Source organism: Candidatus Zixiibacteriota bacterium, from assembly GCA_035574315.1.
GTDB lineage: Bacteria > Desulfobacterota > Binatia > UBA9968 > UBA9968 > DATLYW01.
In genome coordinates, this window is record DATLYW010000021.1 from 1 (window position 1) to 56,648 (window position 56,648).

The 56,648-nt window shown below is 62.8% G+C and carries 56 protein-coding genes and 12 tRNA genes (1 of these 68 running past the window's edge); 57 read left to right on the plus strand and 11 right to left on the minus strand.

Features of this window, described 5'->3' with window-relative positions:
* From glnA to VNN77_06190, 8 genes are all read left to right on the plus strand, one after another.
* Window positions 1-145 (plus strand): glutamine synthetase (gene glnA / locus VNN77_06155; protein HXG50977.1); only part of this gene is annotated, 145 nt, incomplete at its 5' end.
* Window positions 146-254: 109 nt separating this feature from the next.
* Window positions 255-1,001: a gamma-glutamyl-gamma-aminobutyrate hydrolase family protein gene (locus tag VNN77_06160; GenBank protein HXG50978.1), complete on the plus strand. Its 747-nt coding sequence runs from the start codon at window positions 255-257 to the stop codon at window positions 999-1,001.
* A 396-nt stretch (window positions 1,002-1,397) separates the two neighbouring features.
* A complete protein-coding gene (locus VNN77_06165; protein ID HXG50979.1) occupies window positions 1,398-2,618 on the plus strand; it encodes an outer membrane beta-barrel protein in 1,221 nt (406 codons plus the stop codon).
* A 149-nt stretch (window positions 2,619-2,767) separates the two neighbouring features.
* On the plus strand, window positions 2,768-4,357 hold the full coding sequence (locus tag VNN77_06170; protein ID HXG50980.1) for a glycosyltransferase family 39 protein: 1,590 nt from the start codon (window positions 2,768-2,770) through the stop codon (window positions 4,355-4,357).
* A 102-nt stretch (window positions 4,358-4,459) separates the two neighbouring features.
* Window positions 4,460-6,088, plus strand: a complete 1,629-nt coding sequence (locus tag VNN77_06175) for an ABC transporter substrate-binding protein (protein ID HXG50981.1) — start codon at window positions 4,460-4,462, stop codon at window positions 6,086-6,088.
* Window positions 6,089-6,121: 33 nt separating this feature from the next.
* Window positions 6,122-7,075, plus strand: a complete 954-nt coding sequence (locus VNN77_06180) for an ABC transporter permease (protein ID HXG50982.1) — start codon at window positions 6,122-6,124, stop codon at window positions 7,073-7,075.
* Between the two features lie 94 nt (window positions 7,076-7,169).
* Window positions 7,170-8,075 (plus strand): ABC transporter permease, encoded by a 906-nt coding sequence (locus tag VNN77_06185; GenBank protein HXG50983.1) that lies wholly within the window; start codon window positions 7,170-7,172, stop codon window positions 8,073-8,075.
* Window positions 8,076-8,134: 59 nt separating this feature from the next.
* A complete protein-coding gene (locus VNN77_06190; protein ID HXG50984.1) occupies window positions 8,135-8,602 on the plus strand; it encodes a hypothetical protein in 468 nt (155 codons plus the stop codon).
* A gap of 20 nt (window positions 8,603-8,622) precedes the next feature.
* Here the strand turns inward: VNN77_06190 and VNN77_06195 are convergent, their stop codons facing one another.
* Window positions 8,623-9,648, minus strand: coding sequence for a tripartite tricarboxylate transporter substrate-binding protein (locus VNN77_06195; GenBank protein ID HXG50985.1), 1,026 nt, complete (start codon window positions 9,646-9,648; stop codon window positions 8,623-8,625).
* Between the two features lie 32 nt (window positions 9,649-9,680).
* Window positions 9,681-10,700 (minus strand): tripartite tricarboxylate transporter substrate-binding protein, encoded by a 1,020-nt coding sequence (locus VNN77_06200; GenBank protein ID HXG50986.1) that lies wholly within the window; start codon window positions 10,698-10,700, stop codon window positions 9,681-9,683.
* 333 nt (window positions 10,701-11,033) lie between these two features.
* Between VNN77_06200 and VNN77_06205 the strand changes: the two genes are divergently transcribed.
* From VNN77_06205 to VNN77_06245, 9 genes are all read left to right on the plus strand, one after another.
* Window positions 11,034-11,720, plus strand: a complete 687-nt coding sequence (locus VNN77_06205) for a YggS family pyridoxal phosphate-dependent enzyme (protein HXG50987.1) — start codon at window positions 11,034-11,036, stop codon at window positions 11,718-11,720.
* A gap of 11 nt (window positions 11,721-11,731) precedes the next feature.
* Window positions 11,732-12,040: a YggT family protein gene (locus tag VNN77_06210; GenBank protein HXG50988.1), complete on the plus strand. Its 309-nt coding sequence runs from the start codon at window positions 11,732-11,734 to the stop codon at window positions 12,038-12,040.
* A gap of 44 nt (window positions 12,041-12,084) precedes the next feature.
* Entirely contained in the window at window positions 12,085-13,503 is a 1,419-nt protein-coding gene (locus VNN77_06215; protein ID HXG50989.1) for an aldehyde dehydrogenase family protein, read from the plus strand.
* Window positions 13,504-13,523: 20 nt separating this feature from the next.
* Window positions 13,524-14,246, plus strand: a complete 723-nt coding sequence (gene rph / locus VNN77_06220; GenBank protein ID HXG50990.1) for a ribonuclease PH — start codon at window positions 13,524-13,526, stop codon at window positions 14,244-14,246.
* 11 nt (window positions 14,247-14,257) lie between these two features.
* Window positions 14,258-14,881, plus strand: coding sequence for an XTP/dITP diphosphatase (locus VNN77_06225; protein HXG50991.1), 624 nt, complete (start codon window positions 14,258-14,260; stop codon window positions 14,879-14,881).
* Between the two features lie 40 nt (window positions 14,882-14,921).
* Window positions 14,922-14,998: transfer RNA gene (locus tag VNN77_06230), tRNA-Pro, on the plus strand.
* A gap of 87 nt (window positions 14,999-15,085) precedes the next feature.
* A tRNA-Arg gene (locus tag VNN77_06235) sits at window positions 15,086-15,162 on the plus strand.
* Window positions 15,163-15,179: 17 nt separating this feature from the next.
* Window positions 15,180-15,255: transfer RNA gene (locus VNN77_06240), tRNA-His, on the plus strand.
* Window positions 15,256-15,345: 90 nt separating this feature from the next.
* Window positions 15,346-15,421: transfer RNA gene (locus tag VNN77_06245), tRNA-Lys, on the plus strand.
* 89 nt (window positions 15,422-15,510) lie between these two features.
* On the opposite strand, the gene VNN77_06250 is transcribed toward VNN77_06245, so the two are convergent.
* From VNN77_06250 to VNN77_06280, 7 genes are all read right to left on the minus strand, one after another.
* Window positions 15,511-16,644 carry a site-specific integrase gene (locus VNN77_06250; GenBank protein HXG50992.1) on the minus strand — a complete coding sequence of 378 codons (1,134 nt, stop codon included), beginning with the start codon at window positions 16,642-16,644 and terminating at the stop codon, window positions 15,511-15,513.
* 235 nt (window positions 16,645-16,879) lie between these two features.
* Window positions 16,880-17,212: a helix-turn-helix domain-containing protein gene (locus VNN77_06255; GenBank protein HXG50993.1), complete on the minus strand. Its 333-nt coding sequence runs from the start codon at window positions 17,210-17,212 to the stop codon at window positions 16,880-16,882.
* A 3-nt stretch (window positions 17,213-17,215) separates the two neighbouring features.
* Window positions 17,216-17,488, minus strand: coding sequence for a hypothetical protein (locus VNN77_06260; protein HXG50994.1), 273 nt, complete (start codon window positions 17,486-17,488; stop codon window positions 17,216-17,218).
* Between the two features lie 415 nt (window positions 17,489-17,903).
* Window positions 17,904-18,194, minus strand: coding sequence for a hypothetical protein (locus VNN77_06265; GenBank protein HXG50995.1), 291 nt, complete (start codon window positions 18,192-18,194; stop codon window positions 17,904-17,906).
* A 451-nt stretch (window positions 18,195-18,645) separates the two neighbouring features.
* On the minus strand, window positions 18,646-20,715 hold the full coding sequence (locus VNN77_06270) for a DUF3631 domain-containing protein (protein HXG50996.1): 2,070 nt from the start codon (window positions 20,713-20,715) through the stop codon (window positions 18,646-18,648).
* Window positions 20,712-21,002 carry a helix-turn-helix domain-containing protein gene (locus tag VNN77_06275; GenBank protein ID HXG50997.1) on the minus strand — a complete coding sequence of 97 codons (291 nt, stop codon included), beginning with the start codon at window positions 21,000-21,002 and terminating at the stop codon, window positions 20,712-20,714. Before VNN77_06275 ends, VNN77_06270 begins: the two co-directional genes overlap by 4 nt.
* A 134-nt stretch (window positions 21,003-21,136) precedes the next feature.
* Window positions 21,137-21,910, minus strand: a complete 774-nt coding sequence (locus VNN77_06280; protein ID HXG50998.1) for a hypothetical protein — start codon at window positions 21,908-21,910, stop codon at window positions 21,137-21,139.
* A gap of 255 nt (window positions 21,911-22,165) precedes the next feature.
* Between VNN77_06280 and VNN77_06285 the strand changes: the two genes are divergently transcribed.
* The 18 genes from VNN77_06285 (at window position 22,166) to argC (ending at window position 35,522) form a co-directional block, all read left to right on the plus strand.
* The gene (locus VNN77_06285; GenBank protein HXG50999.1) at window positions 22,166-22,357 is read left to right on the plus strand and encodes a helix-turn-helix transcriptional regulator; all 192 of its coding nucleotides are present in this window, start codon (window positions 22,166-22,168) and stop codon (window positions 22,355-22,357) included.
* A complete protein-coding gene (locus VNN77_06290) occupies window positions 22,332-22,880 on the plus strand; it encodes a hypothetical protein (protein HXG51000.1) in 549 nt (182 codons plus the stop codon). The genes VNN77_06285 and VNN77_06290 overlap by 26 nt, the downstream gene beginning before the upstream one ends.
* A gap of 91 nt (window positions 22,881-22,971) precedes the next feature.
* Window positions 22,972-23,481, plus strand: coding sequence for a hypothetical protein (locus VNN77_06295; protein ID HXG51001.1), 510 nt, complete (start codon window positions 22,972-22,974; stop codon window positions 23,479-23,481).
* A complete protein-coding gene (locus VNN77_06300; GenBank protein ID HXG51002.1) occupies window positions 23,478-24,458 on the plus strand; it encodes a tyrosine-type recombinase/integrase in 981 nt (326 codons plus the stop codon). The genes VNN77_06295 and VNN77_06300 overlap by 4 nt, the downstream gene beginning before the upstream one ends.
* A gap of 1,194 nt (window positions 24,459-25,652) precedes the next feature.
* A complete protein-coding gene (locus tag VNN77_06305) occupies window positions 25,653-25,961 on the plus strand; it encodes a septal ring lytic transglycosylase RlpA family protein (GenBank protein HXG51003.1) in 309 nt (102 codons plus the stop codon).
* A gap of 115 nt (window positions 25,962-26,076) precedes the next feature.
* A complete protein-coding gene (locus VNN77_06310; GenBank protein ID HXG51004.1) occupies window positions 26,077-26,592 on the plus strand; it encodes a hypothetical protein in 516 nt (171 codons plus the stop codon).
* Window positions 26,593-26,611: 19 nt separating this feature from the next.
* Complete coding sequence (locus VNN77_06315; GenBank protein ID HXG51005.1) at window positions 26,612-26,926, plus strand: DUF971 domain-containing protein; 315 nt, start codon at window positions 26,612-26,614, stop codon at window positions 26,924-26,926.
* 139 nt (window positions 26,927-27,065) lie between these two features.
* Window positions 27,066-27,148 (plus strand) — tRNA-Leu (locus VNN77_06320).
* 92 nt (window positions 27,149-27,240) lie between these two features.
* Window positions 27,241-28,536, plus strand: a complete 1,296-nt coding sequence (gene tig / locus VNN77_06325) for a trigger factor (protein HXG51006.1) — start codon at window positions 27,241-27,243, stop codon at window positions 28,534-28,536.
* Between the two features lie 60 nt (window positions 28,537-28,596).
* Window positions 28,597-29,199: an ATP-dependent Clp endopeptidase proteolytic subunit ClpP gene (gene clpP, locus VNN77_06330; GenBank protein HXG51007.1), complete on the plus strand. Its 603-nt coding sequence runs from the start codon at window positions 28,597-28,599 to the stop codon at window positions 29,197-29,199.
* Window positions 29,200-29,219: 20 nt separating this feature from the next.
* Window positions 29,220-30,473 (plus strand): ATP-dependent Clp protease ATP-binding subunit ClpX, encoded by a 1,254-nt coding sequence (gene clpX / locus VNN77_06335; protein HXG51008.1) that lies wholly within the window; start codon window positions 29,220-29,222, stop codon window positions 30,471-30,473.
* A 12-nt stretch (window positions 30,474-30,485) separates the two neighbouring features.
* On the plus strand, window positions 30,486-32,960 hold the full coding sequence (gene lon / locus VNN77_06340) for an endopeptidase La (GenBank protein ID HXG51009.1): 2,475 nt from the start codon (window positions 30,486-30,488) through the stop codon (window positions 32,958-32,960).
* Window positions 32,961-33,044: 84 nt separating this feature from the next.
* Entirely contained in the window at window positions 33,045-33,317 is a 273-nt protein-coding gene (locus tag VNN77_06345) for an HU family DNA-binding protein (protein ID HXG51010.1), read from the plus strand.
* 89 nt (window positions 33,318-33,406) lie between these two features.
* A tRNA-Val gene (locus VNN77_06350) sits at window positions 33,407-33,481 on the plus strand.
* Window positions 33,482-33,499: 18 nt separating this feature from the next.
* Window positions 33,500-33,576: transfer RNA gene (locus VNN77_06355), tRNA-Asp, on the plus strand.
* Between the two features lie 51 nt (window positions 33,577-33,627).
* A complete protein-coding gene (gene rplM, locus VNN77_06360) occupies window positions 33,628-34,053 on the plus strand; it encodes a 50S ribosomal protein L13 (protein ID HXG51011.1) in 426 nt (141 codons plus the stop codon).
* 13 nt (window positions 34,054-34,066) lie between these two features.
* Complete coding sequence (rpsI, locus tag VNN77_06365; protein HXG51012.1) at window positions 34,067-34,459, plus strand: 30S ribosomal protein S9; 393 nt, start codon at window positions 34,067-34,069, stop codon at window positions 34,457-34,459.
* 4 nt (window positions 34,460-34,463) lie between these two features.
* Window positions 34,464-35,522 carry an N-acetyl-gamma-glutamyl-phosphate reductase gene (argC, locus tag VNN77_06370; protein ID HXG51013.1) on the plus strand — a complete coding sequence of 353 codons (1,059 nt, stop codon included), beginning with the start codon at window positions 34,464-34,466 and terminating at the stop codon, window positions 35,520-35,522.
* Window positions 35,523-35,529: 7 nt separating this feature from the next.
* Here the strand turns inward: argC and lptG are convergent, their stop codons facing one another.
* On the minus strand, window positions 35,530-36,639 hold the full coding sequence (gene lptG / locus VNN77_06375) for an LPS export ABC transporter permease LptG (protein ID HXG51014.1): 1,110 nt from the start codon (window positions 36,637-36,639) through the stop codon (window positions 35,530-35,532).
* Window positions 36,640-36,641: 2 nt separating this feature from the next.
* Window positions 36,642-37,835 carry an LPS export ABC transporter permease LptF gene (gene lptF, locus VNN77_06380; protein HXG51015.1) on the minus strand — a complete coding sequence of 398 codons (1,194 nt, stop codon included), beginning with the start codon at window positions 37,833-37,835 and terminating at the stop codon, window positions 36,642-36,644.
* 70 nt (window positions 37,836-37,905) lie between these two features.
* On the opposite strand from lptF, the gene rlmB reads away from it, so the two are divergent.
* From rlmB to rplD, 22 genes are all read left to right on the plus strand, one after another.
* Window positions 37,906-38,676, plus strand: coding sequence for a 23S rRNA (guanosine(2251)-2'-O)-methyltransferase RlmB (gene rlmB, locus VNN77_06385; GenBank protein ID HXG51016.1), 771 nt, complete (start codon window positions 37,906-37,908; stop codon window positions 38,674-38,676).
* Window positions 38,677-38,924: 248 nt separating this feature from the next.
* Window positions 38,925-38,999 (plus strand) — tRNA-Thr (locus VNN77_06390).
* Window positions 39,000-39,071: 72 nt separating this feature from the next.
* Window positions 39,072-39,156 (plus strand) — tRNA-Tyr (locus tag VNN77_06395).
* Window positions 39,157-39,159: 3 nt separating this feature from the next.
* Window positions 39,160-39,235, plus strand: a tRNA-Gly gene (locus VNN77_06400).
* 86 nt (window positions 39,236-39,321) lie between these two features.
* Window positions 39,322-39,394, plus strand: a tRNA-Thr gene (locus VNN77_06405).
* An 81-nt stretch (window positions 39,395-39,475) separates the two neighbouring features.
* Window positions 39,476-40,666 carry an elongation factor Tu gene (tuf, locus tag VNN77_06410; GenBank protein ID HXG51017.1) on the plus strand — a complete coding sequence of 397 codons (1,191 nt, stop codon included), beginning with the start codon at window positions 39,476-39,478 and terminating at the stop codon, window positions 40,664-40,666.
* A gap of 21 nt (window positions 40,667-40,687) precedes the next feature.
* Window positions 40,688-40,840, plus strand: coding sequence for a 50S ribosomal protein L33 (gene rpmG / locus VNN77_06415; GenBank protein HXG51018.1), 153 nt, complete (start codon window positions 40,688-40,690; stop codon window positions 40,838-40,840).
* Window positions 40,841-40,851: 11 nt separating this feature from the next.
* Window positions 40,852-40,929 (plus strand) — tRNA-Trp (locus VNN77_06420).
* Window positions 40,930-40,947: 18 nt separating this feature from the next.
* The gene (gene secE / locus VNN77_06425; GenBank protein HXG51019.1) at window positions 40,948-41,163 is read left to right on the plus strand and encodes a preprotein translocase subunit SecE; all 216 of its coding nucleotides are present in this window, start codon (window positions 40,948-40,950) and stop codon (window positions 41,161-41,163) included.
* A 20-nt stretch (window positions 41,164-41,183) separates the two neighbouring features.
* Window positions 41,184-41,714: a transcription termination/antitermination protein NusG gene (nusG, locus tag VNN77_06430; protein HXG51020.1), complete on the plus strand. Its 531-nt coding sequence runs from the start codon at window positions 41,184-41,186 to the stop codon at window positions 41,712-41,714.
* A 15-nt stretch (window positions 41,715-41,729) separates the two neighbouring features.
* Window positions 41,730-42,155, plus strand: coding sequence for a 50S ribosomal protein L11 (gene rplK / locus VNN77_06435; GenBank protein HXG51021.1), 426 nt, complete (start codon window positions 41,730-41,732; stop codon window positions 42,153-42,155).
* Between the two features lie 19 nt (window positions 42,156-42,174).
* The gene (gene rplA / locus VNN77_06440) at window positions 42,175-42,879 is read left to right on the plus strand and encodes a 50S ribosomal protein L1 (GenBank protein HXG51022.1); all 705 of its coding nucleotides are present in this window, start codon (window positions 42,175-42,177) and stop codon (window positions 42,877-42,879) included.
* Window positions 42,880-42,919: 40 nt separating this feature from the next.
* Window positions 42,920-43,465: a 50S ribosomal protein L10 gene (rplJ, locus tag VNN77_06445; protein HXG51023.1), complete on the plus strand. Its 546-nt coding sequence runs from the start codon at window positions 42,920-42,922 to the stop codon at window positions 43,463-43,465.
* Window positions 43,466-43,504: 39 nt separating this feature from the next.
* Entirely contained in the window at window positions 43,505-43,882 is a 378-nt protein-coding gene (rplL, locus tag VNN77_06450) for a 50S ribosomal protein L7/L12 (protein HXG51024.1), read from the plus strand.
* Between the two features lie 60 nt (window positions 43,883-43,942).
* Complete coding sequence (rpoB, locus tag VNN77_06455; protein HXG51025.1) at window positions 43,943-48,046, plus strand: DNA-directed RNA polymerase subunit beta; 4,104 nt, start codon at window positions 43,943-43,945, stop codon at window positions 48,044-48,046.
* A 41-nt stretch (window positions 48,047-48,087) separates the two neighbouring features.
* Complete coding sequence (gene rpoC, locus VNN77_06460) at window positions 48,088-52,215, plus strand: DNA-directed RNA polymerase subunit beta' (protein ID HXG51026.1); 4,128 nt, start codon at window positions 48,088-48,090, stop codon at window positions 52,213-52,215.
* A gap of 109 nt (window positions 52,216-52,324) precedes the next feature.
* On the plus strand, window positions 52,325-52,696 hold the full coding sequence (rpsL, locus tag VNN77_06465; protein HXG51027.1) for a 30S ribosomal protein S12: 372 nt from the start codon (window positions 52,325-52,327) through the stop codon (window positions 52,694-52,696).
* Between the two features lie 8 nt (window positions 52,697-52,704).
* Window positions 52,705-53,175, plus strand: coding sequence for a 30S ribosomal protein S7 (gene rpsG, locus VNN77_06470; GenBank protein ID HXG51028.1), 471 nt, complete (start codon window positions 52,705-52,707; stop codon window positions 53,173-53,175).
* Window positions 53,176-53,244: 69 nt separating this feature from the next.
* Window positions 53,245-55,341 (plus strand): elongation factor G, encoded by a 2,097-nt coding sequence (fusA, locus tag VNN77_06475; protein HXG51029.1) that lies wholly within the window; start codon window positions 53,245-53,247, stop codon window positions 55,339-55,341.
* Window positions 55,338-55,646 carry a 30S ribosomal protein S10 gene (gene rpsJ, locus VNN77_06480; protein HXG51030.1) on the plus strand — a complete coding sequence of 103 codons (309 nt, stop codon included), beginning with the start codon at window positions 55,338-55,340 and terminating at the stop codon, window positions 55,644-55,646. The genes fusA and rpsJ overlap by 4 nt, the downstream gene beginning before the upstream one ends.
* A 27-nt stretch (window positions 55,647-55,673) precedes the next feature.
* On the plus strand, window positions 55,674-56,306 hold the full coding sequence (rplC, locus tag VNN77_06485) for a 50S ribosomal protein L3 (protein ID HXG51031.1): 633 nt from the start codon (window positions 55,674-55,676) through the stop codon (window positions 56,304-56,306).
* A 6-nt stretch (window positions 56,307-56,312) separates the two neighbouring features.
* Window positions 56,313-56,648 carry the 5' portion of a 50S ribosomal protein L4 gene (gene rplD, locus VNN77_06490; protein HXG51032.1) on the plus strand. Its footprint extends 261 nt past the window's final position, so 336 of the gene's 597 nt are visible here — the first part of the coding sequence; its start codon is at window positions 56,313-56,315; the stop codon falls past the right edge of the window.

Here is a 56,648-nt window from a genome sequence, read left to right on the forward strand (position 1 = left end):
GAAGGATCACGAGTTCCTGCTGCGCGGGGATGTCTTCACCAAGGACGTCATCGAGACCTGGCTCGACTACAAACGCAAAAAAGAAGTCGACGCCATCCGCATGAGACCCCACCCCTGGGAGTTCGCCCTGTACTTCGATATCTGAAGTAGGACGGAACAGATAGGAGCGAGCACTGAGCAGTCTGACTGGAGACCATTCCGCTGGCGAAGCGCTTCATCCTCAGCGCTCATTACTCTCGTGAGCGAGGGACCGCATGGAAGAGGTCCTGGTTTTTCAGCACGATCCGTTTGAGGACCTGGGAGTTTTTGCGGAGATACTGGAGAAGCAGCGCGCGCGTTACCGGGTCATCCAGCTTTTTAACGGGGAAATGCCCGCGGAGAATTGGGAGCGTGTCCGGGCGCTAATCGTTCTCGGCGGGCCGATGAGTGCGGACGACGAAGATCGGTTCCCGTTTCTTCGCTGGGAAAAAAGAATAATCCGCGCTGCTATCGACGAAGCGGTTCCGATCCTGGGAGTTTGCCTAGGAGCTCAACTGATCGCGAACGCGCTCGGCACCGTCACTTATCACGGGCGTCTCAAAGAAATCGGCTGGAGCCCGATTTTCCTGACTCCTCACGGGCAGGTGGACTCGCTCCTGGGGTACCTGCCGGAGACCGCGACCGTTTTTCAATGGCATGACGACTCTTTCGAGCTGCCTTCGGGCGCCGTCAGGCTGGCTTCCTCGGCCCACTACGAGAACCAGGCTTTCCGTCTGGGAAAATCCGTTTACGGCTTGCAGTTCCACCTGGAGGTGACGCCGCGAACCGTGGAAAGATGGGTCGAACAGCGGTCGAAGGACCTCGCCGCCGCGCCCTACGTTCTGCGGGAAAAAATTCTGGCGGACACACCGAGCTACGCGCCCGCCCTGAAGTACTACGCCGACCGTTTTCTGTCCGAGTTCATCCGGAGGATGTCGCGGAGGGGGCCTCAGCGCGGAGACGGCGGACAGGCGGTTGCATGAGGCCCCCTGCCCGTGCGCGGATCCGGACACCAGCTAGCCGAAGCAGCCGGAGCCCCGACAGGGGAAGAGTCCAAAGGGGCGCGGTGGTTTGCTCGCGCGAAGCTTGAGCGGGCGCTGACCGCATGGAGGCACGACGGCGAAAGTCTACGATCCCGGAAACGCCGCCAAAAGCGCCTGCTGAAAATTTGACCAGCCGGCTGCCCAAGGCGCGAGCAGCCGGCTGAGCGCGAGTCGACCCTGAGAAAAAGCCTTTTACAATCGAAGAGGTGGAAGCGTTCGAAAAGGCCCGTTGCTGGCACTTTTATTGCTATTTGCGCGAGGAAAATTTCTCAATCCGTGGAAGCCCCGGCAAGCAAGGTCTTGTCGGTCGGGTTACGGAGCAGGGGGAGGTCGTCCATGACAAAGACGTTGGTAGGCGCACTGTTCCTGGTGGGGTGCGTGGCTTTGGTTCGGGGAGAACTTTACGCCCAGGAAGACAAGCCGCTCGGTCCAGGCTGGCTTGGCCTTGACGGCAGCGTTGGGCTGCTCGACAGAAAAGTGGCCGAAAGCAAATCGGCGATCGAGAGAGCGCTGGGAATCGGCATCAGCGGTTTTTTGGACACCAGCTACACCTGGAGTTCGAATCATCCGCGAAGCCCGGCCAACATCAGCGGCAGGTATTTCGACAAGGACCACGACAAGGTCGTCTTCAACTACCTTCACCTCGCGGTTGAAAAACCGGAAAAAGACTGGGGAGTCGGCTTTCGCATTTCGGGGGACTTCGGCCGCGGCGGCGAGCTCTTGCGTGAGGCGACGTTGTGGGGCAATCGCCTCCAGGACGAACCTTCGGCGGAGCTGCGCGAGGCCTATCTCACCACAACGATTCCCCTGGGGGCCGGGCTCGGGGTCAAGGGCGGCCTGTTCGTGACGACTCACGGCACGGAGATTCTGCCGAACCCCGGGGCGTACAACGACAACATCTCTCGTTCCTTGCTGTTCAACTTCGGTATTCCGTTCCGGCATCTCGGCATGCTCTTGACCTATCCCGTCCATAAGATTTTCTCGGTCAACGGCGGCGTGGTGACGGGTTGGGACAACCCGAACGACAACAACGGTCAGCCCTCGGCGATGTGGGGGTTCAGCCTCACGCCGCTCGATCAGTTCGCCCTGGTGAGCAACTTCATGTACGGACCCGAGCAGTTCCACAACAGCGGCAACAAGCGCTTCACGATGAGCCACGTGGCGACGATCAAGCCGTTCGATCCGCTGGCTGTCACCGTCGAATATACCTACGGGCACGAAGAAAAAGCCTCCCTGGGGGGGACACGCGACGCGACGTGGCAAGGCGTGGCTGGCATCGTTTCCTATGGGTGGACGGATCGTTTCTCGACCGCGCTGCGCGGCGAGGTCTTCCGGGACCGCGACGGGACGCGCCTGCTCGGCGATTTCTTCGGAACCCACGCGGATCAAACGCTGGGCGAAGTAACGCTGACGGGGTCTTACAAATTCACCAAGATGCTGCTCGGCCGGCTCGAGTACCGCCAGGACTGGGCGGACACGCGTTTCTTCAAAAAGCGCGCCACCTCCGCTGACAAGAGCCAGGGAACGATCGCGGCGCAGCTCATCTACACGTTCTGACCTCAGGCGCGATCTCCTTCGCGCGTGAACGGGGAACGGCTCGCAGGCTGTTCCCCGTTTTTTTGGTGGTCGATCCGCCATGCGCCGGCAGGCGCTGGAAATGTCGGTTCTGGGCTGCTAAAGCCTCCTGGAGGCGCCTCGCCGACGTTATGAATTTTCTTCCTCGATCCTACGCGGTACGCCTGCTCGTGCTGGCCGTGCTCCTCTACCTTCCCGGTCTGGGGAGCCGGGACTTCTGGGCGCCGGTGGAGCCGCGCTACGCGGAGATCGCGCGCGTCATGTTCGCCAGAAGCGAATGGCTCGTTCCGACGGTGAACGGGGACCTCTACACCGACAAGCCGATCCTCTACTTCTGGCTCGTCCTGGTTGCCTCGAAAATCGCGGGTGGCGTGAGCGAGTGGACTGTTCGCCTCCCGGCGGCAATGGGGGGAGTGGGGCTGGTTCTGGCCACGTATCTTTTCGGGCGCGATTTTTTTTCTCCCAGGCGAGGCTTCATCGCCGGAGCCGTCGTCGGTACCGCGTTCCGTGTTCTCTGGGAAGCTCGTTGGGCGCACGTGGACATGCTCTTCGTTTGCTTGTTCGCCGGCGCCATGCTCTTCGCCGCGCGCAGTCTCTTTCTGAGAGGCAGCCCGTCGGAGCTGCTCGGGGCCTACGCGCTGATGGGGCTGGCCACGCTGACCAAGGGGCTGATCGGCATCGTCCTTCCCGCTTTGATCGGCGTCTTGTTCATCGTCGTCAGCCGCGACTGGTCGCTTCTGCGAAGGCTTCGGATTCCGGCAGGTCTGGCCGTCTTTCTGCTGGTCTCCGCCCCCTGGTTCCTGATGGTCAACGCCGCGACGGAAGGCCGCTGGCTCGCCGACTTCATTTACATCCATCATGTTCAGCGCTACACCGCCGGTGCCGGCCATCGCCAACCGTTCTATTATTATCTGACGACGCTGCCGGTCGATTTTCTCCCCTGGACGGTGCTCGCTGTCCCGGCGCTGTGGGCGTACCGAAGGGAGCCGATCAGGGAAAAGCCCGTTTTGTTGTTCCTCGTTTGCTGGTTCGCGGCCGTTTTCGGCTTCTTCAGCCTTTCCGATACCAAACGCGACCTCTACCTCTTGCCGCTCTTTCCCCCGGTTGCGCTGCTAGTGGCGAGCTACATCGATGACCTCGCCGAGCGGCGGCTGCCACAGGACGGGCTGTTCCGGGCGCTCGTTTCCCCCTTCTCCCACCTCGTCTGGGTCACCGGCGCAGCGCTGCCGTTCGTCGCCTGGGCGGTCCGACCGGATGCCCTGCGGGCGGCGATCCCGGCCGGTGCCGTCCTGCTCGTCGGCGGATTGGGCGCGGCTCACAGCGCCCGCGCGCGCGACGCGGAGAATCTCTTCCGTGTGGTGACGCTGCTGATGTCCTCGCTTCTCCTGACTGCCTCGGCGGCGGCGATTCCCTATCTCGAGCAGTTCAAGTCGCGGCGACCGTTCTCGGTGGAGGTCAGGGCGATGGTGCCGCCCGCGGCGCCGTTGCTCGTCTACGCCGATACGATGAACGACTTCAACTACTACACCGGAAGGGAGGTGATCGAGGTGGTAAGATCGCCGGCGGAGGTCGAAAAGCTGCTTTCCGCGCCTTTTCCCGTCTACCTTCTCATCAAGGACCGCGACCTTAAAAAGCTCGGCATTCCCATGGAAGGCAGGGTGGTTGCCGGTAGCGCAGTGGGAGGCACCGCCTGGAGTCTCCTCAAGCTCGGTGCCCGCTGAGACGCCGTTGACACGCGGAAAAAGCTGGCGTAGCTGTAGGGGCGCAAGGCATTCCGGCGAGTCGCAAGTACCGGCAGGTCTAGAACCTTCAGAGGAGGTTTTATGGCAATCCGGCTGTTCTTCAAGCGGGCGAATGCTGTCCGGGCCGGGGCCCTTCCGGTCGCGGTCATTGTTTGGGCGGGGCTGACTGCCGGACCTTCGGCGTTCGCCGCGGAGAAGCCGCGCGCCGGCAGCAATCTGGTTTTCGCCGTCGGCGGCACTCCCCCCTCGTTCGACGGCCATCGCGAGACCACCTTCGCGATGCTTCATCCGGTCGCCCCGCATTACAGCACGCTGCTTCGCTTCGACCCCCAGAGTTATCCTAAAATCGTCGGTGACGTCGCGGAAAGCTGGACGGTGTCCAAAGACGGTCTCGTCTACACCTTCAAGATCCGGCGCAACGTCAAGTTTCACGACGGCAGCCAGCTTACCGCCAGGGACGTCAAGGCGACGTACGACAAAATCATCTTTCCACCGGCCGGAGTGGCGAGCGCGCGGCAAGCCTCCTACGCCGTCGTTCAGGAGATCGAGACGCCCGACATTTACACCGTGATGTTCCGCCTCAAACAGGCGTCGGCGTCATTCCTGGCCAATCTGGCATCTCCCTGGAACTTCATCTACAAGGCCGACATTCTCGTCAGGGATCCGCGCTGGTACGAAAAGAACATCATGGGATCCGGCCCCTTCGTGTTCGTCGAGCACGTGCCGGGCTCCCATTGGGTCGGGAAGAAGAATCCCGATTATTTCATGAAGGGCCGGCCCTATCTGGACGGCTACCGGGCGATTTTCATTCGCGACACGGCGCCGCGTGTGGCCGCGATTCGCAGCGGCCAGGCGCTGATCGAGTTCCGGGGATTCAGTCCAGCCGCTCGCGACGACATCATGAAAACCCTCGGGAACAAGGGCGTGGTCCAGGAAAGCCCGTGGATCTGTAATCTCACCGTCACGATCAACAACGAAAAGAAGCCGTTCGACGATCCCCGCGTGCGGCGCGCGCTCACGCTGGCGATCGACCGGCGCCTGGCGTCCAAGGCGCTTTCGAAAATCTCGCTCGCCAAGTACGTCGGCGGCCTTTTCCGGCCGGGGTCGGAGTTTGCCGCTTCCGACGCGGAACTCAAGAAGCTAGCGGGTTTCGGCGACAACATCGAGGGGGCGCGAAAAGAGGCGCGCCGGCTGCTCAAGGAGGCGGGCGTCCCGGAAGGGTTTTCGTTTTCGCTCAAGAACCGCAACGTCAAGGAGCCCTATGAGGTCACCGGCGTTTTCGTCATCGACCAGTGGCGCCAGATCGGGCTCAACGTCAACCACATCCAACAGGAGGGGGGGCCGTACTTCGACGATTTCCGCCAGGGGAATTACGACGCGGGTATCGACTTCGCGTGCGACTTCATGGATGAGCCGGACCTGCAGCTCATCAAGTTCTTGAGCAGCGACAAGAGCACGCTCAACTACGCGCGCTACAAGGATCCGGTCCTCGACGATCTCTACGAAAAGCAGAGCCGGGAAACCCATCCCAAGAAGCGGCTGGCGTTGCTCCGGCAGTTCGAAAAGCGGGTGCTGGACGAGAGGGCTTACCAGTTCCACATCCTTTGGTGGCAGCGGCTGGTGCCGCACTGGGCGAAAGTCAAGGGCTGGAAAATAACCCCGAGCCACTACCTCAATCAGGATCTGAGGGACGTCTGGCTGGCGGAATAGGCGAAAGCTCGCCGCGGTTCCACCCTTGCGGTCATGGTCCGCTATCTGCTGCGACGGTTGCTCCTGATGATTCCGACCCTGCTGGGTGTGGCCGCGCTCGTGTTTATCATGATCCGGATCGTGCCTGGCGACATCGTCGAACTGAAGTATGCCGGGCAGGGAGCCTACGCGCCGCGGGAGGCGATCGAGCGCGAGCGCGCGCAACTCGGCCTGGACAAGCCGTTGTGGCACCAGTTCTCGACATGGATCTGGGGAATGGCGCGGTTGGATTTCGGGCAGTCGATGTGGACGGGCCGGCCGATCGCGCACGAGATCGGCATCCGGCTGGAGCTGAGCCTGCAGCTGGCCTTGATGGCGACGCTGATCGCCGTCTTGATCGCGGTGCCGCTGGGCACGATTGCGGCGGTCAAACAGGATACCTGGATCGATTATTGCGCGCGGGTGTTTTCCATCGCGGGCCTGGCCGTCCCGTCGTTCTGGCTCGGAATCTTGATGATCCTCGGCTTCGTTCTGTACTTTCGCTGGCTGCCGCCGCTCACGTTCACGTCGTTCTGGGTCGATCCGGTCGCCAACCTGTCGCAGATGATCTGGCCGGCGATCGCGGTCGGCTATCGCTACTCGGCCGTGGCTACCCGGATGACGCGTTCGGCGCTTCTGGAGTCGCTGGGAGAAGACTACGTTCGTACCGCGCGCGCCAAGGGAGTCTGGGAGCCGAGGGTCATCGCGCGGCACGCGCTCAAGAACGCGATCCTTCCCGTCATTACGGTCATCGGTCTGGAATTCGCCTTTCTCGTCGGCGGTCTGGTCGTCACGGAGCAGGTCTTCAATCTGAACGGGATCGGCAAGCTGTTCGTCGAGGCCATCAGCCAGCGCGATTACACGATGGTGCAGAGCCTCGTGCTGCTGACCTCGGCCGTGTTCATCGTCGTGAACTTCGCGGTCGATTTGGTCAACGCCTGTCTCGACCCTCGGGTCCGCTACCAGTGAAGGCTCCGAGTCAGGGAGCTTGCCGGATCGCCCGGCCGCGTGCAGGCCGAACCGTCGGCTCGGTGCCGGAGCGGCTCGAGTTCCACGAAAGCTTTTGCAGCGACCCGCAAAAATAGCCGGCCCCAGGCCGCTCGTTCTTCCGCTGATCTCGCGGCTGGACCGGAGCCTGGAAGCGTCTTTCCAGTTCGCCCGCCGGCGGCCGCTCGGCGCGGTCGGGGCGGCGATCATCGGCATGATGGTCTTGAGCGCGCTATCCGCCGGGCTGATCTCGCCCTACGACCCCTTGGCGACCGACTACGGCGCGATGCTGCAGGCTCCTTCGGCGGCACACTGGTTCGGCACCGATTCGTTCGGCCGCGACGTGTTGTCGCGCATCATCTACGGCTCGCGAACAGCGCTGTGGGTGGGGTTCGTCTCCTCGCTTCTCGGGGCGACCATCGGCGCGGTCATCGGAGTGTCGAGCGCCTATTTCGGCGGCAAGGTCGATCTCGTCGTGCAGCGCTTCATGGACCTGCTCCTGTCATTTCCGCTCATCATGCTCGCTCTGGTCATCGTTTCGGTTCTAGGCACCGGCACCACCAACGTCATCATCGCGATCACGATTCCGATGGTGCCGCGGTGCGCGCTCGTCGTGCGCAGCAGCGCTCTTCGGCTGCGGGAGCTGCCGTTCATCGAGGCCGCGCGGGCGTTGGGCTTCGGCCCGGTACGCATCATCGCGCGCCACATGCTGCCGAACGTGGTCGCGCCGTACCTGATCATGCTCACCTCATTTCTCGGCCAGGCGATCCTGCTCGAGGCCTCCCTGTCGTTTTTGGGTCTCGGTGTCGCCGAGCCCGAGCCGGCCTGGGGGCTCATGCTGCGCGGGGCGGCGGTCGAGTTCGCCGAGCGCGCCCCGTGGATGGCCCTTTACCCGGGACTGGCTCTGAGCTTGGCGGTTTTCGCCTTCAACCTGTTCGGCGATTCCCTGCGAGACGCGCTCGATCCCAAGCTCCGGCTTTAGCCCGGCCGTCGCGGGGTCGTCGGTTGCTGGCGTTGTTCGAGGGAAACCGGTACGCTGGAATGGATCACCCAGACCTCCAGGAATGTCCCGTGCGACCGCGCAACGTGTACAAGGTGGCTTTCGGAACGGTGGCCCTGGCGGCAGGGATCTACCTGGGGTGGCGCGCGTGGAGCTATCCGGTTGCACCTCTCGACCCCAGCTCGGCTGAGCATCTGGCGGAGGTGGCCGCGGAAATCAACCGCCAGGTTCCGATGATGATCGATCCGGAGACCGAGCTGCTGCCGGTCCAGAGCGCCGAGGGGCTGCTCGTCTACAACTACCGGCTCGTGGGTTATTCCGCGGCCCAGCTCGACGCTGCGAAATTCGCTGCGGGAGCGAGGCGGCGCGTGGTTCAAGGGGCGTGCACCACCCCGCAGACGCGCGAGGATTTTCTCGACAAGGGCGTAACGCTGCGCTACGCCTACTTCGACAGGGATCGCCGCCCGATCGCAGCCGTCGACGTCAAGCCGTCCGACTGCGACCCCTGAAGGCGCCGGCTTGCAACCGGCTACTTCAGGATCTCCTTGGCCTTGGGTATCAGCGTCGGATCGAGATTGAATATCTCCTTGACGTTTCGCTCCAGCTCGACACCGTCCAGTGGATTGATATCCAGCTTGGACTTCTTCGCCTCGGCCAGGAACTCTTTGTCCTTCATGACCTCCATGAAGGCCTTCTGAAGGATCGCCACCCGATCCTTAGGCGTCCCCGGAGGCAGCACGTAGGGCCGCGCGGCGGGGCCGACGCTGTGCACGAGCGCGCGGATGAGCTTTCGGGCCTCTTCGGTCTTGGCGTAGCTGATGACGAGGGGAACTTTCGGAAGGTCGGGATGTGGCTTGCCTACGGTTTGGGCGATGATGCGGAGGTCGCCCGAGTCGAGCTCGTTGCGCCAGGTCGCCCGGAAAGACTCCCACGCGTTGCATACTCCCTGGATCTCGCCGCTGTTGTAGGCGAGCCGGATGTCCGCCGTCCCCTTGTAGCCGGACACCAGCTGGGCGGGAAGACCGATCGTTGCGATCAGCACCTTGGGGATATCGTCCGTCGCCGACCCCGCTCCCACTCCGCCGAGCTTGATCGTGGTCTTCCCGGCCAGCCACTGCTCCATGGTCGCGATACCGGCCTTTCGCGAGATCCCGAGCATGTAGTTGTCCTGCGTCGGCACCCCGATGTACTCGAACTTTGCGGCATCGAACTCGATACCGGGCTTGCCCAGGAGCTGCTGCAGGAACAGGCCGCCGATAAAGTGCCCGATCGTAAGGCCGTCGGGCTTCGCGACCTTGTAAACGTGGTTGGCGGCGATGAGAAAGCCTGCCCCGGGCATGTTTTCGACGGCCACCGCCGGGTTGCCGGGAATGTATCTCCCGATATGGCGCGCGATGGTGCGCGAGTAGGTGTCATATCCGCCGCCGGCCGAAGCTCCGACGATGATCCGGATCGTCTTGCCGGCGTAGAACGAGTCCTGAGCCAGCGCCGATGCGGCGAAAAAACCGGGAACCAGCAACCACGTCGCGAACCAGCGAAAGATGTTGGCAGACACGTCTCCTCCCCAGCTTGGTTTTTGAAACGCTCTTACTTCAGGATCTCCTTCAGTTGACTGACCAGATCCGGGCTCATCTTGAACAGGGCGGCGATGATTCTGTCGATCTCGTCCCCGCTCAGCGGGTCGAGGTCCAGCTTCGATTTTCGCGCGTCGGCGATGAAGTCGCGATCCTTCATGGTTTCGGCGAAGGCCCGGCGCAGCAGCTCGAGGCGGTCCTTGGGCGTTCCGGGAGCCACGGCGTACAGGCGCGTGATCATCGCGGGATCGTGCCCGCCGAATTTCAGCAACTGCCGTGCGTTCTCGTTGGGCGCGAAGTCAATGGCGTTGGGAACCTTGGCCAGCTCGGGGTGAGGCTTGGGATTCACCTGCAGGACGATGACGACGTTGCCGGCGTCGAGTCCTTGTCGCCAGATCGACTTGATCGACTCCCATTGCCAGCAACCTCCCGCGACCTCTCCCGCTTCGGCCGCCAGCCGAATCTCGGCGGTTCCCTTGTAGCCGGCAACCAGCTGAATCGGCAGATTGAGGGCGGCCTGAAGCAACTTGGCCGTGTTGTAGGTCGTGTCGCCGGGGGCCACGCCCCCGAGCTTGACCGGAGTTTTGGCGCCTCGCAGCCGCTCGAAGCTGGTGATCCCGCTCGCCTTGGTAAACGCGCAGGCGACGTTGTCCTGCGTCGGGCTGCCGAGATAGCCGAACCGGCGGGCGTCGAATTCGATGCCGGGCTTGCCGATGATCTGGTTGATAACCTGATTACCGTGGAAGTTGAGGATAGTGAGCCCGTCGGGTTTCGCGACCTTGTAAACGTGGTTGGCCGCGACGAGGCTCGCGGCGCCGGTCATGTTCTCCACGACCACGGTCGGATTTCCCGGAAGGTGCTTGCCGAGGTGGCGTGCGATCACCCGCGAGTAAGTATCGAACCCGCCGCCGGCCGAAAATCCAACGATCAGCCGGATCGACTTCCCCTCGTAAAACGGCGCAGCAGCCTGCGCGCTTCGAACCAACAGGCCGGTCATCAACGCGGTTGCAGCAATCGTAGCCCATCTTGCCATCGTATCGACTCCTTTTTGGCGCTCGGGCCGAGACCTTCCGACCGCGGTCAACGGGGCGGTACCTCCCGGGCCGCCGCCGATTCCCGCTCGCAAGCCGTATCCCGGCTCCCGGCTCAACGAGAACTTTCATTGTGGTCTTCGGGCAGCCCTTCTCCGAACCGCAAACCAGAAGCTCTTCAGCCGATCAGACGGCATACTAACTATAGAAATGCCGGTCCTGTCAATGGCCGGGAAGGCTCACGGGCGATCCGGGGCGCCCCCGAGCCCGTCTTCGTCTCGGTACCCTGCGGCTGGCATGAATTCTCGCGCCGGATATGATAAGCAGGCTCAGCAATGGTCGATGTCGCCGCCAACTATCGCAGGATCGTCGAGCGGATCGGCGAGGCGGCTGCGAGGTGCGGCAGAAAGCCTGAGGAGATCCGGCTCCTGGCTGCGGCGAAATCGCAGAGCGCGGAAGCGGTTCAGGCGGCGATCGCCGCGGGGGTCACCCTGGTCGGGGAGAACTACGTCCAGGAGGCGCAGCAGAAGAAGCGTCAGGTCCAGGGGCCTGTCGAGTGGCATATGATCGGCCACCTGCAGCGCAACAAGGCGAAGGCGGCGGTAGAGGTCTTCGATGTGATCGAGACGCTCGACAGCGTCGCGCTGGCGCGCCGGCTCGACGAGGAGGGGCGAAAACGGGGTCGAGTCGTGCGGACCTACGTCGAAGTAAACCTCGGGGGCGAGCCGAGCAAGTCGGGTATTGCCAAGGACGAGGTGCCCCGGTTGCTAGAGGAAGCCGGCTCCCTGGAGTTTCTCGCCGTAATCGGTCTGATGACGGTACCGCCTTTCAGGGAGGACCCCGAGCAGGTCCGCCCGTATTTCCGCGAGCTGCGGGAGCTCAGGGCCCGGCTGGCGGAGCGCTTCTTGCGCCATGATCTGCGTGAGCTTTCGATGGGAATGACGCACGACTACGTGATCGCCGTCGAAGAGGGAGCGACCATCGTGCGGATCGGTACGGGACTGTTCGGGCCGCGTCCTTGACCGGCCGTCGTATGTTTATTATCGCTAATCTTCTGGTTGCCATCGCCCAGGTGCTAGACTACGTCCTGTGGGCGTACATCTGGATTCTGATCGGGCGGGTGATCGTTTCTTGGGTGAATGCCGATCCCTACAATCCGCTCGTGCGCTTTCTTTACAGCGCGACGGAACCCGTCCTGGAGCGGGTGCGCCGCATCGCACCGGTGTACGCCGGAGGCTTCGACCTGTCGCCCATCCTGGTCTGGATCGCCGTGATCTTCATCCAGCAGTTCGTGGTGCGCTCGCTCTACGACCTGGCGCGCGTCCTGGGCTCGGGCATGTGAGGGCGCGCTCGCCGTCCGTGGATTTCGTTTCGGAGGTTTGATCCATGAAGATATTTCTCGCGGGAAGCTGGGTCGACAAGCCGCAGAAAATCGAGGTCAAGAATCCCTTTGACGGGTCGGTGATCGACACGGTGCCGAGGGCCGACGCCGCCGATCTGGAGAAGGCCCTGGCCTTCGCCGAGCGCGGCGCCAAAGTCATGGCCAAGCTTTCGGCCTACGAACGCTGGAAGATCCTCCGTAAGGCGGCCGATCTCATGGCCGAGCGCAACCAGCAGCTGGGCGAGACCATCTCCCGGGAAGAGGGGAAGATCATCGCGGAGGGGAGGGGCGAGGCCAGCCGGGCGGTCGAGACGATGATGGGTTCGGCGGAAGAGGCGAAACGGGTACACGGGGAAACGGTTCCGCTGGACGCCGACCCCACGGGGGCGAAAAAGCTCGGCTTTACGTTGCGGGTGCCTTGCGGCGTGGTGGCGGCCATCGCGCCGTTCAACTTTCCGCTCAACCTCGTCTGCCACAAGGTCGGTCCGGCGCTGGCGGCCGGCAACACGGTGATCGTCAAGCCGGCCTCGGATACGCCGCTTTCCGCGCTGAAGCTCACCGAGATCCTGCTCGAGGCGGGGTTGCCGCCCGAAGGCATCCAATGCCTGACCGGCTCGGGAAGCGAGATCGGGGACGCTCTCGTGGCGGATCATCGCGTGCGCAAGGTAACGTTCACCGGAAGCCGGGAGGTCGGCGAACGCATCTGCCGGAGGGCCGGGATCAAGAAGGTCACCATGGAGCTCGGCTCGAACAGCCCGGTGATCATTATGCCGGATGCAGACCTGGAAAAGGTGGCCGCCGCGATCGCCGTCACCGGTTACGGCAACGCCGGCCAGACCTGCATATCGACTCAACGGGTGCTGGCGGCCAAGCGAGTCTACGGCGATTTCCTCGACGCCTTGAAACCCAAGGTCGAAGCCCTGACCACGGGCAACCAGCTCGACGAGAAGTCCAAGGTGGGTCCGATGGTCAAGGAGAGCGAGGCGGCGCGGGTCGAAAGCTGGATCAACGAAGCCGTGGCGGGCGGGGCCCGGCTGGTGGCGGGCGGTGGCCGCCGCGGGGCGATTTACACGCCCGCGGTTGTCGCCGACGTTCATCCCGACATGCGCATATCGCGCGACGAGCTATTCGGGCCGGCGGTGGCGGTCACGCCGTTCGATACCATCGAGCAGGCCATCGCGCTGGCGAACGACAGTGTCTACGGGCTGGCCGCCGGCATCTTTACCGAAAACGTGGAATGGGCCATGAGATTTGCCCGCGAGGTGGAGGCCGGTAACCTGCACATCAATTGGGGATCGCAGTGGCGCGTGGACCTGATGCCCTACGGCGGGCTCAAGCAGTCGGGCTTCGGTAAAGAAGGACCGCGCTACGCCGTCGAAGAGATGACCGAGCTCAAGATGGTCGTTTTCCATCTGAGCAGCTAAGGGCAATGGCACAACCCGCAGTGAGAGCCGATGGAAGAAAACCGCGGCAGCTCAGGTCGCTCAGCATAAGGCCCGGCTACATCAAGACGGCCGACGGATCGGTGCTGATCGAGATGGGCGACACCCGGGTCATCTGCACCGCGAAGCTGGAAGAGCGTGTCCCGCAGTTCTTGCGCAACAGCGGCAAGGGCTGGATCACGGCGGAGTACGGCATGTTGCCGGGCTCCTCTCAGGTGCGCATCGGCCGGGAGTCGGCGCGCGGCCATGTGGGGGGCCGCACGCACGAGATCCAGAGGCTGATCGGCCGTAGCCTCCGGGCGGTCGCGGACCTGAGGGCCCTGGGGGAACGGACGGTCTGGGTCGACTGCGACGTAATTCAGGCGGACGGTGGGACCCGGACGGCGTCGATCACCGGCGCCTACGTCGCTCTCGCCGAGGCGGTTCGCCGATGGTCCGCGAGCGGGCTCGTCGCCGGGAATCCGCTGCGGGATTCCGTGGCGGCGGTGAGCGTCGGGATCGTCGACGGCAAGCTCCTGCTCGATCTCTCGTACGAGGAAGACAGCCGCGCCGACGTCGACATGAATTTCGTGATGACCGGCTCGGGAAAGTTCGTCGAGGTCCAGGGCACGGCGGAGAGCACGCCGTTTACCCGGCGGCAGATGGAGCGCATGGCGGAGCTCGCCCACCAGGGAATTCGCGAGCTGCTCAAGGCGCAAAAACGCGTCATCGATTCGCTGCGCTGATTTCGTTCTCGATGCACGATCGGCTGCTGGTGGCGACGAGAAATCCGGGGAAGCTCGAGGAGATTCGCGACCTTTTACGGTTTCTCCCCCTCTCCATCGTATCCTTGGACAGCATCCTCAATCCGCCGCAGATCGTGGAGGACGGCCGGTCGTTCGAGGAGAACGCGCTCAAGAAGGCGCGAACGCTGGCGGACTTTTCCGGTTTGCCCACCCTGGCCGACGACTCCGGCCTGGAGGTGGATGCCCTGGGCGGCGCGCCCGGAATCTATTCCGCGCGTTATGCAGGCGAGGAGGGGGACGACCGCAAGAACAACGAGAAGCTGCTCGCGGAGCTCGAGGGCGTGCCCGAAGAGCGGAGAACGGCGCGCTTCGTCTGTGTCCTCGCCCTGTGCGTTCCTGCCTGCGGGGGCGCGGCCGAGTGCTGGACGGTGCGCGAATGCTGCGAAGGGCGAATCGCCTTTGCGCCCACGGGTAAAAACGGCTTCGGCTACGACCCGTTGTTCTTTTACCCACCCTTCGGCAAAACCTTCGGTGAAGTCGACCGGCAAACCAAGGCCACCGTGAGCCATCGGGGAAAGGCGCTGAGGCGGCTGGCAAAGATGCTGCCTGAGATCTGCCGCGCTGCAAATCCTTGATTTCGGGCAGCGCCCGTGTAGAATGGCTCTGATCGCTTGACGGGGCGTAGCGCAGTCTGGTAGCGCACCTGCCTTGGGCGCAGGGGGTCGGAAGTTCAAATCTTCTCGCCCCGACCATCACGCAGTACTGAGTTATGAGTGCTGAGCGCTGAGAACGGGTCGGGAGATCGTCCGGCCGGTTCTCGGTACTCGCTTGCGATGTCGGCGCCAGTAGCTCAGCTGGATAGAGCAACGGCCTTCTAAGCCGTGGGTCAGGGGTTCGAGTCCCTTCTGGCGCGCCAGCATGGTTTCGGACGCGGTGAGTGTAGCTCAACGGTTAGAGCACTGGACTGTGGCTCCAGGGGTTGAGGGTTCAAATCCCTTCACTCACCCCAACCCGTCAGGATCGCCGATCGGGAACACTGGACTGCCCGGAGAAGGTACGTTACATCCAGCTCGAGCACGATCCGGAGCAGCGCGAAGATGGGCCGCTAGCTCAGTTGGTAGAGCAGCTGACTCTTAATCAGCGGGTCCGGAGTTCGAGTCTCCGGCGGCCCACCAATCTTTTCAGGTACTTGCGAGCTGTGTCCGTGGAAAGTCATCCGGTCTAAAAACGCTGTGTCCGTGTCTGTGTCCGTGTCCGCGGCTTTTTAGCCGCGCACCCCTGCCAGCCGGGCAACCTTGGGCTCCTGGCTCTGCTCGGCGAGATATTCAAAGAGTCGCTCGCTGGCTTGCGCGAGGTCGTCTTCCGAGACGATATGGTAGCGGTCGAAGACGCTCCGGGTTTTGTGCCCGGACAGGCTCATCGCAACCTTCTCCGCAATGCCCGCCCGGATCATGTTCCGAACCGCGCTTCGTCTCAGATCGTGAACGATAAGCCCACCGAGACCGGCCGCAACACAGGCAGATCGCCACGCCTTGCGAAAATCGCCGATCGGCTTACCGCCGACGTGAAAGACGAAGGGACAGTCGAGGCGTCGGGCCCGGTGCGCTCGCTCGATGATCTCTACTAGCGGCCCGGCGATGGGAAGAAGCCTCGCTTCCTTGTTCTTGCTCGTCTCGGGGCGAAGCCTGATCACTCCGCCCGGCAAGTCGACGTCGCGCCATTCGAGCTGCCTCATTTCGCTGACTCGCCAGCCGGAGTGATAGAGAAACGCAACCGGGTCTCGTAGGCTCTCGGGAAGGTGCTGTTTCAAGCGCAGGAAGCTCCCATGGTCGAGGAAGCCCTGCCGGGCGTTGTTCTCCTCCAGGGTGGGGATATAGGGCCGAGATGAAAGCCTCCCGGCTTGCTGCGCGAGAGTAAAGGCCCGCTTGAGCGCGGCCAGCTCCCGGTTGATCGAAGCGTTTGCGGCGCCCTGGCTCTGGCGCTGGGCGATGTAAGCCCGGATCCGGTCCGTGGTGATATGCACCGCCCGATCGCCACCGAAGAAGTTCGCGAGGTGCGAGAGAGAAAGCTCAACGCTCCTGAGGCTTCGCTTGCGGTTGACCAGATAATCGTTCTTCAGGTCCTCGGCCAGCCGCTCGAACGTCACCCGTTCTTCCCTGGTGCCCACCACGCCGCGGCCGAGATCCTGGACTCGCTTTTTGAGCAAGCGAATCGCGTCCCGCTCCTCGGTGGAATGGCAGCTTTCGCGTAGCTCCTCGCCGCGATGATAATAAGCAATGTGCCACACCGGATTTTCGTAAAGGTATTCCGTGCCGTCTTCCCGCCGGCGCTTGAAGCGCTTGCGGAAGATCGACCCGAAGCCCTCAATCTTTTTTCGCCTTTCTCGTCCCTCCTCCATGACGACGGCCCTCCTTTCGCTTGTGCTTTTTCCCCATGGTCAGCAGCAGGTACTTCACGGCAAGCTCGGTCACGCGAGAGATCGGTCGCTCGCCCCTTTCGCAGCGCGCGATGGAATTTCTCTGCCAGCCGATAGCCTCGGCCATTTCTCGCTGAGTCAGGCCCAGGCGCTCCCTTGCCCGTCTAAGTTCCGCTCCTGTCATAGATACCAAAGGTATCAACGACGCGGGGCCTTGTCAAGAAGATTTTGGCCGGCCCGTGGGGCTTTTCGCTTCGAGGTATGCGAGGATTCCGCGCTGGCTGAACCGGACCATCCGGCCGATCCGGCGGACAAACGGAAGGCTTTTCGCTCGGCGATAGAGATAATCCGGGGAGCAGCCGATGAGCTTGGCCGCCTCCTCGGCGGTAAGCAACCGCTCAGCGCCCCCGTTCATTGCCGCCTGGATCTCTTCCCTTACGATCCGGCGGATCTCCTCGAAGAACGGGGCGAATGGGTTCGCCGCCGCCGCCGGGTCATCGCTCCTGGTACGCCGGAGCGGAACGATCTTGTTGTTTCCCTGTTCGCCCATTTTTCACTGCGGCTCCCCGGCTCCCTGTGCTCGCGGCGTTCTGCGCCGCGCGTAGAGCCTTTTCGCTGCGAGCATTTTCTGGATCCGTTGCGAGCGGCTCGAACGCGGATCGAAGTCCGAGCCGGCAAGATCAGCGCTCGAAGGAAAATTCTCGTCGAAGAAGCGAACGAGATCGCGGTTGGCGAAGAGGAGTTTGAGCGTCCGGCCCGAAACGAGCTGATAGTGAGCCCGGAGAAGCCCGGCCTTCACCCACTGGCGCACCGTCAGGGGCGACACACCGAAAAGCTTCGCGACCCGCTTTGTGCTGCTCAGGGGAAAAAGAGAATGGTCAACGAGCGACGCCGAGACCGCCTTGGCGACGGCCTTTTCAATGGCCTTTTCAAGCTCTGCGAGCGACGCCGAGCTAAAGGGGGTTATCCCGTCCCTTTTCACTGAATATTCCGCCTCGAACCCTGAAGTGCCGTCAGCGCGTCAATCAAAAGCACCACCTTCGGCCCATAAGGCCGGCCATTCCTATCCACGGCCCGCCGCACCGGGATCTCGCCTCGATGGATCATCGCCGTGACCGTTTCGACCGCAAGCTCCAGGGCATCCGCCAGGGAATCGATCTCCTTGGGAAGGCGGAAGATGGCGAGGGGGTCGGGGAGGCGATGGCCGCAGTTCCGGCATTCTCGAGGGCGCGGGTTTCCTTTCATTGTGCCCCCCGGGTCCGCTCGGCGCAGTTGATCGCTTCGCCCGCCTCGATCCCCTCGATCTCGGTCCTGTACCTTCGCGCCAGCGCTGCGGCATCCCGGGCGCAGAGAAAGAGCAGGCGCCGGCCGGCTCGGAGCTCGAGCCCCCTTTCCACCGCCGAGAACCAGGCGCGGCAAAACCCGCACCGGCCGACAGCGGGCCGGGAGATCAGCTTGATGCGTACCGCGGGCCGCCCACGCCGGACGGGCCTCGAACCCGCCCCCGGGGTCTCGGTGGTAATCTCTTTCATTGTATCCTCCTCAACTCCGCGATAACCCCGCAGGCCCGGAGCGCATCGAGCTTCTCGTCGATCAAGTCCTCCGCCCAGTGGGGCCGTCCGGCGTTTTCGGCGGCAACGTAGGACGCGAGATCGGCAAGGGTGCACTCGACAAACCGCCGCGGGTCGAGAACTTTCGTCCAGGGGGTAAGAGCGATGGGGCCGGACGGGATCGGGCCGGACCGGACAACAACCAGGTCGAGCCGGGCGGGGCTAGCCAGGGCGTTTCGCTCTGCTGGACTACTGCTACCGGCCAGAGCTGGGGATTGGCTCAGCAAGGGAAGAATTTCTTCTTTGTGCTGGCGTATGGCCTGTTTTAACGCTTCCGTGAGGGCGCCGGCGGGGGCTCTGTACCGGAGCCGCCCAGCGTGCGGGACTATCTCAATGCCCCGAGCTCGAAGCTCGGCCAGGATCGCCTGCGCAGTCATAGTTCCCCCTCCTCTTCGTCGAAATTCAAGACTCTTTTCTCTAGCCCCCCCTTTTCATCCGTTACAACGCTATTTCCATTGATTTTTCGCGTACTTACATCGCTTTTCGAAGTGTTACAAAACCCGACTTGTAACGGATCAAAAAGTGGTTCTAAGTTATTGATTTCACTAGGGTTTATATGATGTAACGGATCAGGGGGGGTGTATCTCGCGAAAGCGTCATCGAACTGCGAGCGCTCATAGCCACGCGCCAGCCCCTCGCCAGCCCGCAGGAGTTTCGGCGTTATCCCGACACCCCCGAGCAGGCGGGCGAGCTGGCGGGGGGTGATCGGTTTGCCGCTGCGCCACTCGGACCAGGGCCGGTCCTCGCGATTAGCAAGCGCTGAACAGATGTCAGCGCTGAAAAGCCGATCCGAACTGTTTTCTTCAAAAAGTACCCGCAAGTCTTCCAGGAGCTGAACGAGCGCCGAGCCGCCCCCTTCGTCCACGGTCCCTGATACCCGGATCGCGGCCGCCCGGGCGCGGTCGGGCCACTCCCCGCCCGCCAGCTCGGCGATGGCAAGCAGCGGACGCCAGTTGTCCGCCGCGCGGTCGTGGAGCGCCGCCGGAGCGTCCGGCCGCAGCGCGCGAAGCCGCTCGACGTTATCTAGCGCCCAGCGGGCGCTGCGGCGTCGGAGCGGCTCTGCGATCTTTGCTACTCCAGTCGAACGAAACCGATCTACCCGCTCCCCCGGAGCGCGACGCTTCAATCCTATCACGACCGACCGATCCTCGAGCGTCGCCGCGAGCCGTCCGATCGCCGCGATCGCTTTCGGGCACCAGGTCGAAAAAAGCTGCGGCTCGTGATCGTCGCCGACGCACCTTAGAACGAAAGCGGAGGCCCGGTGGTGGCCTGAGTTGATAATTCCCCGCAGCTCGTCTTTGTCCCCGAGAAAGGAGTCCGCCTCGTCGATGAAGAGCGACGGCTTGAATTTTTCGATCGCGCGAAAGAGCGCCGGCCCCGTGATGTTCGACGACGGAAGCGCGCGCGGGGAAAGCATCGCGAGAATTTCGAGCAGCGTGGTTTTTCCACAGCGCTTCGTCGGACTCGTCAAAAAAAGATACGGCGAGACATCGAAAGCGTCCAGCGCCCACGCGTGGAGAACCCAGAGCGCCGCAGCGGCAGCCGCGTCGTCAGAGAGCACGACATAGCGCTTGATGAGTGTCATCAATAAGTCGAGCTGCTCGGCCGTGTCCACCGTGGACTCGACGGGTTCATCGTCAACAATGAGAGCTTTCTTCTCTGAACGCCCAACACCTCCGATCTTTTCCCTGCGCCAGGTTTCATACCAGGTTTTGTGTTGCTTCAGCGTCGGATGCTTGAGCGGAAGCCACTTTTCCCGCGAGAGGTCGTCGAGCGAGTGCGCGGCAAGATAGTCGTCGAGACCGACCTTCTGCGAGCCGGTCTGCGGCAGAACAACAACAAGCACTTTCGCCCCGCGGCTGTCGAGGAAGCGCGCGAGCGCGTACACGGCGCGCTGGAGATCGTCCCGCAGCCACACATCGGAATCGGGAACGATGCTCACTTCACGATCAACCAGGGGGATCGACTTCAAGTCTTCGATCCCTGTCCAGGTTCCGGCTTCGAGCCAGTTCCAGATCCCCGCGAACCCGACGGCATTCAGCCCCGCCTGGACCGCGGCCGCGGCTTTCTTCTCGCCCTCGACGAAAAAGAGCGGCTCCTTGATGTTCGAAATTTTTTCGAGAACGGAGGGAAGGATATAGAGATGATTGTCCGAGCCGGGCGGCTGGAAGTATTTAATCGTTCCGTTCGCCGTCTCGAGTGGGGGGAACAACTTGAATCGAGAAAAGCCCGGGACGTTGGGATACGGAAACTCGAGCACGGACTCCACGCGCGCGTAGAGTCCTGATTCGAAACCGGGGACATCGCGCGGGACCACGGAGCGCAGGTTCATCAGTCCGATCGTTGCATCGTCCAGTCCCGAGATTTTCAGGTCGGCATAGTGATCTTGGTGCAGCCGCGCGCGGACCCCATCGCTCGAGAGCCGCGGTGTTTCAGTTTTCATCTTCTCCCCCGTCCCCGCCCGTCCCCGCTCGCGCTCGAAGTCGAAACGAGCTGCGCGTCTTCGATGTCAACCGCTGCCGCCGGCGGAATGCCCATGAGGAGCCGGCGAAGCTCCCCGGCGTCGATTCGAACCGTGCGCCCAATTTTTACGGCGGGCAGAACGCCTGTCCGAATAAACCGATAAACCGTCCGCGGCTCGACTCTTAGGGCTTTTGCCACCTCATCCGGGCGCAGAAGTTCGATCTCGTTTTGTCGTGCGGTCGCAACCTCATCTGTGAACTTCATCATGCATGTATTCTCTCAAACACAGAGCCTGCGATCGAGAGAAAACGCCCTGGGGCAAGGCGAAAAAATTCCCACTTTTCTCGGAAACAGAGAAAAGTGGGATGAGGCGGGGTCTCTTGGCCGGGAGATGGGGTCTCTTAGCCGGGAGATGGTATTGTTAAGGGTATCGTTAAGGGCGGAGGGTTCGCCGCCTCCTCGAGGACGGCCGTGATCATGGCGCGCGACGAGTCAAATTTTGCGCGAAACCTTCGACAGCTCTCCTGGAGGGCCTCTTCATTTTTCGGCCCGTAGCCGCACCTTCGACAGCTCTCCTGGAGGGCCTCTTCCTTTTTCTGGAGGGCCTCTTCCTTTTCCGGCCCGTCGTCGCTGAAACAGACCAGTGTGATTCTATGAACCGCTTTCCAGTTGGGATTCCCTTGCTTCGCTTTAAACCAGTCCGCGAGGGTGCAGGCAAAAAACGTCTCTGTGTAATTTGTCCGTTTGGTTGGGGATCCGCATAGATCGAGCGCTACGAGCGCCACTATAAAACTCTGCGGCTGCGGCTCCTTCGCCTCGATGAGGGCGCTAATTTCCTTTCTGGCACATCGGGCAAAATCGGCCCACGTCGTTGTCGTGAGAGCATTGCTCAAAAGCCTGTTCGCTTCCGGGCGAAGCACAAAACCATACGGAGATTTTTGCAGCGCTCTCACCATGCCAGCGTATCTCTTTAACTCGCGCTTCGGTTTTTCCTTCTCGACCAGGTCCCGCATCCACAATTTTGTCATCCAGGCGCAAATTGCGCGCCGGATGATCCAGGCGGTGCCATGGTCGAGGAGCCCAAGAGTCGCGAGGTCGCGCAAAGCCTTATAAACAACGCCGGGCTCTCCGCATGTTTCAAAGACGGTCTCAGCCCAAAGGACATCGAACGCCATCGGCGTTAAGCCGCCGGGCCGCAGGGCGCGAGTTGTTCCGCTTCTCATTCCCACACCTCCGTCACTGTTTGCGCCCGCTCTGCCTTCGGTGCCTCCGCCTCCTCATCGGCGTCGAGCAGCTCGGCGCGAATCCCGCTCTGCTCCGAACCGCGCTTGGTTTTCAGTACGAACCACCCCGATTTTTACCGCAATGCCACCCCAGGGTCAAGAAAATTGTTGACGAGCGTTGTTGCACGTGATACATGTAACCCGACGATGATCTCCATCGACGTCAAGAAGCTTCGCGCGGCGCTCGGTCTCACGCAGCACCAGCTCGCCGCGCGGATTCGTTGTCATCGGTCGAGCGTCGCACGCTGGGAAATCGGCCTTGCGCGGCCGCATCGGTTCTACGCCGAGCGGCTCCAGGAGCTGCGCGCCCGCCATGCGCGGAGGAGAAAGAAAAACTAGAAGAACACTTCGCCACCCCTTCCCGCCGACTCCGCGCCCCGCCCACCGCTACTCGTTATGCCTTAATCTATATCGCCTGATCGCATCGCGCGCCCGCCCGCGCGGGCCGCCGGGGCTTCCTCCGCCGGCGCTGCTTTGCGCTTCGTTTTTGCGCATCGTTTTTGCGCATCCAACAGGGGGGAAAATGAAGAAGCTAAAACCGGAAACAAAATCGGAAACAAAAGTTGACGTTGTGCGTGAAATCATCAACGCAGTCGACGACTGGTTTGCCGTTTCGTCCGTGTACCTGATTCATATGGGCTCGGGGTCGGGGCCGGACGAGGCGCTCCTCGGCGACGCCGCGGCCGATCCGTTTGCGAGCTGGCGGAAAAAGCTTTTTCCTGACGGCTCCCCCGACGACGCGCCGCTCCTGGAGCGGCAAACCGGCTTTGCCGTGGGTTTTATCGCGGGGCTTCGCGCGGCCGGCCTGGACCGCGGGCAGATTTTCAAGCGCGCGCGGGGGATCGCACGCAATGCCTGGTGAGCGTTCGCTTGCCGAACTCGCCGGCGCGTTCCAGCGATACCTTCTCGAGCAGGGGAGGAGCGTCGTTGTCATACGCCGGATGATGTCCGTTGTGCGGCGCTTCGTGATTTACGCCGGCCATGAGCCGATCGAGCAGATCTCCGATCGACAGGTCGAAGGCTTTATCCGCAGCGCCGCCGGCGGCCGGCGCGGGCAGGTCGCGCGGGACCTCGGCGCCTTTCTTCGCTTCGCCGCCGAGCGCCGCGACGTTCCCGCCGAGATGGCGCCGCTTGTGCCCCCCTCTGCCCCCGCCCGCGCGGAGCGTGACCGGCTCGCCCCGCTCCGGCAAAAATTGACCTTCGATCGGTTCGCCCGGGAGAAAGAAGCCGCCGACGAACTTATCGCCCGGCTCGCGCACAGGGTGATTGATCACTTTTTGTATTTCCGCCGCCGCATCGCCGGCGAGCCAGACGACCTTGATGAGATCTATCGCCTCGCCGACGAGGCGGCCGAGATCATCCACGCGAACCTTCAAACCTTCATGCGCCTGCAGGGCGCCGGAGGACTGAACGTTCACGCGGTCCTGGATGCGCCTGCAGGGCGCCGGAGGACTGAACGATGACGAAACCGATTGCTACCGATGCCCTGGGCCCCATGAGGGCCGGCGGCGGGCCGCAAGCGGCGCTTCTTATAAAGCGCTTCGCCGACTACCTCCGTTTCATCAAAAACCGCTCGCCGAACACGGTCGCTGCCTACGCCACGGACGTGCGTCTGCTTTACGAGAAAGTTTTGAAACCGGCCGGTCTGGAATGGGCCGACCTCACCGAACCGCTGGCGGTCGACTACCTCAAAGACCTTCGAACCACAGTCAAGCCCGCATCGGTCGCCCGTAAGCTTTACGTTTTCCGCTACTTCTTCAGGTTTCTTCTTCGCCAGGGCGCGGCCGTCTCCAACCCCTTTGGCGAGGTTGAGTTCAGAAAGCTCCACCGCCCGATCCCGACAATCCTGAGCATCGATGAGACAAACCGCCTCCTGTCGCGGGTCCGGGAGCCCATCCCGGCGATGATCGGGCTGCCGCTCAAGCGAGTTTACTTGACGCTACGAGACCGGGCGATGCTTGAAACTCTTTATTCCGCCGCCTTGCGGGTAAGCGAGCTCTGTAACCTCGACTGGGAGGATATCGACCTTCGGGCGCACCAGCTCCGGGTCCTAGGCAAAGGCGGCAGGGAGCGGATTTGCCCGCTCGGCGAACGCGCCCTGCTGGCGCTCGCCGAATATGCCCGCGCATACGAGAACGTGCTCGGGAGAAAGCCCGAAGGGCCGCAACCGGTGTTTGTCTCCAATGTTTACCGCCGGCTCGCAACCCGCTCTGTCAACCGGATGATCCTGAAGTGGCTGGAGCTCACCGGCATCAAGAAGCGAATCACCCCGCACACCTTCCGCCACTCAGCGGCCACGCACATGCTCGAAAATGGCGCGGACCTCCGGGCGGTCCAGGCTCTGCTCGGCCATGCCAGTATCGCAACCACCCAGATTTACACCCACGTCGGAACCCGCCGGTTAAAGGCCGTTCACGCTGTCACGCACCCGCGATCATGAACGCGGGGGCCGCTCAGGGGCTTGCTGCCATCCCGGCAGGGCGGTCTTTCCACCTAGGCGGGGGCGAGAAGCGACCGGGAAAACTCCGCCAAAAAAAAATTTCAAAAATTTTTGTTTGTGGGCCCCGCAAAGTAGGGGGAACGAAATTTATGGAACCTTTAAAGGACCCCCCCGGGGGGCAGTTTGCTTTTCGCCGGCGACCCCGAGAACCCGCCTCGACTGCCCCGCCGCCCGGCCGGGCCAGCCTTTGATGATGATGAGATCGGATCCGCCCTCGAGGATGTCCCACCGGGCGGGGAGCGACCATCCCCGGGGCCGGGCCGCTCGGCGCCCCGAGCGGCATTTGGGTCCCCTTTATCGCCGCGGCTGCCAGGATCGAGCCCGAGGGGTTTTTGTCGCTTGATCGCAGCCAGGGGCCGACTACCATAAGCGGACACAGCACGGACACAGCACGGACACAGCAATTTCGACTTCTTCTTTTCGCGTACTTCCTCCGGCCCGTCTGATTGTCGATCAGCCGGCTCGGTGTCTCGCCCCTGGGCTGTGGGCGCTTTGTGTCCGTCCGCTCGATCAGAACCATGCGGGCTGCGGTCGTTACAAAGCTCGCTTCCCATTGGGCGCAGGCGAGTTGAGTTGGCCCCAGTACACAGCCTGAAACGACTCTTAATCAGCGGGCCCGGGGTTCGAGTCCCCGGCGGCCCACCAATCTTCGTTTTTCTTTCCCCTCGCAGGCTGATTTCTTCCCTTCGCAAGCGGCGGGCCGGCGCGCACGGCGTAGGAGCTCGCTGCAGGCTTTGCCGTGCACCGGCTGTTCGCCGGGCTCGGGGTTCTGACTCCCGTTTTCGGCGCCGGCTCGGCAGGTTAGCCCTTATATGGACGCATCGGTATGGCTTTTGCCCCTCGGCGACGGGGAGGAACGAAGCCATGCCTCTCGGAGGGGAATCCAAGCGCAGGGCTACCCAAAAAGGCCGGTCGGCCCGCAGACTCGCTTTTGCCGCCGCCTGGTTCGTCAGCCTCGGTAGCGCTTCCCTTGCGCCTCGATCCGCCGGGGAGCCGCCCGGCGCCGCTGCAAGGCCGGATCGGCCGGAAACCCGCTACGAGCATCCGACGGGAGCGCAGAACGCTATTGGATCACAGGCAACTCGGGGGCCCGCGGCACCGCCCGCCGGGAAGCCGGTCCAGAAAAGGTGGAAGGTGGTCGAGCGCGGTCGCGCGTCGTGGTACGGCCCCGGCTTTCATGGCCGAACGACCGCCAGCGGGGAAATTTTCGATCAGACCAAGCTCACCGCCGCGCACAGGACGCTTCCTCTGGGAAGCCGGGCACGCGTTACCAACCTTCGGAACGGCGCGACCGTGGAGGTGGAGATCAACGATCGCGGCCCCTACGTCGAAGGTCGGATCGTCGATCTCTCGCGTGCGGCGGCAGGCGCGCTGCGGATGGTCGAGGCAGGAATCGCCCTGGTTCGGGTCGAGTCGCTCGACCGTCCCGTCGGCGCCGGGTAGCGCATCGAGCCGGTCCTCGCGAGCCTCGTGGCCCGAATTTCGGTTGCCTCGCCGCTTACGGTGGTGCCATAATGGTGCCGTTCGACAAGCGAGTCTTCTCTGAACGGACTGGCCGATGGCGACGAGCCCCGCCTTCACTTACTCCATGTCCCTGGAAGTTTACCTTCAGGGGGCGGTGGTGCGGGGACTGCTGGTGACGAGTCGGGATCGATTGAGCAACGAACTCATCCTGCGCGCCGGCGACGAGGTTTTCTCCCTGACCGAGGCAACGATTGAGAGCCTCGACTGCACTCCACTGCTGGCTGGGGTCGCCGATTACCTGATCTACATGCAGGAGGTGTTCTGCATCGCCGACTTGAGCCCCCAGGCGACGGGTCTTCGGCCGGGAAGCGAGCACCTGTATGTGAAAAAAGAAGCGAACCGCGTGGTGGTGAACGCGGGCCCGTACTGGTTACGCGGCAACGTTCACCTGGCTCCCGGAGCTCCGTTCCAGGAGCTGTTCCTTTCCAGGGGCCGCTTCGTCCCGGTCACCGACGCCGTCATGTTCAAGCCGATCTGCCGCAAGCCGCGCACCTACCTCGTCAACCGGACGAAGATCAGCTGCTTGACCGCCGCCGGCGACGTGGTTTAATCGGAAACGAAGGCCGCCTTTGGAGAGCCGTTTTCCGGTCGAAATCCATCACCAGAAGGCTGCGGGAGCTGTCCGCATCATCTGGGACGACGGGCACAGCGCCGATTACCCGCAGGACTATCTGCGCGGTTACTGTCCTTGCGCGCTCTGCCAGGGGCACGGCCCCGCCATCCGATTCCGGCCGGTGGAAGGAGCAAGGCTGGAAACGATTCGGGCGGTCGGAAACTACGCCGTCGAGTTTGTCTGGAGCGACGGCCATTCGACCGGCATCTATTCCTACGACTATCTCCGATCGATCTGCCCTTGCAGCATCTGCCGCGGCGCGGGCGGTTGATTCCGCGCTCGCCGTTCGGTTCCTTTGCCGGCGCTCGGACGCTATCGTGCTTGACTTACGGGAGGCCGTTTCCTACTCTGCACTTCAAGCCCGAAGGTTTTCGATCCCACGGCTTGTATTTGGCGCGCTGCAAACGTGTGCGAGAGTGGCGGAACTGGCAGACGCACTAGACTTAGGATCTAGCGGGCAACCGTGGGGGTTCGAGTCCCCCCTCTCGCACCAGGTTTTATCGGCTGCGTTTGCGGCGCGCCGGACGAGAGAAAGTGCGGGCGCCGAGAGAACACGACGCCCGCCCGCCGAGATCGCCAGGATCCATGAAAGTCGAAGTCGATGAGCTCAACCCGGTGCGGCGCAAAATCGAAATCGAGCTGCCCGCCGAAACCGTAGACGAGGAGCTGACGCGTGCTTACCGCAATCTGGCGCGTCGCGTTCGCATCAAGGGATTCCGGGCCGGGAAGGCCCCCCGGACCATGCTGGAAACGCTCTACGGCGAGGAGATCAAGAGCGAGGTCCGATCCCGGCTCGTGGAGCATGCGCTGAGCGCGGCGCTCCAGGAGCGGGGTCTGCAGATCGTGTCGCGGCCAGAGATTCAAGCCGATCCAGTGGCACAGGGTCGCGCCTTTTCGTTCTCGGCGGTGTTCGAGGTCAAGCCTGAGATCGAAGTGAGGAACTATCTCGGGCTTGAGGTCCGAAAGCCGCGGTTGTCGCTCCCCGAAGACGAGGTGGAGCGGGCGTTGCGCCGGCTGCAGGAGAGCCAGGCGAGACTCGAACCGGTCGAAGACCGCCGGATCGCCCGCCGCGGCGACTTCGTAACGGTGGATTTTGCCGGAACGATCAGCGGCAGGCCGGTTCCCGCGGCCAAGGCGGAAAACTACCTTTTGGAGATAGGCGGCGGGCGGTCGCTTCCGGAATTCGAGGAAGCCCTCGAGGGGCGCACGATCGACGAGCCGTTCGAGGTTAGAGTCCCGTACCCGGCCGATTATCCCAACAAGGAAATCGCGGGCCAGACGGTCGATTTTGTGGTTACCGTCCGCGATATCAAGCGCAAAGTGCTGCCGCCGCTGGATGACGAGTTCGCCAAGGACCATGGCGAGTTCTCCTCGCTCGAGGAGCTGAAGAAAAACGTCCGGGCGCGCCTGGAGGCCGAGCTGGAGCGCATTCAACGGGAAGCACTCAAGGAGCAGCTGCTCAGTCGCCTGCTCGAGGAACAGGCGTTCGTCCCGCCGCCAGCGATGGTGGAACGGCAGGTGCGCTATCTGATGGAACGCGAACGAGCGGCGAGCGGTGGCTCCGGGCCGCCGGCCGATTCGACCGTCGCGCCGGAAGAATGGCGCCGGAGCATCGAGGAACGGGCCAAACGCCAGGTCCAAGCGACGCTCCTGATCGAGAAGATCGCCCGGCTGGAAAACGTCGAGGTGTCCGAGCGTGATCTCCAGCAGCGGGTCGAGGCGATCGCCGCCGCGGCGGGAGATCGGGGCAAAGCGTTGCGCGAGGTCTACTCCAGGCCCGAGACTCGGGACGAGTTGCGAGCCCAGATGGTCTTCGAGCGGACCCTGGACCTGCTGCTGGAGAAAGCAACGATTCGCGAGGTCGATCCGGCGCCTTCTTAAGGTTGATGAGGGCGGTAAAAAACGCTAAAATGCGTTTACAGTTGAGGAGTTTGGCAAAGCATGAGCTTCATACCGATTGTCGTCGAGCAAACCGGGCGCGGGGAGCGGGCCTATGACATCTACTCCCGGCTGCTCAAAGACCGGATCGTGTTCCTCGGATCGGTGATCACGGACGACGTGGCCAACCTCATCACCGCGCAGCTTCTGTTTCTCGAATCCGAAGACCCCGAGCGCGACATTTACTTCTACATCAACAGCCCCGGGGGCTCGGTCACGGCAGGCCTGGCGATTTACGACACCATGCAGTACATCCGCCCGCAGGTCTCGACCGTCTGCCTGGGGCAGGCGGCCAGCATGGGGGCGGTTCTCCTGGCCGCTGGCGCAAAGGGCAAACGCTACGCCTTGCCGCATTCGCGAATCATGATCCACCAGCCCATCGGAGGATTCCAGGGCCAGGCGGCGGACGTCGACATCCAGGCGCGCGAGATCCTGCGAATGCGCGAGGAGCTCAACAACATCCTGATGAAGCACACGGGACAGAGCCTGAAGCGGATCGAGAAGGACACGGACCGGGACCTCTTCATGTCGGGGAGGCAGGCTCAGGAGTACGGGATCATCGACGAGGTGATCGCGACTCGGCCCGACGGAGTCCAGAAAAAGTAACCGAACCATGCGGGGGATCTATGGCAAAGCACGGTGATGATCGGTCGGGAAACCTCGTCTGCTCTTTCTGTGGAAAGAGCCAGGACGAGGTGCGGAAACTGATCGCCGGCCCGACCGTCTACATCTGCGACGAGTGCATCGATCTTTGCAATGACATCATCGCGGAGGAATGCGATCACGATGAAACCCTGACGGCTTCGTCGAACGTACCGAAGCCGGCGGAGATCAAGCGTGTCCTGGACCAGTACGTCATCGGGCAGGAGCGGGCGAAGAAGATCCTCGCCGTGGCGGTTCACAACCATTATAAGCGCATCGACAGCCAGATGATGACGGGCGATGTCGAGCTGCAGAAAAGCAACATCCTGCTCCTGGGCCCGACTGGCTCGGGGAAGACGCTGCTCGCCCAGACGCTGGCGCGCTTCCTCCAGGTACCGTTCACCATCGCCGACGCCACGAGCCTCACGGAAGCGGGCTACGTCGGGGAGGACGTCGAAAACATCATTCTCAATCTGCTCCAGGCGGCGGATTACGACGTGGAGAAGGCCCAGCGCGGGATCGTCTACATCGACGAGATCGATAAGATCTCGCGCAAATCCGACAACCCGTCGATCACCCGCGACGTTTCGGGCGAAGGCGTGCAGCAGGCGTTGTTGAAGATCATCGAGGGCACGATGGCGAGCGTGCCGCCGAAGGGCGGGCGCAAGCACCCGCAGCAGGAATTTCTCCAGGTGGACACCACCAACATCCTGTTCATTTGCGGCGGCGCCTTCGTGGGCCTGGAGGACATCATTCGCAAGCGTCTGGGAAAGAAGCGCATGGGGTTCGGCGGCTCGCTGGAGGATCCGGCGAGCAAGAGCTCCTCGGAGCTGCTCCACGAGGTGCAGCCGGAGGATCTTCTTAAGTTCGGGTTGATTCCCGAATTCATCGGCCGGTTGCCGGTGATCGCTACCCTGGACGAGTTGAATGAGGCCGCGCTGGTGCGTATCCTGAAAGAGCCGAAGAACGCGCTCACGAAGCAGTACGGCAAGCTGTTCGAGATGGAAAGCGTTCACCTTAAGTTCACCGAGGAGGCGCTCCGCGCGATCGCCCGCGACGCGATGAAACGAAAGTCTGGCGCGCGGGGGCTCCGTGCGATCATGGAGAACATCATGCTCGACATCATGTACGAGATGCCCTCGCAGCCGAACATCAAAGAGGTGGTCATTTCCGAGGACGTTGTCAACAAACAGGAGCCTCCGATCGTGGTCTACACCAAAGCGGCCGAGAGCGCTTAGGGAGACAGAGCCATGTTGTTCCGCAACGACAAGAAAGACGACAAGGAGCGCGAATCGGGCGGCGTGATGCGGGCTCCGTTGCTCCCGCTGAGGGACATTATCGTGTTTCCGCACATGGTCGTGCCGCTGTTCGTGGGACGGCAGCGCTCGATCAAGGCGCTCGAAGAGGCCACCCAGAAGCAGTCCTTGATCTTTCTGTCTTCCCAGAAGGACGCCAAGACCAACGAGCCGACCGAGGAGGACATCTACCGGGTCGGTACGCTGGGGACCGTCGTGCAAATGCTGAAGCTTCCCGACGGCACGGTGAAAGTGCTGATCGAGGGTAAGCGCCGCGCGCAGATCGTGCGGTTCCTCAGCCATCCCGATTTCTTCCTGGTGGAAGTGGAGCCGGCGGAGGAGATCGTGGAGCGCAACAGCGAAGTCGAGGCGCTGATCCGCGAGGTGCACTCGACCTTCGAGAACTACGTCAAGCTGAAGAAGAAGATCCCGCCCGAGATGGTGATGTCGGTGTCGGCGATCGACGATCCAGGACGCCTGGCGGACACCATCGTCGCTCACCTCGGGATCAAGCTCGAGGACCGGCAGAATCTGCTGGAGACCTTTAACACCGCGGAGCGCCTGGAAAAGGTTCTCGGACATATGCGCGCCGAGATCGAGATCCTCGAGGTCGAGCGGCGCATCCGCTCGCGCGTGAAGAAGCAGATGGAGCGCTCGCAGAAAGAGTACTACCTGAACGAGCAGATGCGGGCGATCCAGAAAGAGCTCGGAGAGAAGGACGAGTTCAAGAACGAAATCCAGGAGATCGAGGAGAAACTGAAGGAGAAGAAGCTTTCGGCGGAAGCGCGCGAGAAGGTGGAAAAGGAGCTCAAGAAGCTCAAGATGATGTCGCCGATGTCGGCGGAGGCGACGGTCGTCCGGAACTACATCGACTGGATTCTCAGCCTGCCGTGGAACGAGTTCACCGACGACAAGCTGGACATCAACGAGGCCGAGCGGGTTCTGGAAGAAGACCATTACGGGCTGGAGAAGGTGAAGGAGCGGATCCTCGAGTACCTGGCCGTTCAGAGCCTGGTCGGGAAGATCAAGGGCCCGATTCTCTGCCTGGTCGGCCCGCCGGGGGTCGGCAAGACATCGCTGGGGCGGTCGATCGCCCGCGCCACGGGGCGCAAGTTCGTGCGCGTCTCGCTCGGCGGCGTGCGCGACGAGGCGGAAATCCGCGGTCACCGGCGGACCTATATCGGAGCGCTTCCGGGGAAGATCATCCAATCCATGAAGAAAGCCGGATCCAGCAACCCGGTCTTTCTCATGGACGAGATCGACAAGATGTCGACGGATTTCCGGGGCGACCCGTCGTCGGCGCTGCTGGAGGTGCTGGACCCGGAGCAGAACACGACGTTCAACGACCACTACCTCGACCTCGACTACGATCTGTCCAAGGTCATGTTCATCACGACCGCGAACACGCTCGACCGTATCCCCCGGCCGCTGCAGGACCGGATGGAGATCATCCGGATCGCGGGGTACACGGAGCTCGAGAAGCTGAGCATCGCGAAACGCTACCTGCTCGCCAAGCAGCAGGAGGCCAACGGTCTCAAGCCTGAGAACGTGAGCTTCACCGACAACGCGCTGCTGAGCCTGATCCGCCACTATACCAAGGAGGCGGGGGTGAGAAATCTCGAGCGCGAAATCGCGGCCATCTGCCGCAAAGTGGCGGTCGAGGTCGTCAAGAAGGACCGCAACGCGCACGTCCAGGTCGGGAGCAAGAGCCTCCACAAATTCCTGGGCCCGATCAAGTACCGGTACGGGAAGGCCGAGGCGGAGCAGAAGATCGGCGTGACCACCGGCCTGGCCTGGACGGAGCTGGGCGGCGAGCTGCTCGCGACCGAGGTGACGATCATGCCGGGCAAGGGCCAGCTCATCATCACCGGCAAGCTGGGCGACGTGATGCAGGAGTCGGCTCAGGCGGCGATGAGCTACGTCCGGTCTCGGGCGACGGATCTGGGATTGGAGCGTGACTTTTACCAGAAGATCGACGTGCACATCCATGTTCCGGAGGGTGCGATCCCGAAGGACGGACCCTCTGCCGGGATCACGATGGCAACCTCGCTGGTCTCCGCTTTGATGAAGATCCCGGTGCGCAACGACCTGGCGATGACCGGGGAGATCACGCTGCGGGGAGCGGTGCTGCCGATCGGTGGCCTCAAGGAAAAGATCCTGGCGGCGCACCGGGCGGGGATCAAAAAAGTCTTGATTCCCGCGGAGAACGAGAAGGACATCGAGGAGATCCCGGCTACGGTTCTCAAGACCGTGGAGCTCGAGCTCGTCGCGCACATGGACGACGTGCTCAAGAAGGCCCTGTTCATGGAAGATCCGGACAGTCTCTTCAAGCGGCCGGCGCTGTCGGTTGAATCGAAAGAAGAATCGCCTCCGTTCGGCCAGGAGGAGAAGGTGGAGGATACCCCGGGGCCCGAGATCCTGCCGCAGTAAAGCCTTCGTTTGTTTGACAGCCCGGGGTGCGGCTGCTATAAACCCGTAGCTCCGTTTCTTGGCGCCGGAGGAGAGCGCTGGGACATGACAAAGGCGGACCTGATCGATTCGATCGCCCGACGAACCGCGATTCCCCGGCAACAGGCGGAGGATATCGTCAACGGCTTGTTTGACGATGTCGTAGCCGCGCTCAAAAAGGGCGAAAAAGTAAACATCTCCGGTTTCGGGACGTTTTCGGTCTCACAGCGCAAGGGGCGGACCGGAAGGAATCCGAAGACCGGAGAATCTATCGAGATTGCTCCTTCTCGAGCCGCCAAGTTCAAGGCCGGCAAAACGCTGAAGGAATCCCTCAGCTGATCATTTTTCGCCGGCCGCCCGGGAGGGCTGCGGTTGCGAAAGCTGGCGGATGGATTCCAGCGCGTGGAGCTCATTGGGATCGGCCGATAGGGCGGTTAGCTCAGCGGGAGAGCATCGGCCTTACAAGCCGGGGGTCACAGGTTCAAGTCCTGTACCGCCCACCATCGCGGGTTGAAAGGGACGGGGTCGTAGTTCAGTCGGTTAGAACGCCGGCCTGTCACGCCGGAGGTCGCGAGTTCGAGTCTCGTCGGCCCCACCATTTTTTTTGCAGCAAGCAACAGGAAACATCGTCGCGGGAGAAGACAGGGCAATGAAGACGGAAGCAGCGGCGGCGCAGCGGCAGTGGTACGTCGTCGACGCGCGCGGCAAGATCCTGGGCCGCATGGCCAGCGAGATCGCCAAGGTGCTGCGCGGCAAGAACAAACCGGTTTTTGCTCCGAACGCGGACGTCGGCGATTTCGTAATCGTCGTAAACGCGCGCGAGGTGAAGCTCACCGGCAGGAAGATGTCGGACAAGATCTATTACCGCCATACCGAGTACCCCGGCGGGATTCGCGCCCGAACCGCGGCGAAAATGCTCGAAGAGAAGCCCGAAGAGCTGGTGCGACTCGCCATAAAGGGCATGTTGCCGAAGAACCGGCTGGGACGAAAGCTTGCGACCAAGCTCAAGGTCTACGCCGGGCCGGAGCATCCTCACGACGCCCAGAGACCTCAGCCTCTGCCACTCGAGTTATAGGAGCGGAAACAAGATGGCCGAAAAGGTAATCATGGCGACCGGCAGGCGAAAAACCTCCGTGGCTCGCGTTTTTCTTCGACCCGGCAAGGGGACGATCGAGGTGAACGATCAACCGTTGGAGCGGTATTTCGGTCGCGAGACGGCGCGTATGGTCGTGCTCCAGCCTTTCGAGGTGACCCAGACCGCCGGGAGCTTCGATATCTCGGTGAACGTCAAAGGCGGCGGGATCTCCGGGCAGGCGGGAGCGATCCGCCACGGTATTACGCGTGCCCTCATGCAGTTCAATCCGGAACTGCGCGGCCCCCTGAAGAAGGCCGGGTTCGTCACGCGGGACCCGCGTGCCGTCGAGAGAAAGAAATACGGACACCATAAAGCGCGTAAACGGCCACAGTACTCCAAGCGCTAGATCATTGCCCAAGCCCGCCGCCGACTCGAAAAGCGCACGTGTCGCGGTTCTCGGAGCCACCGGCTATGCCGGCGTCGAGCTGGTCCGCCTGCTTCTGGGCCACCCGCGCGTTCGGATCACCCTGCTCACCTCTCAGCAATACGCCGGCAGGAAGCTGAGCGACATCTATCCGTCGCTCGCGGGAAAATGCGACCTGACGCTCGAGGAGATCGCGCCGGAAAAGGTGGCGGAGCGCGCCGATCTCGCGTTCGCCGCGTTGCCGCACGCGGCGTCGATGGTCGTGGTCGCCGAGCTGGTTCGCCGCCGGCTGCGCGTCATCGATCTCAGCGCCGACTTTCGCCTTCACGACCCGGAGTGCTACCGGAAGTGGTACGGCGAGCATAAGGCTCCCGGACTGCTGAAGAAGGCGGTCTACGGGTTGCCCGAGATCCACCGAAAGAGAATCGCAGGGGCGACGTTGGTCGCCAATCCCGGGTGTTATCCGACCGGCGCGGTGCTCGGCCTGGCTCCGCTTTTTGCGGAAAAAATGGTCGAGGGCGGCGTCGTGGTCGACGCGAAATCGGGCGTTACCGGCGCCGGACGGAGCGCCGCCGTGGAGCTGTCGTTCGGCGAGGTGCACGACAATTTCAAGGCCTATAACGTCGCCGCTCACCGTCACACGCCCGAGATGGAGCAGGAACTGGGGGAAATCGCCGGCCGCCCGGTTTCGGTGCTCTTTGCGCCGCACCTGCTACCGATCAACCGGGGAATCCTGTCGACGATCTACGTCCGCTTGAAGAAAAAACCCACCGCCGAGCAGCTGCTCGACCTCTACCGCGACCATTACCGCGACGAGCCTTTCGTGCGAGTCCACGAGGCCCGCTTTCCGGAAACCAAGGAAGTTCGCGGGACCAATGACTGCGCGGTCGGGCTCCGCTACGACCCGCGGACCGAAACACTCGTGGTGATCACCGCTATCGACAACCTCGTCAAGGGAGCCGCCGGCCAGGCGATCCAGAACATGAACCTGATGTGCGGGTGGCCGGAAGCGGAAGGGCTCGGAGGGGCCGCATTGGTGCCCTAGGTTCTTTTCATTCCTCGGCGGTAAAGAAGAACAGTCCGATCATGGCGAAGATCAAGTTGGGAATCCAGGCCGCCGCCCACGGCGCCAGGGTCCCGCTATGCCCGAGCGAGAAGCAAAAAGCGGAAAGCACCCAGTAGCCGAAGGCGATCACCATGGCGGTGCCGAAGCTCAACGCCATCCCGGCGCCGATGCGGCGCTTGAGCGCGAACGGCGTCGCCAGCAGGACCATCAGCGGGGAGATGAAGGGGATCGCGAGCTTGACCTGGAGGTCCACCTCATAGACCGTGGCGTCGATTCCCTTGCTCTTCATTTCGGCGATGTGCTTTTGCAGATCGAAGAACGTGAACTCCTCCGCGTCGCGAGCGAGCAGCTTCAGGTCGTCCGGCGTTTCGGAAATCTGCGGGGCGGCAAGAATCTTTTCGCTCGACATCTTCCCGTCCGGCAGAAAGCTCCAGCGGACGCCCTCGCGCGTCTTCCACTGCCGCCCGTCCCATTCGGCCGCCGGTATCTCGATGAGGTTCTTGAGGCTGAAGTCGCGGTTGAGCGTGAAGACGGTGATCCCTTCGAGCGAGACGCGGCGGGTGTCGAACCGGTCGACGTTGATGAAGCTGTTTTCGCTCCGGATCCAGATGTCGCGCGTCCCGAAGAGGCTCTGGGGCAGCTTGTTCTTGATATGGGTCTTGTAAATCGTCTGCGCCCGGTGGGTGAAGACGGGAACCAGCGCCTCGTTCCAGAGAAACGTAACGCCGCAGATCACCAGGGAGAGCAGCAGGAGCGGCAGCGCGATCCTCTGGACCGTGAGCCCGCCGGCGCGCATCGCGGTGATTTCGTGGCTGCGCGCCAACGTGCCGAGGCAGAACAAGGTGGAAAAGAGCGTCGCGAAGCCGATGACCCGAGAGATCGACAGCGGTACCTTGTAGAGCAGGTAGCGGATGGCGGTCATCAGCGAAACGCCGGCGTCGATAAACGTCCCGGTCCGGTCGAAAAACTCAACGACCACGAACAGCGAGGTCACCACGGCGAGGCTGGCGAAGAAGATTGCGATGAAGCCGCGGGCGATGTAGCGGTCCAGAACGCTTCCCAGGGGCAGAAAACGGATGCGGTGGTTGGCGGCCATGCTCAGCTCCTCCCCGCCATCCGGGCGAGCCTGTAGACGACCGCCGACCATCCGTCCTCCACCCGGGCCGGCAGAAACAGCGGCGATTCCCGCAGGGCCTTGTAGAACAAATGAAGCGCGATCAGGCTCACGACGAAATTCGGAAACCACAGCGAGACGGCCGGGTGGACCAGGCCTTTTTCGCCGAAGGCCTTGCCCAGGGAAAGCAGCCCGTAATAGAGCAGAAGCCAGAACAGGGAAAGCGTAAAACCCCAAGAGCGGCTGGTACGCCAGCTCCGCGGCAGCAATGTCAGCGAGACCCCGAGCAAGGCGAAAATGAGGGGCACGAAGGCGAACGAGAACCGCTGGTGCAGCTCCATGCGCTCGGCGATCGCTTGCGAGCCGGCTTCTCGCTTCTCCCGAATGGCGCCGAGCAGCTCTCCGAGCGACATCTCCTTGGGTCCCGCATCCTTCTTCTGCACCGGCCCCACGAGCTCGTCCAGGTCAAGCTTGAAATCGTAAATGTTGAAGCGGGTCTGGCTGAAACCCGCGCGCTTCTTGTCGCGCTCGTAGATCGAGCCGTCGAACAGCTTCAGCCCGAAGGTGTTGCTGGACTCGTCGGTCGTGATCAGCGCGACCTTTCCGAGAATGACGGAATCCTTCAATTTGTCGCGCTTATCGACGATGAGAATTCCCTGCGCGGTGTTTCCCGGAGGGATCACTTCTTCGACGTAGATGAGGATATGGGGAAAGTCGTCGTTGAAGACTTTTTCCTTGAGGGCGGTTCCCACCCGGCTCTTGGCGATATTATAGAGTTCCTTCTTGAGGGCGGCGTTTGCGGTCGGGCGTGCCAGCGTGGTGAGCAGCAGGGTGATAACGGCGATGAGCAGCCCGAGCCAGGCCACCGGCCAGAAGATCTGTGCCGGGCTTACGCCCGAGGCCTTAAGGGCGAGGATCTCATGGTCGGCCGCCAGCCGGCCGAGCCCGACCAGGACCGACAGCAGAAAGGCCATGGGCACCGTGAGCTCGAGGAATGTGGGAAAGATATAGGCGAAGAGCGTGCCGATCTGCGTGAGCGAAACGCCGCGGTTCACGACCAGCTCGATGAGCTTCAAAACTCTGGCGACCAGCAGGATCGACGTGAATGCCAGCAGGCCGAAAAGGAAAACTGGCAGGATCTCGGAGATCAGATAACGCGCGAGCGTAGTCCTTTTCACGACTCCCCATGGTATCGGTTGTCCCGGCTTTTGTAAATTCAATCCGGCGAAATCGGAGAGGAGCGCCAGCGTGACGGTCGGGCGGGAAACTCTGATCTCGGGGGTGAACCCCGTTATGGAAAAGCTCAGGGCGGCGCCGGGGGATATCGTGGAGATCATCGTCGGCGAGGGTGTACGCCGGCCGGCATTGCGCGCGATCGTGGCACAAGCGCGAGATTCCGGGGTGACCGTGAGGACCCTGCCGCAGGGCGCGCTCGACGGCTTGGCCGGCGGACGGAGCCACCAAGGGGTGTTGGCCCGGGTGGCTGCTTATGTTTACGCGGAATTTCCAGAGCTTATCCGGGAGCTCGCGGCTTCCACCGGCCGGTGTTGGGTGCTGGTCCTCGACGGAATCACGGACCCACGGAATTTCGGCGCCCTCCTGCGCACCGCTGAGGCCGTGGGCATCCGGGACGTCGTGATCCCCAGGGACCGCTCGGTCGGGGTAACACCCGCCGTTGTGAAGGCGTCGGCAGGCGCGGTCAGCTACCTCAGGATCTGCCGGGTCACGAACCTGCGCCGTGCCCTGGCCGAATTGAAGGAGGCGGGTTTGTGGATCGTGGGGCTCGACCCGGCTGCTCCAGACAGCGCCTACGGGCGGAGTTACCCGGAAAGGCTCGGGATCGTGCTTGGGAGCGAGGGCAAAGGCATCAGGCCGCTCGTCAGCCGGGAATGCGATTTTCGGGTTTCGCTCCCTATGCGAGGCAAACTGCAGTCGCTCAACGTCAGCGTCGCGGGCGGGGTCTTTCTGTACGAGCTGCTGCGCCAGGCGGAGGTTGACAAGGCCGGGGGTACGGGATAATAGGTGCTTCGGTGGGAGAGGTGGAGCACGGTTTGACGAGGCTCGCCTGTTGACATAACCGTTCCGAGGTGCTTTAAATAATCGTTTACTACAGGGGAGTGTCCCCCTGCCGTCTTTTGCCGTGTAGGCATAGGATTCACTAAAAACTTACGAGCTGTTGATCAAATCTTAAGGTCATTCCCATCACGACCCCGGGGGTGGACGAACGAGTCTCTTTTCGTCGGGCGGCTGGGTCCTTGGCAGGTTGGGCTGGCGTAGCTCAACGGCAGAGCAGCTGATTTGTAATCAGCAGGTTGTAGGTTCAAGTCCTATCGCCAGCTCCAAGCGAGACCCGCGGTCGGGGATCAAGAGGCAAGGCGGCCGGGTATCCGTGAAGGGGTCGTAAACAGGGCAAGGGAGAGGTTCCCGAGTGGCCAAAGGGAGCAGACTGTAAATCTGCCGGCTATGCCTTCGAAGGTTCGAATCCTTCCCTCTCCACCATTTGCGGGAATAGCTCAGTTGGTAGAGCGCGAGCCTTCCAAGCTCGGGGTCGCGGGTTCGAGTCCCGTTTCCCGCTCCAAACGTGTTTGGACGATGGCGGGCAGCGAACGGTTGGCGGCCGCCGGCGGCCGGGGCCGGCTATCCGCTGCAAGCCATCGGGACTGTGCCCAGGTAGCTCAGTCGGTAGAGCACGTCCTTGGTAAGGACGAGGTCGGCGGTTCAATCCCGCTCCTGGGCTTTGCGTAATCGACATTTTGCGACGAATCCGGGCGCCGGAAGCCGAAGCACGGGCTGTCGAACAAATTAGGAGGAAGCGACGATGAGCAAGCAGAAATTTGAGCGCAAGAAGCCGCACCTGAACATCGGCACGATCGGTCACGTCGACCACGGCAAGACCACTTTGACGGCGGCCATCACCAAGGTGCTGGAGAAGCAGGGCAAGGCCAAGTTCCTGCCGTACGACCAGATCGACAAGGCGCCCGAAGAGCGGGAACGCGGCGTCACGATCAATATCGCGCACGTGGAATACGAGACCGACCGCCGCCACTACGCGCACGTCGACTGCCCCGGGCACGCGGACTATGTCAAGAACATGATCACCGGCGCGGCGCAAATGGACGGCGCCATTCTGGTCGTCTCTGCGGCGGACGGCCCGATGCCGCAGACCCGCGAGCACATCCTCCTGGCCCGGCAGGTCGGCGTCCCCGCGATCGTCGTCTTCCTCAACAAAGCGGACATGGTCGACGACAAGGAGCTCCTGGACCTCGTCGAGCTGGAGGTCCGCGAGCTGCTCTCGAAGTACAAATTTCCGGGCGACGAGGTTCCGGTCGTGGTCGGGAGCGCGCTGAAGGCCCTGGAGGGTGATACCTCCGAGATGGGAGAAGGAGCGATCCTCAAGCTTATGGAGGCGGTGGACACGTACATCAAGGAACCGGTGCGCGACATCGACAAGCCGTTCCTGATGCCCGTCGAGGACGTCTTCACGATCAGCGGTCGCGGCACGGTAGTCACGGGCCGGGTCGAGCGCGGCATCATCCGGGTCGGCGACGAAATCGAGATCGTCGGCTTCCGTGAAACCCAGAAGACGGTCGCCACCGGCATCGAGATGTTCCGCAAGCTGCTCGACGAGGGCCAGGCCGGCGACAACATCGGAGTGCTCCTGCGCGGCACGAAGCGTGAAGATGTCGAGCGAGGTCAGGTGCTGGCCAAGCCCGGCAGCGTTACGCCGCATACAAGGTTCAACGCCGAGGCCTACGTGCTGACCAAGGAGGAGGGAGGGCGGCACACGCCGTTCTTCAACGGCTACCGGCCGCAGTTCTATTTCCGGACCACCGATGTGACCGGCGTCGTCAAGCTGCCGGAAGGCACCGAGATGGTCATGCCGGGGGACAACGTCAATGTGGAGATCCAGCTCATCACTCCCGTGGCGATGGAAGAGGGTCTGAAGTTCGCGATCCGCGAGGGTGGGCGGACGGTCGGTGCGGGCGTCGTCACCAAGATTCTCGAATAGCTCGGGAAGGGGGTTGCGACCATGCGCGAGCTGATTGGCTTCGCCTGCGATCAGTGCAAGCGGAAGAATTATACGACGACCAAGAACAGAAAACGAACCACGGAAAAGCTGGCTTTAAAGAAATTCTGTCCTTTTTGCCGGGCCCATACCCTGCACCGCGAGGTCAAGGTTTAGGAAAGGCGTCGGGGTCAGTAGCTCCAATTGGCTAGAGCACCGGACTCCAAATCCGGTTGTTGCAGGTTCGAATCCTGCCTGACCCGCCATTTGTTCATTGGAGCCTCATGGGGGATTGGATTCAAAGGGTCCAGGATGGCGTTCGGCGTACGCTCGAGTTTTTCGAAGAGTCCTGGCAGGAGCTCAAGAAGGTTCACTGGCCTTCGCGCAAGGAAACCTATGCGGCGACCGCCGTGGTCATCATTGTCGTGGTGCTGGTGTCGATCTATCTGGCGATCATCGACTTCGGCCTGACCAAGGCAATCCAGTCCCTGATCGATTGAACCTCGCGGGGGACTTCCCTATGGCGAAGCAATGGTACATCGTCCACACCTTCTCCGGCTACGAGCAGAAAGCGAAGGCGGCTCTCGAAGAACGGATCAAGGCTTTGGGCAAGCAGGATTATTTCGGCGAGATCCTGGTCCCGGTGGAAAAGGTGGTGGAGCTGGTCAAGGGAAAGAAAAAAACTTCTTCCCGGAAATTTTTCCCGGGGTACATCCTCGTACAGATGGAGCTGAACGACGAGACCTGGCACGTGGTCAAGGAGACGCCCAAGGTGACTGGCTTCGTCGGCGGGAGCACGAATCCGCCGCCGGTGAGCGACGAGGAGGTCCGGGCGATCACCCAGCAGATGGAGGAAGGAGCGATCAAGCCGAAGCCGAGAGTGCTCTTTTCGGTCGGAGAGAACGTGAAGGTGATCGACGGGCCGTTCGCGGACTTCAACGGGGTGGTCGAGGAAGTGCGGCCCGATAAGGGAAAGCTGCGGGTGTTGATCAGCATTTTCGGCCGGGCGACGCCGGTGGAGCTGGAATTCGTGCAGGTGGAGCGCAATTAGAGTCAGGGGACGGAAATGGCCAAGAAGGTAATCGGGGAAATCAAGCTGCAGATTCCGGCGGGCCAAGCCAACCCCAGCCCTCCCGTGGGGCCGGCGCTGGGCCAGCGCGGCGTCAACATCATGGAGTTTTGCAAGGCCTTCAACGCAGCGACGCAGTCGCAGCAGGGCATGATCATTCCGGTAATCGTCACGGTCTACGCCGATCGCTCTTTCACGTTCGTCACTAAGACGCCGCCCGCCTCGGTGCTCTTGAAGAAGGCCGCCGGTGTCGAGAAGGGCTCCGCCGAGCCGGGAAAGAAAACGGTCGGCAGGGTCACGCGAGCTCAAATCCGGCAGATCGCGGAACTCAAGATGAAGGACCTGACCGCAAAGGACCTTGCCGCGGCCGAGCGATCGGTCGAGGGGACCGCGCGGAGCCTGGGCCTGGAAATCGAGGGGTAGGGGGAACTAGGGAAACGCCATGAGCGGGAGCGGAAAAGGTTATCGGGCGGCCCTGGCGAAGGTCGATCGCACCCGGCGCTATGCGCTGGAAGAAGCATTGAAGCTGGTCAAGGAGATCGCACGGGCCAAATTCGACGAAACGGTGGAGATGGCGGTGCGCCTCGGCGTGGATCCCCGGCAGGCGGACCAAAACATTCGAGGCACCGTCAACCTGCCCCACGGGATGGGAAAACCGGTGCGGGTTCTGGCCTTCGCCAAAGGGGAGAAGGAAAAAGAAGCCCGGGAGGCGGGCGCCGATTTCGTTGGCAGCGACGATCTCATCAAGAAGATCAGCGAGGGGTGGCTCGACTTCGACAAGGCGGTCGCCACGCCGGACATGATGGGAGCGGTGGGCCGGATCGGGAAGATCTTGGGCCCGCGAGGGCTGATGCCGAATCCCAGGACCGGCACGGTCACGATGGAGATCGGCAAGGCGGTCCGGGAAATCAAGGCGGGCAAGCTGGAATTCCGCGTCGACAAGGCGGGCAACGTCCACGTGCCGATCGGCAAAGCGTCGTTTTCCGCCGAGCAGTTGATCGACAACGCAAAGGCAGTTCTGGCTTCGATCCTGAGGGCGAAGCCGGCGTCGGCCAAGGGAAACTACGTGCGCGGGGTGACGGTGGCAACCACGATGGGTCCGGGCGTCAAGATCGACCTTTCGCAGGTCCGCACGATGGCGGCGTGAGGGCGCCAGAGGTTTCTTGAGCGGGGGCAGGGAGACGAGCATGACGGAAGCGCAAACGGAGCGAGCCAGCCATCGCGCAAAGGCGGCAACGGTGGCGGCGGTGCATCGGAAGTTCAAGGCCGCGAAGATGGCGATCGCAACCGAGTACCGGGGGCTGACGGTGGCCCAGATGACGAGGTTGCGCCGCGAGATCCGCGAGGCTGCGGGCGAGTACCAGGTGATCAAGAACACGCTGGTGCGCCGGGCGCTCAAGCAAACCGATTTCGTCGCGCTGGAGGGTTTGCTTCAGGGGCCCAATGGTTGGGTGTTCGCCTATGAGGATCCCGTGGCGCTGTCCAAGGCTCTCGTCAAGTTCGCGGAGGCTCACGAGAAGCTCACGATCAAAGGGGCGATGTTCGAAGGCCAGGTGATGGACCCTGCCAAGGTGAAGCTCCTGGCTCAGATGCCGAGCAAGCCCGAGCTGCAGGCCAAGCTGCTGGCGCTTATCCAGGCGCCGGCGACGCGGCTCGTCCGGCTCCTTCAGGAGCCTGGAGCGCGGGTGGTGCGATTGCTGGAGAGCGTGCGCAAGAGCAGGACCGAATCCTAGACAAAGCAAGTGGAATAACACAAAGGGGGACCACATCTTATGGCCGAGGTATCGAGAGAGCAAGTCAAGGACTTCATCAAGAACATGACGCTGATGGACGCGGCCGCGCTCGTGAAAGAGCTGGAGGAAGAGCTGGGGGTGAGCGCGGCGGCCCCGGTTGCGGTGGCCGCCGCGGCCGGACCGGCGGCGGCGCCGGCAGAGGAGAAGACCGAGTTTAACGTGATTCTGACCGACGCCGGGGAGAAGAAAATCCAGGTGATCAAGGTCGTCCGCGAGCTCACGGGGCTCGGCCTCAAGGAGGCCAAGGACCTGGTGGACGGGGCGCCGAAACCGGTCAAGGAAGGGGTTTCCAAGGCCGAGGCCGAAACCATCAAGAAAAAGCTGGAGGAGCAGGGAGCCAAGGTCGAGATCAAGTAGGGGATGGCGCGGGCGGACGACGGGGTTTCGGTAACGGCGTTCAGCTGAAGAGGAGCGAGCATGGCATTTCAAGTGGCCAACAACCTACGTTTTCGGCGTAGTTTCGGACGAATCAAGAAGATTATCGATCTCCCTTATCTGATCGAAATCCAGAAAAACTCCTACGAGCTGTTCTTGCAGAAAGACGTTCCCCCCGCCCAGCGCCAGAACATCGGCCTGCAGGAGGTCTTCAAATCGGTCTTCCCGATCAAGGACTTCAACGAGACCGCGAGCCTGGAGTTCGTCAGCTACAGTCTGGGCGAACCGAAGTACGACGTCGAGGAATGCCATCAGCGGGGCATGACCTACGCGGCGCCGTTGAAGGTGACGGTGCAGTTGGTGCTCTGGGACGTCGATCCTCAAACCGGGTCGCGCAGCATCAAGAACGTGAAGGAGCAGGAGGTTTACTTCGGCGAGATCCCGCTGATGACCAAGAACGGCACGTTCATGGTGAACGGAACCGAGCGGGTGATCGTCAGCCAGCTGCATCGCTCGCCCGGAGTGTTTTTCGAGCACGACAAGGGCAAGACGCACGCCAGCGGCAAGCTGCTCTATTCCGCGCGGATCATTCCGTACCGGGGCTCCTGGGTGGATCTCGAATTCGATCCCCGGGACATCCTCTACGTGCGGATCGACCGGCGCCGCAAGTTCCACGCCACCGTGCTGCTGCGCGCGCTGGGGATGACCACGGAGGACCTGCTCAACTATTACTACAAAACCGATACGATCGTGTTCGACGGACGCCGGCCGGCGCTGGTCTTCAATCCCAACCACCTGGCGGGTGCGAAGATCGCTGCCGACATCCGGGACCCCAAGACCAACGAAATCATCGCCAGGGAGGGTAAGAAGTTCACCCGGCCGGTTCTGCGACAGATGGAGGCGGCGAAGATCCGGCAAGTGCCGATCGAATGGGAAGACATTCTCGGACGGGTGGCCGCGCACAACATCGTCGACCCGCAAACCAAAGAGGTTCTGGTCGAGTGCAACCAGTCGATCACGCAGGAAAAGCTCGATCTGATCCGCGAGCGGGGCATTCACCAGATCGAGGTGCTGTTCATCGAGGAATCGAGCGTCGGGCCCTACCTTCACAACACGCTGCTGCAGGACCGCATCCACTCCCCGCAGGAGGCGATTCTCGAAATCTACCGCCGGCTGCGGCCGGGCGATCCGCCGACCGTGGAATCCGCGACAAACTTCTTCCATAACCTGTTTTTCAATCCCGATCGTTACGATCTCTCGAAGGTGGGGCGGCTGAAGCTCAATCACCGGCTGAAGCTCAACGTGCCCCTCGAGCAGGGGACGTTGCGCAAGGAAGACATTCTCGAGGTCGTCCGCTACCTGATGGAGCTCAAGAACGGGAACGGGAGCGTGGACGACATCGACCACCTCGGGAACCGCAGGGTTCGCGCGGTGGGTGAGCTGGTGGAAAACCATTTCCGGGTCGGTCTGGTGCGCATGGAGCGGGCGATCAAGGAAAAGATGAGCCTGCAGGACATCGAGACCCTGATGCCGCAGGAGCTGATCAACTACAAGCCCGTCTCCGCCGCGCTCAAGGAGTTCTTCGGCTCGAGCCAGCTGTCGCAGTTCATGGACCAGACCAATCCGCTCTCCGAGATCACCCACAAGCGGCGGCTCTCGGCGCTGGGTCCGGGCGGACTGACCCGCGAGCGCGCCGGCTTCGAGGTGCGCGACGTCCACCCAACCCACTACGGCCGCGTCTGCCCCATCGAGACGCCGGAAGGACCGAACATCGGCTTGATCGCGTCGCTCACGACCTACGCGCGCGTCAACGAGTTCGGGTTTATCGAGACGCCCTACCGCGAAGTCGAGAACGGCCGCGTGACCGATCGTATCCGCTACCTCTCGGCGCTCGAAGAGGAAGACCACGTGATCGCGCAGGCGAACGCGCCGATCGACAGCCGCGGGGCCTTCACCGTCGACCTCGTTTCGGCGCGCAAGGGGGGCGAGTTCGTGATGGCGCGCCCGGAAGAGGTCGACTTCATGGACGTGTCGCCGAACCAGCTCGTAAGCGTCGCCGCGTCCCTGATCCCGTTCCTGGAAAACGACGACGCCAACCGCGCCCTCATGGGATCGAACATGCAGCGACAGGCGGTCCCGCTGCTCAGGGCCGAAGCGCCGCTGGTCGGCACCGGCATGGAAAAGACCGTTGCGCGCGACTCCGGCGTGACCGTGGTCGCCAGGCGCGACGGCGTGGTCGAGAGCGTCGATTCCACGCGCATCGTGGTCAAGGCGGACCGTCCGTCCGGTCCGCGCGACACGGGCGTGGACATCTACAACCTGGTCAAGTACCAGCGGTCGAACCAGAACACCTGCATCAACCAGCGGCCGATCGTGGTGGTGGGGGATCAGGTGAAGGCGGGCGACGTCATCGCGGACGGCCCTTCCACGGAGATGGGCGAGCTGGCGCTCGGACGCAACGTGCTGGTGGCGCTCATGCCGTGGGGCGGCTACAACTTCGAGGATTCCATCCTCATCAGCGAGCGTGTCGTCAAGGAGGATATCTACACCTCGATCCACATCGAGGAGTTCGAATGCGTTTCGCGTGACACCAAGCTCGGGCCCGAAGAGATCACCCGCGACATCCCCAACGTCGGCGACGAGGCGCTCACCGACCTCGACGACAGCGGCATCATCCGGATCGGCGCGGAAGTGAAGCCCGGGGACATTCTGGTCGGAAAGATCACTCCCAAGGGCGAAACCCAGCTTTCGCCGGAGGAAAAACTGCTGCGCGCCATCTTCGGTGAGAAGGCGGGCGAGGTGCGCGACACCTCGCTGCGCGTCCCGCCGGGCGTGGAGGGCACGGTCATCAACGTGCGGATCTTCTCGCGCAAGGGCCTGGCCAAGGACGAGCGCAGCAAAGCGATCGAGGAGGAGGAGATCGCGCGACTGCGCAAGGACCAGCACGACGAGATTCGCATCCTGCAGGAGGGAGCGCTGCGGCGCATGAAGAAGCTGCTGGTCGGCCGGCGGCTGGCGGTGCGCATCAGCGACGACAGCCGCAAGGTTCTCCTCAACAAGGGCAAGGAGATCACCGAGGAGGATCTCGACCAGCTGTCGATGGCCTACTGGGGCGACATTCGCGTGGACAACGACTCGGTGGAGGCCGAGCTGAGCCGGATCGTCGAGAGCACCGCGGCTCAGGTCAAGCTCATCAAGGACCAGTTCGAGAGCAAGATCGAGAAGCTCAAGGGCGGCGACGAGCTGCCGCCGGGCGTGATCAAGATGGTCAAGGTCTTCGTCGCGATCAAGCGCAAGCTGCAGGTCGGCGACAAGATGGCCGGTCGCCACGGCAACAAGGGGGTGATCTCGCGCATCCTGCCGGAGGAGGACATGCCCTATCTGGAGGACGGCACGCCGGTCGACGTAGTGCTCAACCCGCTCGGGGTGCCCTCCCGGATGAACGTCGGGCAGATCCTGGAAGCCCACCTCGGCTGGGCCGCCCGGAGCCTGGGGCATCAGATCGACGAGCTGTTGCGCCGCCACAACGCCGAGATGGATACCCTGCGCCGGCGGCTCAAGGAGTACCTCAATAACAAAGAAGCCTCCGAGCTGATCGACGGCGCCAAGGAGGCCGACATCCTCAAGCTCGCGGAGAAATACCGGGACGGCATCCGACTGGCGTCGCCGGTGTTCGACGGAGCGACGGAAGAGGAGATCTTCAACCTGCTGCGCAAGGCCGGGCTGCCGGCGACGGGGCAGGTCACACTCTACGACGGCCGTACCGGCGAGCCGTTCGACGGCAAGGTCACGGTGGGCGTCATGTACATCATGAAGCTGCACCATCTCGTCGACGACAAGATCCACGCCCGCTCGACCGGGCCGTATTCGCTCGTAACGCAGCAGCCGCTCGGCGGCAAGGCGCAGTTCGGCGGTCAGCGGCTGGGAGAGATGGAGGTGTGGGCGCTCGAGGCGTACGGGGCCGCCTACACTCTGCAGGAGATGCTGACGGTCAAGTCGGACGACGTCGTGGGCCGGACCCGGATGTACGAGGCGATCGTCAAAGGCGAAAACCTGCTTGAGCCCGGCTTGCCCGAGTCGTTCAACGTCATGGTCAAGGAGCTCCAGAGCCTTGGCCTGGACGTCGAGCTGATCGAGGAGAAATAGGGGAACCGAAAGGCCGCAACGCTGCCCGGAGGGAAGCCTGTATGGAAGATCTTTTCAATCTGTTCGAGAAACCCAAGAATCCGCTGAGCTTCAACGCGATCAAGGTGTCGATCGCGTCGCCGGAAAAAATCCGCTCGTGGTCGCACGGCGAGGTGAAGAAGCCGGAAACCATCAACTACCGGACCTTCAAGCCGGAACGGGACGGGCTGTTCTGCGCCAAGATCTTCGGCCCGACCAAGGACTACGAGTGCAACTGCGGCAAGTACAAGCGCATGCGCCACCGCGGGGTGGTCTGCGAAAAGTGCGGCGTGGAGGTGATCCAGTCCAAGGTGCGGCGCGAGCGCATGGGCCACATCGAGCTGGCCACGCCCGTGGTGCACATCTGGTTCCTCAAGAGCCTGCCGAGCCGGATCGGCGCCCTGCTCGACATGTCTCTCAAGGACATCGAAAAAGTGCTCTACTTCGAGTCCTACATAGTGATCGATCCCGGGGAAACTCCGCTGCAGTGCAAGGAGCTGCTCACCGAGGCGCGTTACCGCAAGGCGATGGAAGAGTACGGCGGAAAGTTCACCGCCGAGATGGGGGCAGAGGCGATCCGCAAGCTGCTCAAGATGGTGGACGTGGCCAAGCTGGCCGAAGAGCTGCGCGTCGAGATGCGCGAGGCCAATTCCGAGGTGCGGCGCAAGAAGATCGCCAAGCGCCTGAAGGTGATCAACGCCTTCAAGAATTCGGGCAACCGTCCCGAGTGGATGGTCCTGGAGGTCATTCCGGTGATCCCGCCCGATCTCCGGCCGCTCGTGCCGCTCGACGGCGGGCGGTTCGCCACGTCCGACCTGAACGACCTCTACCGCCGCGTGATCAACCGCAACAACCGGCTCAAGCGTCTGATGGAGCTCAACGCTCCGGACATGATCATCCGCAATGAAAAGCGGATGCTCCAGGAGGCGGTCGACGCGTTGTTCGACAATGGCCGGCGCGGCCGGGCGATCACGGGGCAGAACCGTCGGCCCCTCAAATCGCTCAGCGACATGCTCAAGGGCAAGACGGGGCGCTTCCGCCAAAACCTGCTGGGCAAGCGGGTCGACTATTCCGGCCGCTCGGTGATCGTCGTGGGTCCCGAGCTGCGGCTGCACCAGTGCGGCCTTCCGAAGAAGATGGCGCTCGAGCTGTTCAAGCCGTTCATCTACAACAAGCTCGAGGAGCGCGGCTTCGTGACCACCATCAAGAGCGCGAAGAAGATGGTGGAAAAAGAGCGCCCGGAGGTCTGGGACATCCTCGACGAGGTGATCCGCGAGCATCCGGTGCTGCTCAACCGGGCTCCGACCCTGCACCGCCTCGGGATTCAGGCCTTCGAGCCGATCCTGATCGAGGGCAAGGCGATCCAGCTGCATCCTCTGGTGTGCGCGGCCTACAACGCCGACTTCGACGGCGACCAGATGGCGGTCCACGTGCCGCTCTCGGTGGAAGCGCAGGTGGAAGCCCGGGCGCTGATGATGTCGACCAACAACATTCTCTCGCCGGCGAACGGCAAGCCGATCATCGTCCCCACGCAGGACATCGTGCTGGGGCTCTACTACATGACCCGGGAGCGCATGCACGCGAAAGGCAGCGGCCGCGTCTTCGCGAGCCCCGTCGAGGTGCGGATGGCCTACGATCAGGGCGAGGTGGACCTGCAGGCGCCGATCCGGGTGCGCATCAACGGCGAGCGCGTGGAGACCACCGTCGGGCGCGTCCTGGTCTACGAGGTCGTGCCGCCGGAGATTCCCTTCAAGGAAGTCAACCGGGTGCTGAAGAAAAAGGAGCTGGCGAACCTGATCGACGTCAGCTACCGACTGGCCGGCAACAAGGCGACGGTGATTCTGGCCGACCGGCTCAAGGACGTCGGCTATCAATACGCGACCAAGGCTGGTATCTCGATCGCCATCAAGGACATGGTGATCCCGCCGAGCAAGGAGCAGCTGCTCAAGCGCGCTCACGAGGACGTCCGCGAAATCGAGGAGCAATACAAGAACGGCCTGATCACCGACGGCGAACGCTACAACAAGGTGGTCGACATCTGGGCCGAGGTGACCGATCGCATCGCCGACGAGATGCTGCGCGACCTCGGCTCGGAGAAGGTCGTCGACGATTCCGGCCGCGAGGTGACGGTTCCGAGCTTCAACCCGATCTTCATGATGGCGGACTCGGGTGCGCGGGGCAGCGCGCAACAGATCCGGCAACTCGCGGGAATGCGCGGGCTCATGGCGAAGCCGTCCGGCGAGATCATCGAGACGCCGATCACCGCCAACTTCCGCGAAGGTCTCACCGTGCTGCAGTACTTCATCTCCACGCACGGCGCCCGCAAGGGGTTGGCCGATACCGCGTTGAAGACCGCCAATTCGGGCTACCTTACCCGGCGGCTGGTGGACGTCGCCCAGGACTCGGTCATCTCCGAGGAGGATTGCGGCACGATGGACGGCATCGAGATGACGCCGCTGATGGAGGGCGGGGAGATCATCGAGCCGCTCGGCGACCGCGTGCTCGGCCGCGTGGCGCTCGAGGACGTCAAGGATCCGTTCACCGGCGAGGTCATCGTACGAGCGAACCAGGAGATTGACGAGGAGCTGGTGCAGAGGATCGAGGACGCCGGCCTGGAACGGATCAAGATCCGCTCGGTTCTCACCTGCCAGTCGAAACGCGGCGTCTGCATCATGTGCTACGGGCGCGACCTGGGGCGGGGTCACATGGTCAACCTCGGCGAGGCGATCGGAGTGATCGCCGCGCAGTCCATCGGCGAGCCCGGGACGCAGCTCACGATGCGGACCTTCCACATCGGCGGTACCGCGAGCCGCCGGGCCGAGCAGACCACGCTGGAATCCCGCAACGAGGGCTATGTCAAGTTCATCAATATCAACACCGTCACCAACAAGGACGGCGACCTGGTGGTGATGAACCGCAACGGCGAGATCGCCATCGTCGATTATCCCGAGGGCGAGAAGGGCCGCGAGCGTGAGCGCGAGCGCTACGTCGTGGTCTACGGCGCGAAACTCAAGCGCAAGAACGGCGACAAGATCAAGGCCGGCGAGCTGCTCGCCGAGTGGGACCCGTACACGATTCCGATCCTCACGGAGGTCGGCGGCGTGGTGAAGTTCGGCGACGTGATCGAAGGGGTGACGATGGAGGAAAAGGTCGACGAGCGGACGGGGCTCTCGACCAAGGTCATCATCGACTCGAAAGACGTCGACAAGCGGCCGCGGATCTCGATCAAGGACGCCGAAGGACAGACCGCACGGCTGTCGCCGACCTCGGAGGCCCGCTACCTGCTGCCGGTCGGGGCGCACATCAACGTGCAGGAGGGCCAGACGGTCTTCCCGGGCGATGTCCTGGCCAAGATTCCGCGCGAGACCACCAAGACCAAGGATATCACCGGCGGGTTGCCTCGAGTGGCGGAGCTGTTCGAGGCACGCAAGCCGAAGGAGTTCGCCGTGATCAGCGAGATCGACGGCGTCGTCTCGTTCGGCAAGGACACCAAGGGAAAGCGCAAGGTGGTCATCACCCCCGAAGTGGGCGAGCCGCGCGAGTACCTGATCCCGAAAGGGAAGCATATCAGCGTCCACGAAGGCGATCGCGTGCGGGCCGGAGAGCCGTTGATGGACGGGTCGTCGAATCCGCACGATATCCTCACCATTCTCGGGGAGAAGGCGCTGGCGAAGTACCTGGTCGACGAGGTCCAGGAAATCTACCGGCTCCAGGGAGTGCGGATCAACGACAAGCACATCGAGGTCATCGTGCGCCAGATGCTGCGCCGCGTGCGCATCAAGGAGGTGGGCGACACCGAGTTTCTCGTCGGCGACCAGGTGGAGAAATGGCGCTTCGAGGAGGAGAACCAGAGGGTGATTGCACAGAACGGCAGGCCCGCGGTCGCGGAGCCGCTGCTGCTCGGGATCACCAAGGCCTCCTTGTCGACCGAGAGCTTCATCTCGGCGGCATCGTTTCAGGAGACGACCAAGGTGCTGACCGAGGCGGCGATTCACGGCAAGGTGGATCTGCTGACCGGTTTGAAGGAAAACGTGATCATGGGGCGGCTTATTCCCGCCGGCACCGGCGTGCCGAAGTACACGAAGGTGGAAATCGAGGTCGAAGAGCCCGAGGGCCTTCCCGGCGAGGTGCCCGAGGCGGCGCAGGCGTGAACGGCTGGCGCATCGGGGTTTTGACATGACCGGAGGGATTTGTTAAAAAAAAGAGTTTCCCAGTATCCAGGCCGCATCGCAGATCCGCGGCGGCGTACCGAACGGAGCTATGCCGACCATCAACCAGCTCGTGAGAGAAAGCCGGCGCAAGCAGGAGCGCAAGAACACCGCGCCGGCGCTGCAGGGATCACCCCAGAAGCGGGGCGTGTGCACGCGCGTCTACACCTCCACGCCGAAGAAGCCCAATTCGGCGCTGCGCAAGGTCGCGCGCGTGCGGTTGACCAACGGGATCGAGGTGACGTCCTACATTCCGGGGGTAGGTCATAACCTCCAGGAGCATTCGGTGGTCCTGATCCGCGGCGGACGCGTCAAGGATCTGCCGGGGGTGCGTTACCACATCATCCGGGGAACGCTGGACTCGATCGGGGTGCAGGAAAGGCGCCAGGGGCGGTCGAAGTACGGGGCGAAAAAACCGAAGTAAGGGATTTCATGCCGCGCAAGGGAGAGGTCAAGAAGCGGGAGGTCCTGCCGGACCCCAAGTACGGCGACAAGCTGGTGGCGAAATTCGTCAACACGATCATGACCCGGGGCAAGAAGAGCGTGGCAGAGTCGATTTTCTATCGCGCGCTGGACATCGTCGCCAGCCGGACGAAAGAGGAAGCCCTGGGGATTTTCAAGAAGGCGGTCGAGAACGCACGTCCGATGGTGGAGGTGCGGTCGCGGCGGGTCGGCGGTGCGACGTACCAGGTGCCGGTCGAAGTGCGACCACAGCGTCGGATCTCCCTCAGCATGCGTTGGCTGAGAGAGGCCGCACGGGAGCGCGGGGAAAAATCCATGGAAGAGCGGTTGGCCGCCGAGCTTATCGACGCGGCCAATAATCGCGGCGCGGCGATCAAGAAAAAAGAAGACACCCATCGCATGGCAGAGGCCAACCGGGCCTTTGCCCACTATCGCTGGTAAGTAAGACTCTATCGAGAATCGGAAGGGAGGCGGTCGAACCGCCTCCTCTTTTTTCGGCAATAAGGGATAATGGCCAGATCGGTCCCACTGGAAAGAACTCGCAACATCGGCATCATGGCGCACATCGATGCCGGGAAGACGACCACAACCGAGCGCATCCTGTACTACACCGGTATCACCTACAAGCTCGGCGAGGTCCATGAAGGGACCGCGACCATGGACTGGATGGTCCAGGAGCAGGAGCGCGGCATCACCATCACGTCGGCGGCGACCACCTGTTTCTGGCGCGATCACCGGATCAACATCATCGATACCCCCGGCCACGTGGACTTCACCATCGAGGTCGAGCGGTCTCTCAGGGTGCTGGACGGCGCGGTCGGGGTGTTTTGCTCGGTCGGCGGTGTCGAGCCGCAGACGGAGACCGTGTGGCGGCAGGCGGACAAGTACCGCGTGCCGCGCATCGCGTTCGTCAACAAAATGGATCGGCTCGGTGCGGACTTTTTCCGCGTCGTCAAGATGATCGAGGATCGGCTCGGAGCGCGGCCGGTGCCCCTCCAGCTGCCGATCGGGGCCGAGGAGCGCTTCGTCGGGATCGTCGATCTCGTCAAGATGAGAGCGGTGGTCTGGGAGGAGGAGAGCCTGGGGGCCCGGTTCCGCTTCGAGCCGGTTTCCGAGGATATGGCGGCCCAGGCGGCCCAGTACCGCGAAAAGCTCGTCGAGGCGGTCGCCGACTGCGACGAGCGGATCATGGAGAAATACCTCGAGGGCAAGGAGATCGAGGAGGCCGAGCTGCGCTCGGCGATCCGCAACGCCACGCTCTCGCTCAAGATCGTGCCGGTGCTTTGCGGCAGCGCGTTCCGCAACAAGGGCGTGCAGCCGCTGCTCGACGCGGTCGTGGACTATCTGCCCTCGCCGCTGGATATTCCTCCGGTCAAGGGTACGGAGCCCGGCTCGCAGAAGCCGGCCGAGCGGCCGGCGAGCGACGATGCTCCGTTCTCCGCGCTCGCGTTCAAGATCATGACCGATCCCTTCGTCGGGACGCTGACCTTCTTCAGAGTTTATTCCGGGTCCCTGCAGTCGGGGTCGAGCGTTTACAACTCGACGAAAGGGAAGCGCGAGCGCATCGGCCGGCTCCTCAAGATGCACGCCAACAAGCGCGAAGAGATCAAGGAAGTCTACGCCGGCGACATCGCCGCCGCGGTCGGTCTGAGGACCACGACGACCGGCGACACCCTGTGCGATGAGAACAAGCCGATCATCCTGGAGTCCATCGAATTCCCCGAGCCCGTGATCTCGATCGCCATCGAGCCGAAGAGCAAGGCCGACCAGGAAAAGCTCGGGCTCTCGCTGCAGAAGCTCGCGACCGAGGACCCTTCGTTCCGGGTGCGCACCGACGAGGAGACCGGACAGACGATCATCTCGGGGATGGGCGAGCTGCACCTGGAGATCATCGTCGATCGCCTGTTGCGTGAGTTCAACGTCGGCGCTAACGTTGGCCGGCCGCAGGTGGCCTACAAGGAGACGATCCGCAAGAAGGTCGAGCAGCAGGGGAAGTTCATCCGGCAGACCGGCGGTCGCGGCCAGTACGGCGACGTCTGGATCGCCGTCGAGCCGCTGGAGCCGGGAAGCGGCTTCGAGTTTGTGGACGCGATCAAAGGCGGGGTGATCCCGCGCGAGTACATCCCGGCGGTGGAGAAAGGGGTGCGTGAGGCAGCCGAATCGGGACCGCTCGCCGGTTATCCGATGGTGGATATCAAGGTGACGTTGTTCGACGGCAGCTATCACGAGGTCGATTCGTCCGAAATCGCCTTCAAGATCGCCGGCTCCATCGCGTTCAAGGAGGCGGTCCGCAAGGCCAGTCCGATTCTGCTCGAGCCGATCATGTCGGTCGAGGTGGTGGTTCCGGAGGAATTCATGGGCGAGGTGATCGGCGATCTCAATTCCCGGCGCGGCAAGGTTCTGGGATTCGAGAGCCGCCCGGCCGCTCAGGCGATCGATGCGCGGGTGCCGCTGGCGCAGATGTTCGGCTACGCCACCGACCTGCGCTCGATGACGCAGGGGCGGGCGACGTACACGATGCAATTTTCCCATTACGAGCCGGTGCCGTCTTCGGTTGCCGAGGGGATCATCGCCAAGTTCGAGGGCGACGCGAAGAAGGAAGTATGAACGAGAAGATCAGGATTCGACTCAAGGCATACGACCACCGCGTGCTGGACCAGTCGGTGGGGGAAATCGTCGAGACGGTCAAGCGGACGGGCGGAAGGGTCGCCGGGCCGATCCCTCTTCCCACCCGCATCGAACGCTTTACGGTGAACCGCTCCCCGCACGTCGACAAGAAATCCCGGGACCAGTACGAGATTCGGACGCACAAACGGCTGCTCGATATTCTCGAGCCGACGCAGCAGACCATCGACGCGCTCGGCAAGCTCGACATCGCCGCCGGAGTCGACGTCGAGATCAAGCTGCAGTAAGGTGACCGGCGCTTGCGAGGTTTTGCGATGGCGGGGCTTATCGGAAAGAAGATCGGGATGACGCAATACTACAACGCCGAGGGCAACGTCGTCCCCGTGACCGTGATCCAGACGGGTCCCTGCGTAGTCGTGCAAAAGAAAGAGACTGCTCGGGACGGCTACAACGCGCTTCAGCTCGGTTACGGCGCGCGCAAGCTCCAGCGGGTGAACAAGGCCGAGCAGGGCCACTTCGCGAAGGCGGGAAAGGGCGCGTTCGCCGTCCTGAGGGAGTTCCGCTCCGACGACGTGGCGCGCTACGAGGTCGGCCAGGAGATCAAGGTCGGCGACCTCTTCAAAGCTGGAGACCGCGTCGACGTCGCGGGGACCTCCAAGGGCCACGGCTTCGCGGGCGTGATCAAGCGCTGGTCCTTCGGCGGGTTTCCCGGATCGCACGGCACGCACGAATATTTTCGCCACGGCGGCTCCATCGGCAACCGCTCCTTTCCGGGCCGCGTCCGCAAAGGCAAGAAAATGGCCGGCCACTGGGGCAACGAGCGGATTTCGGTGCAAAACCTCGAGGTGGTGGAAGTGCGCCCGGAGCAGAACCTCCTGCTGGTCAAGGGCGCGGTCCCGGGGGCCAGGCACGGCGTGGTGATCGTAAAACGCGCGGTCAAGGGGTAGGCGGCAATGGGAGTTCGCGTCATTCAACCCGAGCTGAACGAACGGATCTTCGGCGTCAAGGAGCGCCTGGAGCTCCTGCACGAGGCGGTGGTGATGCAGCTGCGTAACCGGCGGGCCGGTACCGTGGCGACCAAGTCCAAGGGACTGGTGAGCGGGGGCGGCAAGAAGCCATGGCGGCAGAAGGGTACGGGGCGCGCTCGCGCCGGCAGCATCCGCTCTCCGTTGTGGGTCGGCGGCGGGACGATCTTCGGTCCGCAGCCGCGCGATTATTTTTCCCGAATGCCGCGGGCCGCACGCAGGCAGGCGCTGCTGTCGGCGCTGAGCGCGAAACGGCGCGACGGG

Coding starts and splice junctions, on each gene's coding strand:
- rpoC (HXG51026.1), top strand. CDS start 48,088: ATGGAAGATCTTTTCAATCTGTTCGAGAAACCCAAGAATCCGCTGAGC.
- tuf (HXG51017.1), top strand. CDS start 39,476: ATGAGCAAGCAGAAATTTGAGCGCAAGAAGCCGCACCTGAACATCGGC.
- VNN77_06255 (HXG50993.1), bottom strand. CDS start 17,212: ATGGGCGAACAGGGAAACAACAAGATCGTTCCGCTCCGGCGTACCAGG.
- VNN77_06280 (HXG50998.1), bottom strand. CDS start 21,910: ATGGCGTTCGATGTCCTTTGGGCTGAGACCGTCTTTGAAACATGCGGA.
- rplM (HXG51011.1), top strand. CDS start 33,628: ATGAAGACGGAAGCAGCGGCGGCGCAGCGGCAGTGGTACGTCGTCGAC.
- VNN77_06215 (HXG50989.1), top strand. CDS start 12,085: ATGAAGATATTTCTCGCGGGAAGCTGGGTCGACAAGCCGCAGAAAATC.
- secE (HXG51019.1), top strand. CDS start 40,948: ATGGGGGATTGGATTCAAAGGGTCCAGGATGGCGTTCGGCGTACGCTC.
- tig (HXG51006.1), top strand. CDS start 27,241: ATGAAAGTCGAAGTCGATGAGCTCAACCCGGTGCGGCGCAAAATCGAA.
- rpoB (HXG51025.1), top strand. CDS start 43,943: ATGGCATTTCAAGTGGCCAACAACCTACGTTTTCGGCGTAGTTTCGGA.
- rpsG (HXG51028.1), top strand. CDS start 52,705: ATGCCGCGCAAGGGAGAGGTCAAGAAGCGGGAGGTCCTGCCGGACCCC.
- VNN77_06165 (HXG50979.1), top strand. CDS start 1,398: ATGACAAAGACGTTGGTAGGCGCACTGTTCCTGGTGGGGTGCGTGGCT.
- rpsJ (HXG51030.1), top strand. CDS start 55,338: ATGAACGAGAAGATCAGGATTCGACTCAAGGCATACGACCACCGCGTG.
- rplA (HXG51022.1), top strand. CDS start 42,175: ATGAGCGGGAGCGGAAAAGGTTATCGGGCGGCCCTGGCGAAGGTCGAT.
- VNN77_06285 (HXG50999.1), top strand. CDS start 22,166: ATGATCTCCATCGACGTCAAGAAGCTTCGCGCGGCGCTCGGTCTCACG.
- rplL (HXG51024.1), top strand. CDS start 43,505: ATGGCCGAGGTATCGAGAGAGCAAGTCAAGGACTTCATCAAGAACATG.
- fusA (HXG51029.1), top strand. CDS start 53,245: ATGGCCAGATCGGTCCCACTGGAAAGAACTCGCAACATCGGCATCATG.
- VNN77_06170 (HXG50980.1), top strand. CDS start 2,768: ATGAATTTTCTTCCTCGATCCTACGCGGTACGCCTGCTCGTGCTGGCC.
- rplJ (HXG51023.1), top strand. CDS start 42,920: ATGACGGAAGCGCAAACGGAGCGAGCCAGCCATCGCGCAAAGGCGGCA.
- clpX (HXG51008.1), top strand. CDS start 29,220: ATGGCAAAGCACGGTGATGATCGGTCGGGAAACCTCGTCTGCTCTTTC.
- VNN77_06160 (HXG50978.1), top strand. CDS start 255: ATGGAAGAGGTCCTGGTTTTTCAGCACGATCCGTTTGAGGACCTGGGA.
- VNN77_06205 (HXG50987.1), top strand. CDS start 11,034: ATGGTCGATGTCGCCGCCAACTATCGCAGGATCGTCGAGCGGATCGGC.
- nusG (HXG51020.1), top strand. CDS start 41,184: ATGGCGAAGCAATGGTACATCGTCCACACCTTCTCCGGCTACGAGCAG.
- VNN77_06175 (HXG50981.1), top strand. CDS start 4,460: ATGGCAATCCGGCTGTTCTTCAAGCGGGCGAATGCTGTCCGGGCCGGG.
- VNN77_06345 (HXG51010.1), top strand. CDS start 33,045: ATGACAAAGGCGGACCTGATCGATTCGATCGCCCGACGAACCGCGATT.
- VNN77_06190 (HXG50984.1), top strand. CDS start 8,135: ATGGATCACCCAGACCTCCAGGAATGTCCCGTGCGACCGCGCAACGTG.
- VNN77_06300 (HXG51002.1), top strand. CDS start 23,478: ATGACGAAACCGATTGCTACCGATGCCCTGGGCCCCATGAGGGCCGGC.
- VNN77_06265 (HXG50995.1), bottom strand. CDS start 18,194: ATGAAAGAGATTACCACCGAGACCCCGGGGGCGGGTTCGAGGCCCGTC.
- rplC (HXG51031.1), top strand. CDS start 55,674: ATGGCGGGGCTTATCGGAAAGAAGATCGGGATGACGCAATACTACAAC.
- rpsL (HXG51027.1), top strand. CDS start 52,325: ATGCCGACCATCAACCAGCTCGTGAGAGAAAGCCGGCGCAAGCAGGAG.
- rpmG (HXG51018.1), top strand. CDS start 40,688: ATGCGCGAGCTGATTGGCTTCGCCTGCGATCAGTGCAAGCGGAAGAAT.
- rplK (HXG51021.1), top strand. CDS start 41,730: ATGGCCAAGAAGGTAATCGGGGAAATCAAGCTGCAGATTCCGGCGGGC.
- VNN77_06310 (HXG51004.1), top strand. CDS start 26,077: ATGGCGACGAGCCCCGCCTTCACTTACTCCATGTCCCTGGAAGTTTAC.
- VNN77_06210 (HXG50988.1), top strand. CDS start 11,732: ATGTTTATTATCGCTAATCTTCTGGTTGCCATCGCCCAGGTGCTAGAC.
- VNN77_06290 (HXG51000.1), top strand. CDS start 22,332: ATGCGCGGAGGAGAAAGAAAAACTAGAAGAACACTTCGCCACCCCTTC.
- VNN77_06275 (HXG50997.1), bottom strand. CDS start 21,002: ATGATGAAGTTCACAGATGAGGTTGCGACCGCACGACAAAACGAGATC.
- VNN77_06225 (HXG50991.1), top strand. CDS start 14,258: ATGCACGATCGGCTGCTGGTGGCGACGAGAAATCCGGGGAAGCTCGAG.
- clpP (HXG51007.1), top strand. CDS start 28,597: ATGAGCTTCATACCGATTGTCGTCGAGCAAACCGGGCGCGGGGAGCGG.
- rpsI (HXG51012.1), top strand. CDS start 34,067: ATGGCCGAAAAGGTAATCATGGCGACCGGCAGGCGAAAAACCTCCGTG.
- lptG (HXG51014.1), bottom strand. CDS start 36,639: ATGGCCGCCAACCACCGCATCCGTTTTCTGCCCCTGGGAAGCGTTCTG.
- VNN77_06250 (HXG50992.1), bottom strand. CDS start 16,644: ATGGAGGAGGGACGAGAAAGGCGAAAAAAGATTGAGGGCTTCGGGTCG.
- VNN77_06270 (HXG50996.1), bottom strand. CDS start 20,715: ATGAAAACTGAAACACCGCGGCTCTCGAGCGATGGGGTCCGCGCGCGG.
- VNN77_06200 (HXG50986.1), bottom strand. CDS start 10,700: ATGGCAAGATGGGCTACGATTGCTGCAACCGCGTTGATGACCGGCCTG.
- VNN77_06180 (HXG50982.1), top strand. CDS start 6,122: ATGGTCCGCTATCTGCTGCGACGGTTGCTCCTGATGATTCCGACCCTG.
- lon (HXG51009.1), top strand. CDS start 30,486: ATGTTGTTCCGCAACGACAAGAAAGACGACAAGGAGCGCGAATCGGGC.